We start from the raw sequence: 52693 nt of genomic DNA on the forward strand, positions 1-52693 counted from the left end.
CCGCGCGCCTGCAACATCGTCGGAGAGGTGCAGCAACCCCGATGCGACGACGAGCTCGAGCGATTCCGGTTGGGCGTCGAGGTCCAGCATCGCATGCTGCAGGAACGTGTACAGCTGCGACGCGGGCGGTCGGGGCGTCGCCGTCGGAGGCGGCGTCCGGTCTGCTGGCGCTCTGTGTGACGCAGGGGCTCGGCATCCTGTGGCTGGCGCGGCGGTACCGCACACCGATCACCCTCGCGTGGTCCACGCCCGGCGCCGCGCTGCTCGCCGGCACCGGCGTGGTGGCGGGCGGATGGCCGGCCGCGGTGGGCGCGTTCGTCGTCGTGGGCGCCGCGATCGTCCTGACGGGGCTGTGGCCGCGGCTCGGCGCCCTGATCGCGGCGATCCCGACGCCACTGGCGCAGGCCATGCTCGCCGGGGTGCTCGTCCCGCTCTGCCTCGCCCCGGTCGAGGGGGTGATGTCCTCGCCCGCCTCGATCCTGCCCGTGGTGGCGACGTGGCTCGTGCTGCAGCGGCTGCGGCCGCGCTGGGCGGTGCCGGGGGCGTTCGCGACGGCCGCGGTGGTCGTGGCAATCCACCTGTCGCGCTCGGGAACCCGGCCCGCGGCGCGGGATCTGCTGCCCTCGATCGATCTCACGGCTCCGGCGTGGACGTGGCAGGCGCTGCTCGGCATCGCCGTGCCCCTGTACATCGTGACGATGGCGTCGCAGAACATCCCGGGCACCGCAGTGCTCGACTCGTTCGGTTACGCCACGCCGTGGCGGGCGGCGATGACGGTCACGGGCCTCGGCACCGTCGTGGCCGCGCCGGCCGGTGGGCACGCGATCAACCTCGCGGCGATCAGTGCGGCGCTGGCGGCGGCGCCCGAGGCGGACCCGGATCCGGCACGCCGGTGGGTGGCGGCGTGGTCTGCGGGCTGGTCGTATCTCGCGCTGGCCCTGTGCTCGACCGGGCTCGCGACGGTCGTGGCGATGGCACCGGACGGGGTGGTCGAGGCGGTGGCCGGATTGGCCCTGCTCGCGACGCTCGGCGGGGCCCTGGCCTCGGCTCTGCGCGACGCGCCGGAGCGCGAAGCAGCGGTCGTGACGTTCCTGGTCGCGGCGTCCGGATCGACCCTGTTCGGTATCGGATCGGCATTCTGGGCGTTGATGGTCGGACTTGCCGTCCGCGTGGGACTATCGTCAGCACGGTGACGAACCGCCAGCCGACGACGCCCGCCGCCGACCCACCCGTTCCCGCCCGGTTCCCGGTCCTCTGGCCGATGCAGACCCGGTGGGCGGACAACGACCACTACGGCCACGTCAACAACGTCACCTACTACTCGTACTTCGACTCCGCGGTCAACGGATGGCTGATGGCCACGACCGGGGTCGACATCCGGGAGCTGGACGCGATCGGCGTGGTCGCAGAGACGTCGTGCCGGTATCTGGCGGAGCTGTCGTTCCCGGACCGGCTGCGCGTCGGCCTGGCGGTGGAGCGGCTGGGAACCCGCAGTGTCACCTATTCGCTGGCCATCTTCCGGGAGGACGGCGAAGGCGGGCTGCAGCCGGCGGCGACCGGGCGTTTCGTGCACGTGTACGTCGACGCCCGCACGCGACGTCCCGTGGCGATCCCCAAGGAGATCAAGAAGGCGGTCGCCCAGCTGGTGACGCCCCCGGCGGAATAGCTCCCGACCACCAAGCATCCGCTTGGCATTGTATTCATCTACCGGATTACACTCCGGGGCATCCGCACGTCCCCGAGAGAGAGCGATCCCAAGATGCGCGATGCTGTCATCGTCGAAGCCGTTCGTACCCCCATCGGCAAGCGGGGCGGCGGCCTGTCCGGCGTCCACGCCGTCGAGCTGTCCGCCCACGTCCTGCGCACCATCGCCGAACGCACCGGCATCGACCCGGCGCTCGTCGACGACGTGCACTGGGGCACCGTGCAATCCGTCGGCATGCAGTCGGGCAACATCGGCCGCATGGCCGTGCTCGGCGCGGGCTGGCCGGAATCGGTGCCCGGCTTCACCATCGACCGGCAGTGCGGCTCGTCGCAGCAGGCCGTCTCGACGGCGGCCGCGGCGGTGATCTCCGGCCAGGCCGATCTCGTCGTCGCCGGCGGCGTCGAGATCATGTCGGCGATCCCGCTGGGTTCCTCCGCCCCCGAGGGCACCGGGCAGATGGGCGGTCCGGCCCGCGAGCGGTACGCCGACGAGCTCACCGCGCCCGGCTTCCACGGCCGCTTCAACCAGGGCGTGGGCGCCGAGATCATCGCCGAGCAGTGGGGCATCTCCCGCACCGAGCTCGACGAGTACTCCGTCCGGTCGCACGAGCGGGCCGCCCGCGCGCAGGACGAGGGGTTGTTCACGGACGAGATCGCGCCGTACACCCTGGCGGACGGCACCGTGATCGCCGCGGACGAGGGCATCCGGCGCGGCTCCACCGTCGAGAAGCTCGCGGGCCTGAAGGCCCCGTTCCGGGAGAACGGAGTGGTCACCGCCGGCAACGCGTCCCAGATCTCCGACGGCGCCTCCGGGCTGCTGATCACCACCTCGGAGAAGGCGAAGGCGCTGGGCCTGACCCCGCTCGCGCGCGTGCACACCGCCGTGGTCACCGGCGACGATCCGGTCAAGATGCTCACCGGCCCCATCCCGGCCACCGCCCTGGCGCTGAAGCGGTCGGGACTGTCGCTCGACGACATCGACGCGTTCGAGGTCAACGAGGCCTTCGCCTCGGTACCGCTGTCGTGGCAACGCGAGACGGGCGCGCCGCTCGAGAAGCTGAACCCCCTCGGCGGTGCCATCGCGCTCGGCCACCCCCTCGGCGCCTCGGGCGGTCGCCTGGCCGCGACGTTGATCCACCACCTGCGCCGCACGGGTGGCCGCTACGGCCTGCAGACGATGTGCGAGGGCGGCGGCACCGCCAACGCCACGATCTACGAGATCCTCTAGTCCGCGGTGGTGCCTTCCGGGACCCGGTCCCGGAAGGCACGCCTCATCGCTGCGCCAGCCGCTCGAGCAGCGGCGTCGTGCGCGGACCCACCAGTTCGCGCATCACCAGCGCCATGTTGGTGCGCTCGACGCCGGGGATCTCGAGGATCTGCCCGGCCAGCCGGTAGAGATCCTCGGCGTCGCGCGCGACCACCTTCACCGACAGGTCCGTCTGCCCCGTCATGCCGTACACCTCGGTCACCTCCGGGATCTGTGCCAGGGCCGCGACGACCGAATCGAGCCGGTGCTGATCGACCCGGGTGGCGACGAACGCCGCCAGCGGATAGCCGAGAGCCCGCGGATCCACCCGCCGCTCGAACGACCCGAGGACCCCCTCCGCATCCCATCGCGCGAGCCGCGCCTGCACCGTGTTCCGGGACAACCCCAGACGCTGGGACAGCTCCACCCCGGTCGCCCGCGGGGTCCGCGCAAGCTCGAGCAGCAGCCGGGCGTCGGTGGCATCGAGACTGGTCATATTTCGCAGTATGACAGCGTCGGGCACCCCGAAACCGTGCTTCCTGCACAATTGCGCATCGGCCGATTGCGCACCTGCACCCCGCGTGGATCATGTGAGGTACAACACAGGTCCGCCGGCCCGCCTCACGAGGGCGACCGGTCCCGCCATAGCGAGGTGGTGCACGGTGGTCGACAAGATTGCCTATCCGGTCCAGCTGATCCAGCCCGACGGACGACGGGTCTACAACCCCGAGTACTCCGCGCTCGTCGCCGACGTCGGACCCGACGAACTCCGCGCCCTCTACCGCGACATGGTCGTCGTCCGCCGCCTCGACGCCGAGGCCACCGCGCTGCAGCGGCAGGGCGAACTCGGACTGTGGGCGCCCCTGCTCGGCCAGGAGGCCGCCCAGGTCGGCTCCGCGCACGCCCTCCACCGCGACGACTACGTGTTCACCAGCTACCGCGAGCACGGGGTGGCCTGGTGCCGCGGCGTCGACCCCGCCGACATGACCCGGCTGTGGCGCGGGTGCGCCCACTCCGGCTGGGATCCGGCCACGGTCAATATGACCAATCCCGCCATCGTCGTCGGCTCCCAGGGCCTGCACGCCACCGGATACGCGATGGGCGCCCACTTCGACGGCGCCGAGATCGCCACCGTCGTCTACTTCGGCGACGGGGCGACCAGCCAGGGCGACATCGCCGAGGCCCTCGGCTTCGCCGTCGCGTGGGGCGTCGGCGTGGTCTTCTTCTGCCAGAACAACCACTGGGCGATCAGCCACCCGGTCCGGTCGCAGAGTCCCGTCCCGATCGCGCAGCGCGCCGCCGGCTACGGGATGCCGGCCGTGCAGGTCGACGGCAACGACGCGCTCGCGGTACTCGCCGTCACCCGCCGGGCCACCCGGCATGCGCGGGAGGGCAGCGGCCCGTCGTTCGTCGAGGCCATCACCTACCGGATGGGCCCGCACACCACCTCCGACGACCCCACCCGCTACCGCACCCCCGCCGAGACCGAACTGTGGAAGGCCCGGGACCCGATCGACCGGCTCCACCGGCTGCTCCGGCGGGAAGGACACGCCGGCGACGAGTTCTTCGACGAGGTCGGCGCCGCCGCCGACGAGGCCGCGGCCCGGCTGCGCGCCGGCACCCTCGGTGCCCCGAACCCCGAGCCGCTGAGCATGTTCGACCACGTCTACGCCACCGACCATCCGATGATCGCCGAGGAACGAACCCGCTACCGCGACTACCTCGCCGATTTCGAGAACGCGACCCACGAGGAGGCGCTGTCATGACCACCACCACGCTGGCCCTCGGGGCCGCCCTCGGCGCCGGGCTGCGCCGGGCCCTCGAACACGACCGCAAGGTGGTGATCATGGGCGAGGACGTCGGCCGGCTCGGCGGGGTCTTCCGGGTCACCGACACGTTGCAGAAGGACTTCGGCGACAACCGCGTCATCGACACGCCCCTCGCCGAATCCGGGATCGTGGGAACGGCTTTCGGCATGGCCCTGCGCGGCTACCGGCCGGTGTGCGAGATCCAGTTCGACGGCTTCGTCTACCCCGCGTTCGACCAGATCGTCTCGCAGGTCGCCAAGATCCACTACCGCACCGCCGGGAGGGTCACCGCCCCCCTGACCATCCGCATCCCCTACGGCGGCGGGATCGGTGCGGTGGAGCACCATTCGGAGTCACCCGAGGCGTACTTCACGCACACCGCCGGACTGCGGGTCGTCAGCCCGAGCCATCCGGCCGACGCCTACACGATGATCCAGCAGGCCATCGCGCTCGACGACCCGGTGATCTTCCTCGAGCCGAAACGCCGGTACTGGGACCGCGGCGAGGTCGACCTCGACGCCGAGCCCGACCTCCCGCTCGACAAGGCCCGCGTCGCCCGGCCCGGAACGGACGTCACCGTCGTGACGTTCGGGTCGATGGTGGCCACCGCGCTGCACGCCGCGCAGATCGCCGACACCGAGGGGCACTCGGTCGAGGTGATCGACCTCCGGTCCCTCTCCCCCATCGACTTCGACACTGTCGAGGCGTCGGTCCGGCGCACCGGACGGCTCGTCGTGGTGCAGGAGGCTCCGCTGTTCTGCGGCATCGGCGCCGAGATCGCCGCCCAGCTCGCGGAGCGCTGCTTCTACCAGCTCGAGGCGCCGGTGCTGCGGGTCGGCGGCTTCGACATCCCCTATCCCCCGGCGAAACTCGAGGCTTACCACCTGCCCGACCCGGACCGGATCCTCGACGCCGTCGACCGCAGCCTCGCGGCGTGAGGAGCCGGACATGGAACCGGGCATGAGCGAACACGGCACCGTGGTGACCGAACACAGCGAGGTCTTCCGGCTGCCGGACCTCGGGGAGGGCCTGACCGAGGCGGAACTGGTGTCGTGGTCCGTCGCCGTCGGCGACCGGGTCGAGCTCAACCAGGTGATCGCCGAGGTCGAGACCGCCAAGGCAACGGTGGAACTGCCCTCCCCGTACGCGGGAACGGTCGCCGAACTGCTCGCCGAGCCGGGCGCCGGCGTGCCCGTCGGGGCGCCACTGATCCGCATCGCGGTGCCGGTCGCGGCGGGCACCGCGCCGGCCCCGACCGGTGGCGGGGACTCACCCGTGCAGGTGCTCGTCGGCTACGGGCCGGGCGCCGCGCCGGTGAGCCGGCGCGCGGCCCGCGCCGCAGCGGCGGCACCGGCCCCGGCGCAGGCACCCCCACCGCCCGGGGAGCGGCACCGCCCCGACGCGAAACCGTCGGCGCGCCGCGAGGCCCGGCTCCTCGGCGTGGATCTCACCGAGGTGACGGGAACCGGCACGGGCGGGGCGATCACCGTCCCGGACGTCCGACGCGCCGCGGAGGAACGCGGATCCGCTACGGCGGCAACAGGATCGGATCGCGAGACCCGGACCCCGATCCACGGGATCCGCAGACGTACCGCCGCCGCGGTGGCGCGCAGCGCCTTCACCGCCCCGCACGTGACCGTGTTCCTCACCTGCGACGTCACCGCCACGGTCGACCTCGTCGCCCGGTTGCGCGGCGCGGCCGCCTTCGAGGGCCGTCACCCGACGCTGCTCACCGTGGTGGCCAAGGCGCTGCTGCGGACGCTCGAGCACCAGCCCGTCCTCAACGCGGCCTGGGACGAGGAGCACCAGGAGATCGTCACCCGCCACTACGTCAACCTGGGCATCGCGACCGCCACCGACTCGGGCCTGATGGTGCCGGTGATCCGCGACGCCGACCGCATGTCGCTGCCGGACCTCGCCGGCGCCATCGCCCACGCCGCGGAGACCGCCCGCTCCGGCCGGGCCACCCCGGCCGACCTGACCGGCGGCACGGTCTCGATCACCAACATCGGCGTGTTCGGCGTCGACACCGGCACCCCCATCCTCAATCCCGGGGAGACGGCGATCCTCGCGCTCGGTGCCGTCACCCCGCGACCGTGGGTGGTCGACGGCGAACTCGCCGTCCGGCAGGTGACGACGCTGTCGCTGTCGTTCGACCATCGTCTCGTCGACGGCGAGCAGGCAGCGCGGGCGCTGGCCGAGATCGGGGCGATCCTCACCGACCCGGTGCCGGAACTGCTCGCCGGTATCTGACGGGCGGTAGCGTCGGGACACGTGACCGCTCAGGATCTTCGCCGCGCCCGCGCGGCCGTGTTCGCCACCTTCGGCGTCAACGGGTTCCTGCTCGCGATGTGGGTGGTGCACATCCCCGCGATCGAGGAGCGCGTCGGCATCGACCACGCCACGCTGGGTTCCCTGCTGCTGGTCCTCGCGGCCGGGGCAATCGCCGGAATGCAGGCCACCGGTCCGCTCGCCGACCGGTTCGGCAGCGACCGCACCACCGTCGCCGCGGCGGTCCTGCTGGCGGTGGCGACCCTCGGCCCCGGCCTGGCCGGCGCGGCGTGGCAGCTGGGCGTGGCGCTCGCGGTGTTCGGGTTCGCGAACGGCGCCCTGGACGTGTCGATGAACTCGCAGGCCGTGGCGGTCGAGCAACGCTACCGGCGGCCGATCATGGCCGCGTTCCACGGCCTGTTCTCGGTCGGCGGGGTCGCCGGGTCGCTGGTCGGGGCGGCCGCCCTGGCGACGGGGCTCGCCCCGGCCGTCGCCCTCGGCGGCGCCGGCCTCGTCGGCGCGCTCGTCGTCGCGGTCTCGGCGCCGCACCTCGTGCGGGTGCCCCGGGTCGAGCACCCGCGCGAGGCCGGCCCGCGCGGCGGATACTCCCGCCGGGTGCTGCTGCTCGGCGGGCTCGCGTTCATGCTGATGCTCAGCGAGGGCGTCGCCAACGACTGGAGCGCCCTGCAGGTCAAGGAACACCTGGGCAGCCCGGATGCGGTCGCGGCGCTGGCCTTCGGCGCGTTCTCCACGACGATGACGCTCGGCCGCTTCGTGGCGGACCGCGTCAGCGCCCGCATCGGCGCCGTGGCCGTGGTCCGGTACGGCACGCTGCTGGCGGGGGCCGGGATGGGCACGGTCGTCGCCTCCCCGTGGCTGCCCACGACGCTCGCCGGATGGGCGCTGTTCGGGCTGGGCCTGTCCGGCGCCGTGCCGCAGATCTTCAGCGCAGCCGGGAACATCGACGCCGGCGCCCCGGGCCGCAACATGTCCCGTGTCGTCGGCATGGGATACATCGGGTTCCTGGCGGGGCCCGCCACCATCGGCTGGCTCTCGGAGGCGACGTCGCTCACCGCGGCGATGACGGTGCCGTTGGCATGTGTGCTCGCCGCCGCAGCCCTCGCCGGCTCCGTCGGTGAGCGGACCCGTCGCACGCTCGCGCGCGTGGACGGCCGCTAGCGCGGGAGGACGGTCAGGACCCGCACGACGTGGTCGCGGAACTCGCGCATGTAGTTGCGGAGGAAGTCCTCGGTGCCCGAGTTGTGGACGGTGCCGTCGTCCCCGAAGACCTCGGGCGTGTAATGGATGTACGCCTCGGGCGACGTCATCTGCCGCGCGTTGCAGAAGCTCAGCACGGCGCGCAGGCTCTGCTGGCCCACGGCGGTGCCGATCGCGCCGATGGAGGCGCCGATCACGGCGGCCGGGATGTGATCGAACGAGTTCTGCCCCCACGGGCGCGACGCCCAGTCGATGGCGTTCTTCAGCGCCCCGGGAATCGACCGGTTGTACTCGGGTGAGACGAACAGCACCGCATCCACAGCGGCGATCGCGTCCTTGAGCGCGGCCCCCTCCGGCGGGTAGTTCGCGTCGTAGTCGGGGCTGTAGAGCGGCAGGTCCCGGATGGCGATCTCGACGAATTCGAGGTCGTGCGGGGCGAGCCGGATCAACGCCTTCGCGAGGATACGGTTGATCGAGGTGGACGACAGGCTGCCGACGAAGTAGCCGACCCTGTACGTCCTCTCGGTCCCTGGGTGCTCGGTCCCTGAGTGCTCGGTCCCTGGGTGCTCGGTCACGGGACGCATCCTTTCCGTCGGTGCCACGGGCCGGGGCACAGCCCGCCTGCCACCTCCGACGGTCGCACACGAGCGGGGCGCCCGCACGGTGTTCCGTGCGGACGCCCCGGTTCGTCGAACTCCCTACAGCGCCTTGAGTTCCTCGGTGACCTCGGAGACCATCTTCTTCGCGTCGCCGAAGAGCATGGAGGTGCGGTCGGCGGTGAACAGCGGGTTGTCGATGCCGGCGTAGCCGGAGCTCATCGAGCGCTTGAGCACGATGACCGACTTGGACTGGTCGACGTTGAGGATGGGCATGCCGTAGATCGGGCTGGACGAATCCTGCCGGGCGGCGGGGTTGGTGACGTCGTTGGCGCCGATGACGACGGTGACGTCGGTGCGGGAGAACTCGCCGTTGATGTCGTCCATCTCCTTGAGCGCCTCGTACGGCACCTCGGCCTCGGCGAGCAGGACGTTCATGTGCCCGGGCATCCGGCCGGCGACCGGGTGGATGGCGTACTTGACCTCCACGCCCTTCTCCTCGAGCAGCGCCGCCATCTCCTTGACCGCGTGCTGCGCCTGCGCCACCGCCAGCCCGTACCCGGGCACCACGATGACCTGGTTGGCGTAGGCCATCTGGACCGCGGCATCGGAGGCGGAGGTCGCCTTGACGGTGCCGCCGGCCCCGCCCGCCACCGCACCGGCACCGCCGTCGCCGCCGAACGAGCCGAACACGATCGCCGGGATGGACCGGTTCATCGCCTTGGCCATCAGGTTGGTCAGGATCGAACCCGACGCACCGACGATCATGCCGGCGACGATCATCGCCTGGTTGTTCAGCGCCAGGCCGGCCGCCGCGGCCGACAGGCCGGTCAGGGCGTTGAGCAGCGAGATGACCACCGGCATGTCGGCGCCGCCGATCGGCAGCACCACGAACAGGCCCATCAGCCCGGCCACGACGAGCAGCGCGACGATCCACACCGCCGAGGTCGGATCGTTCGCCGGGTCGGCCGCGAGTCCGATGTACACCGCGAGCGCGATCGCCGCGAGCGCGAGCACGATGTTCGCCAGCTGGAAGGCCTTGGCCGCGCCGACGAGGCGGCGCTCGAGGTTCTTGTTCAGCAGCTCCTGCAGCTTGGCGAACGCCACCAGCGAACCCCAGAACGACACCGATCCGATGATCGCGGCGAACAGCGAGCCGACCACCACGGGCACCGTCGGTTCCTCGGCGAGGGTGGTGAAGCCGTCCGAGTCGAGGAACTCCGCCCACGCGATCAGCGCGACGGTGCCGCCACCGACGCCGTTGAACAGCGCCACCAGCTGCGGCATCGCCGTCATCTTCGTGCGCAGCGCCGGCGGGACGCCCAGGACGACACCGACGACCAGGCCGGCGACGATCCAGCTCCAGTTGTCGGTGTCGCGGATGTCGATCAGCACGGCGAGCACCGCCACGGCCATGCCGACCGCGGCGATGTAGTTGCCGCGGACCGCGGTCTTCGGGCCGGTCAGGCCCATCAGACCGTAGATGAACATCGCGAACGCGACGATGTACAGGACGGAGACGAGGTAGCTCATTTCGCGTCGGCTCCCTTCTGCTCCGCCGGGGCGGCCGACACCGGCACCCGCTTCTTGGGCTTGAACATCGCGAGCATGCGGTCGGTGACGACGAAGCCACCGACGACGTTCAGCGTGCCGAACACCAGCGCGACGAACAGGATGACCTTGATGCTCCACGGCGCGCCGGCCGGCAGGTGGCCGAACACCACCAGCGCACCGAGCACCACGATGCCGTGGATGGCGTTGGTGCCCGACATCAGCGGGGTGTGCAAGGTGTTGGGCACCTTCGAGATCACGGCGAAGCCCACGAACCCGGCCAGGACCAGGATCGCGATGTTCGCCAACAGTTCGGTATACATCTAGACGTTCTCCTTCGAGCGGGTCACGCACGCGCCGTCGAGGATCTCGTCCGAGAAGTCCGGCGCCAGGGCACCGGACTCGTCGAGCATCAGCTCGAGCAGGGCCACGACGTTCTTCGAATACAGCTGCGAGGCGTGCTCGGGCATGGTCGCGGGCAGATTCAGCGGCGAGCAGATGGTCACGCCGTGCTTGACCACCGTGCGTCCGGGTTCGGTCAGCTCGCAGTTGCCGCCGGTCTCGCCGGCCAGATCCACCACCACCGAGCCGGGCTTCATGCCCTCCACGGCGGCGGCGGTCACCAGCCGCGGCGCGGGCCGGCCCGGCACCAGCGCGGTGGTGATCACCACGTCGAAGCCCTTGATGGCCTCCTCGAGCGCCGCCTGCTGCTGCGCACGCTCGTCGGCGGTGAGTTCGCGGGCGTAGCCGCCCTCACCGGCGGCGTCGATGCCCAGATCGAGCCACTGCGCACCGACCGACCGCACCTGGTCGGCGACCTCCGGACGCACGTCGTAGCCGGTGGCGCGCCCGCCCAGGCGCTTGGCCGTGGCCAGCGCCTGCAACCCGGCCACCCCCACACCGAGCACCAGCACCGTCGCCGGCTTGACCGTGCCCGCGGCGGTGGTGAGCATCGGGAAGAACCGCGTCGACTCCGACGCGGCGACCAGCACCGACTTGTACCCGGCGACGTTCGCCTGCGACGACAGCGCGTCCATCACCTGCGCCCGGGAGATCCGCGGGATCGACTCGACGGCGAACGCCTGCACCCCGGCCGCGGCCAGCGCCCCGATCTGGTTCTGCGCGTTGCGCGGGGCGAGGAACCCGATCAGCGCCTGCCCCGACCGCATCCGGGCGACCTCCGCATCCGACGGCGGCGCCACCTTGAGCACCACATCCGCCGACCACGCATCCCCGATCCGCGCACCGGCCTCGACGTAGGCCTCGTCCGGGATCAGCGCACCGAGCCCGGCCCCGGACTCGACGACCACGTCGAGCCCCTTCTTGATCAACGACGGGACGATCATCGGCACCAGCGCGACCCGCCGCTCGCCGTCGTTGGTTTCCCGAACGACGCCGACGGTGGGTCGCGCTGTCACCGCACGTCCCGTACCCATATCCTCGGTTTCCAAAGTTTTCGACTCCTGCGTTGAATCGGCACCTCACCGCGATGAGCGGCGGGTCATGTGCGACGAGCGGCCGACTCGGGCCGTGCACGATGGGCGATGAGCCTAGTCAGACGTACCCCGCCCCCGACAGCGGCGCAACCGCTGGGTTTCGTCTGAATCGAGTCCGAACAGTCGAACGATGCCAGAATGTGAGGTAGTTCACTTCACAATTCTGCCGTATCCGCGGTGAGGGAGGAGGGGCGAGTCCATGGCACGTCGCAGCGTCGTCGTCGAGCGCGTGTACGACCATCCGGGAGACGAGGAGGCGTTCCGGGTGTTCGTCGACCGGCTGTGGCCGCGGGGGCTGCGCAAGGACGCGTTCCATCACGACGACTGGGCCAAGGACCTGGCGCCGTCGACCGGGCTGCGCAAGTGGTACTCGCACGACGCCTCGCAGTTCGCCGAGTTCCGCGACCGGTACCTCGCCGAACTGGACGGCCCGGACGCGCGTGCAGCCCTGGCGCGCCTCGACGACTTGGCCGACGGCCGGTCCGTCGTCCTGCTCACCGCCACCCGGGACCTCGAGCACAGTGGCGCCGCCGTCCTCGCGGAGCGGATGCGGGGTGCGCGGTGAACGACGTGCCCGCCGCCGGCGGCGACCCCGTGTGCTGGATGCACCGGGTCTGCCCCGACTGCGGCTTCTTCCTCGAGGAACCGGAGGCCCCGTGCCCACGGTGCGGCGCCGTCCTCCGGCACGACGAGGAGAGTACGGACGAGTCCGGCCCCGGCCCCCTACCCTGACCCGATGCCCACTCCCCCCGCGCGGATCCTCGATCTGGCCCGGCCCGCACGACGGGTCGCCGTGCTCACGGGCGCCGGAATGTCCGCCGAAAGCGGCGTGCCGACGTTCCGCGACGCGCAGACCGGCCTGTGGGAGCACTTCGACCCGGCCGATCTGGCGACACCGGAGGCGTGGGACCGCGATCCCGCGTCGGTGTGGGCCTGGTACCAGTGGCGCGTGGCCCTGGTCCGACGAGTGCAGCCGAACGCCGGGCATCGGGCGCTGGCCCGCTGGGGGCGCACCGTGGACCTGTCGATCGTCACGCAGAACGTCGACGACCTGCACGAGCGGGCCGGCAGCCCCGTGCTCTCGCATCTGCACGGCAGCCTGTTCTCGCCGCGGTGCGCCGAGTGCGGCACCCCCGCCGACCTGCCCGAGGCCCCCACCGAGCCGGTCGCCCGTCTCGATCCACCGGCCTGCGGCGCGTGCGGCGGCGACGTGCGGCCCGGGGTGGTGTGGTTCGGCGAGCCGCTGCCGGCCGGACCGTGGGAGGCGGCCACCGCCTCCGTGCTGACCGCCGACGTGGTGTTCGTGGTCGGCACGTCGGGGATCGTCTATCCGGCCGCCGGCCTGCCCTCGCTGGCCCGCCGGCACGGTATCCCCGTCGTCGAGGTCAACCCCGAGCAGACCGACCTGTCCGACCGGGTGGACGAGGTGTGGCGCACCACCGCCGCGGTGGGCCTGCCGCAACTCGTCGCAGCGGTCGCCGCGGAGCAGACGCCCCGCCTACAGTGAGCGGGTGAGCTCCTGTGTGTTCTGCGCCATAGTCCGCGGCGACGCTCCCGCCGTGCGGGTGTACGAGGACGACGACGTGGTGGCCTTCCTCGACATCCGGCCGATCGCCCGCGGGCACACGCTGGTGGTGCCGCGGGTCCACGCGCCCCGGCTCGACGACCTCGATCCCGAGCACGGCGCCGCGCTGTTCCGGGCCGGGCAGCGCATCGCCCGGGGCGTGCAACGCTCGGATTTCGCCGCGGACGGCGCCAACCTGGTGTTCAACGACGGCCGGTCCGCCTTCCAGACCGTCTTCCACGCGCATCTGCACGTGCTGCCGCGGTGGCGCGGCGACAAGCTGCGCCTCGCGGCGGGACTGCTGCGGCGCCGGCCCCACGACCCGGAGGCCACCGGTGCGGCGATCCGCGCCGGCCTGGCCCGTCTCGAAGCGGAGGACGCACTGTGACACACGGAAAGACACACGGAAACACCACGACCGGCGGCACCACCGGGCCGGACACGGACGCCGCGCCGGAGTTCCCGGTCGAGCCGATCCGCGCGCTGCTGCTCGAGCAGTTCGGGGTCATCGACGAACTGCTCGCCGACGTACACGGGGACACCTGGTACACGCCCACCTCGCTGCCCGGGTGGACGGTCAAGGACATCACGGCACACCTGATCGGGACCGAGTCGATGCTCGCCGGTATCGAGGCGCCGCACGTCGAGATCGACGTGCACGCCCTCGGCCACGTCCGCAACGAGATCGGCGCCTTCAACGAACGGTGGATCGAGTCCCTCCGCGGCACGCCCGGCGACGAGGTGCTCGCGCGGTACCGGGAGATCGTCGCGCGCCGGCGGGAGCAACTCGGGGCCATGACCCAGAAGGACTTCGACGAACCGGCGATGACCCCGGTGGGGCAGGCCACCTACGGCCGTTTCATGCGCATCCGCGTCTTCGACTGCTGGATGCACGAACTCGACCTCCGCGACGCGCTCGGCGTGCCCGGCGACGAGGGCGGCGCGCGGGCCGAGCTCGCAGCCGCGGAGATCTTCGGGGCGCTCGCGTACGTCGTCGGCAAGCGCGGCAAGGCTCCCGACGGGGCGCGGATCACGTTCGAGCTGAGCGGCCCGCTGGCCCGCACCCTCCACGTCGAGGTGGACGGCCGGGCCGCGGTGGTGCCGGCCCTGTCCGGTCCGGCGACGAGCACCGTAGCTATGGATTCGCGGCTGTTCGTGCGGCTCGCCGGCGGCCGCACGCACGCGTTCGACCGTCTCGACGAGATCACCCTCGGCGGCGACACGACGGTGGGCCGGCGGATCGTCGACCACCTCGCCTTCACGATCTGATCGGCGGCTTCGTGCGGCTGTTCCTGTCGTCGTACCGGTTCGGCACGGATCCCGGGTTGCTCCTCGGAGTCACGCGGGGGCCGTGCCCGATCGCGGTGATCGCGAACGCGGCCGACGCATGGCCGTCCCGGGCCCGGGACTCGGCGGTGGCGAGCGAGCTGGCGCCGCTGCGTGCGCTCGGATACGAACCCACCGAGGTGGATCTGCGGGACCATGCCGGCGCCCCCGACGGCCTGCGGGCGGCGCTGTCCCCGTTCGGAGCGTTGTGGGTGCGCGGCGGCAACACGTTCGTGCTGCGCGCGCGGCTCGCCCTGTGCGGGGGCGACGAGATCCTCACGGACCTGGTCCGTTCCGGTGGGCTGGCCTACGCTGGATACAGCGCAGGGGCGTGCCTTGTGACGCCGTCCCTGCGCGGTCTCGAATTCTCCGACGATCCCGGCGAGGTCGACGCGGTCTGCGGGGTCCCGGCCCGCTGGGACGGTCTCGGGTGGGTGGACTACGCGATCGTCCCGCACGCCGGGGACTCGCCCCTCGCCGACGCGGGCGTCGCGCGGACGCTGGACTTCCTCACTCGCGAGCGGCTGCCGTTCCGGGCACTCGGCGACGACGAGGTGATCGTCGTGGACGAGTCCTGAGGCCCCGTGGCGGTGCCGTGGTCACGGCCCGTTGCTCGCGCGGACGAACGGCGCGAACCGGTCGAGGGAGACCCAGGCCGTGCGGCATCGGCGGGCGGTGACCTCGTCGGCCCGCGCGAGCAGGATGTCGAGAAGTTCCCGGGGATTGTCCCGCCAGCGCAGGGCGAGGTGCCGTTCCTCCTCGTCCGACAGCGCCGCGAACCTGCTCGCCGCGGCGGCCCAGTCCGCCACGTCCCCGTGATGAAGGCGCTCCAGCGCGTTGTAATCGACTCGCCGCGAAAGGAATTCGTCGGACAACGCGCGGACGAGTTTCGCGTCCGTCAGCGCGGATGCGGTCATACGGCACCTCCTTCGAACGACCGTTGACGTTAGTGACCTGCGACAACCACCCGATCGCGCAGCCGGAACGATTCGATAACAGAGTGACTGGTGAGACTGATGTGACTTCCGCTGTTAGGATCCGTACGGTGGAGACACTGACCGACCTGCTCACGAGCGGTGCGGCACCCTGGTGGGCCGTACCGGTGGGACTCACGGCCGGCGTGCTCCTCGGCGTCCTCGCCACCCGGATCGGCGCGCGACCCCCGCGACGGAACGCCGCCGTGGCCGCTCCCCTGCGGGCGGCCGATCGCGCGCTGCAGGTTCGCTTCCTGCACGCCGCCGACAGCGTCTACAACCACCTGTTCGAGGCGGATCACTCCGCCCTCGCCGAGGCCGACCTCACCGAGGCCCTGCAATCCGACGACCTGCACCTGCGCTCGGTCGCCCGCGGCATCGTCGACCTCGACGCGATCGTCAACGAGATGCGGCTGTCCGCTCCCGATCCGGTGCTCGCCGCCGCCGTCGCCCTCTTCGGATACCTCACCGCCGTCTCGAGCGACGGAACCGACGACCTCGACGAGTTCCGGGACCGCTACCTGACCCGCAAGTCCGCGTTCGTCGACGCCGTCCGCGCCGCCCACCCGCCGGCCGGCCCGGTCCCCGCCTGAGCCCGTCGCCACTGTCGACTGCATCGCGTCACCACCACCACGTCACCGCTCACGTCACGCGGGGCCCGCCCTCGACACAGGTCCACAACAGGAACATCGCGGCCCGCGCCGCGCGCATTACCGCCGCCGCGGGCGGATCCCCCCGCCGGCGCGACGGCCGGTAGGGTCGTTGGCGTGACCAACGACGAGCACCGCATCGAACATCACGCCGAGCAGTCCCGATTCGCGTTGTACACCGGCGACACCCTCGCCGCGTTCGCCGACTACACCGACTCGGACGGTGTGCGCGACTTCGACCACACCGTCACCCAGCCCCGGTTCCGCGGTCACGGACTCGCCGCCGAGGTGGTCCGCCACGCCCTCGATGCCACCCGTTCGGAGGGCCTGAAGATCGCGGCCTCGTGCTGGTACGTCGCGCAGTTCCTCGACGCGAACCCCGAATACCGGAACTGACTCGCCGAGGCGCCGCCTCAATCAGCACGGAGGCGCCGCCTCTATCAGCACGGAGGCGCGCGCCTCTAACAGCGCGGAGGCGCCCGCCTCGCTCAGCGGGCGCCGGCCTGCCCGGTGGGGGCACCCCCGGCGCGCAGGCAAAGGCCCAGCGCGACGAGCGTGGGGAAGACGACCAACCAGAGAATGCCCCGCTGCACGAGACCCGCGAGGTCGTGCAGGGGCGCGTCGTCGGGCAGCACCAGCACGACCATGAGCGGCACGCCGGCCGCGGCGACGAGTCCCGCACCGAGCACGTAGCGCGACAGCGCCGGGAACCGCCCGTCGCGTGCGAGACGGCGCGACGTCACGACCAGGCCGAGCGCGATGCACGAGAAGAACGTGAAGCCCGAGACGAAGTGGTAGCCCGGGTCGTAGGTGACCCCCGCTGCGTCCTCCCGCAGCGGGAACACCGCCGCGAGCAGTGCGCCGACGCCGGCGAGACCGATCAGCACCGGGCCGAGGGCGCCCGTCCGGTCGGCCGCCGGTCCCCGGTGCACGGCGACGGTGAAGATCAGCAGCAGGAGTCCGAACACGACGAAGTTGAACTGCTGGATCCAGCCGTTCGGGCCGGCTTCGAGCGCACTGATCGTTTCCGCGGTCGGGCTGTACTCGTCCCGCCGGGCTGCCTGCTGCGCCAGCACCACCACGGTGAAGAGGAGGGGCGCGACGATCCCGGCGAGTGCGGCGGCACGTCCCCGAACCAGCCGCGTACCGGGTCCGACGCCGACGTGTGCGCTCATGACCGCTCCTGACCGAGTCCGAATCTGCCGTCGCAGAGGACGTTAGGAGCACCGACGGTGACCGGCATCGGAAGGATTGCCCATTCGGCCCGCCCCGGGATGGGAACTTCGACCCATCGCCCGGCGGACGCGGCCCGTGGGCCTGCGCCGCGGCGCAGGCCCACGCGTTCACAGCTCCCGTGGCGCGTCGCCGGTGTCCGTATGCAACTCACCCACTTCCGTCTTCAGGATTCGCATCGACCGTCCGAGGCCCCGTGCGGCCTCGGGCAGCCGCTTGGATCCGAACAACACCAGCACCACGAGAGCAATGATCGCCCAGTGGGCGGGACTGAGTGCTCCCATCAGCGGGGTCCCTTCCCCTCGGGGTAGACGGCGTCGACCTCCACTTCGACGAGCCACCCGGCCACCGGCAGACTCGCCACCTCCAGCGCGAATCGGCTCGGGCGAGCCGGGTTGCGTTCGAGCGGCGCGGCGGGCTCGGCGGTCCCCATCGGCACCAGCTCGGTGTCGCCGGTCTCGAGGTTGGTGTTCGCGAAGAACTGGCGGTACGCCCGGTTCCATCCGGCGTAGTCGGCGCGATCCGTCCCCGGGGCGTTGTCGAGGAAGACCCGCATCGTGGTCACGTCCGCCAGACCGAGCCCCTGAGCCTCGAGATTGTCGCGGATCTTGCGGAGCACATTGATGCCCTGCGCCTCGGTGACCGTCACCCCGGCCGGGAGGACACCGCCCGCGAAGGTCGCGGTGTCGATGTAGGACTCCGGGGACCCCTGCGGCGCGGCGGTGTTCGCGGCCGACGGCCCGATTCCGCTGGTCTTGTACACGGCGGCGCTGGCGCCGATGCCCACGCCCTCGGCGATCATCGGGTTGGCCTCCCCGACCGGCAGCACCGACTGCACGAGCACGGGCGGTGCCGAGCCGGCCTCCGCGTCCGTGGACGAGCACGCCACGGTCGAGGCGCCGACGACGGGCAGGACCAGGGCCGCGAGAACGGTTCGGGCGGCACGCTTGTTCATGGATCTCTCCTTGTCCGGGATGGGGATGTCAGGATGCGGCGACACGCTCGTGCAGCGACGTGACCACGGCGCGTGCGGAGGTGAACGCACCGTGTTGCCAGGCGATCGCGTTGGACAGGTGGTCGCCGGCGAAGTAGACGTTCTGCACCGGGTCGAGCAGCAGGGTGTATTCGGGGGTTGCCTCTCCCCCGTGGGAACCCCCGGCACCCTGCCACGATGCCCAGGCCGACTCCGAGTACCGGGTGCGGCGCCAGCTGCCCGAGAACGACGAGGCAATGTCGCGGGTGTACTTGTCGCCGTGGATCTCTGCCCCCTCCGCGATCGCCTTGGCCAATCTCTGCTTGTGCGTGAGCGATTCGAAACCGAGGTGCCTCTTGCCCGAGGAGTAGTAGCCGACGACCACGCCGCGGTCCGAGTTGTAGTGGTCGTAGGGGAACATGATCTGGGAGATGTCCTTGTCGGTGTTGCTGGCACCGCCGTAGATCCGGTCCTCGAGTTCCCACCAGCGGCGCGTGTACTCGATGCCGAGCTTGCCCGAGGAGCTGGGCTCGGCCGCGCCGAGTGCGTGCACGACGTCGGCGGGCAGGTTGTGGTTCAGCCGCGTCACCAGGTGCGGCGGGATGGTGCAGATCGCGAAGTCGGCGTCCACCACCCGCGGCGCACCGTCGCGGGTGTATTCCACCCGCACCCCCTCGGTCGTGTTCTGCAGGGCCGTCACCTCCGACCCGTATTCGATCCTGTCGGTACCGATGCGGTCCTCGAACGCGTAGTAGATGCGGTCCATGCCCCCGACCGGGGTGAACATCATCATCGCCTGGTCGTAGCCGAAGTCGAAGCTGAAGTTGCGGCCGATGCCGCCGCGGATCACGTCCGTCATCGCGAAGGGCGGCTCGTGCGTGCCGAAGTCCAGACCGGCGCCGGGCTCGGAGGTGTACCCGCGGCGGGTCGACCCGACGTATCGTCCGTCGCCGGACAGGTCGCCGAAGTCACTGAGGAACTCGGACAGCGCGTCCTTGTCGGCCTGGGTGAGCACGTCGTCGAGTGCGCCGCGGGAGGCCGCCTTCTGCAACAGCTCCGACATGTACCCGTACGTGTCGGCCTTCGCCGCCCGATACGTGATGGACCGGTCGGACAACGCCGTGTCGCTCGAGTAGTGCACGAAGGTGTTGGCGTTCTGGTTGCCGAACGCCTGCAGTTCCACCCCCAGTTCGCGGCAGTAGTCCATCGTCACGTGGCTCTGCGGGATGCGGGTGGCACCGAGGTTGAAGTAGTGCCCGTCGGCGAAGGTGCAGACCTGCTTCTCGCCGTTCAGGTCCGTCTCCTCCGTTCCGGCGCGCACGGACCAGACCCGGCCACCGGGCCGACGCCGAGCCTCCAGCACCGTGACGTCGTACCCGGCCTTCCCCAATTCGTAGGCGGCGCACAATCCGGCCGGGCCGCCGCCGAGGACGACGACCGAATGATGGCCGTCCACCCGGCCGATCAGGTCGCTGCGCGCCGGCGCCCGGAAAGCCGGCGCCGACGCCGTTGCGGGCGCGAGGCCGATCGTGGACATCGCGCCGTACATCAGGCCGGCGCCGCCCGTGACGCCGAGTCCTTTCATGAAAGACCTACGTGTAACTGCCACAGTGACTGCTCCCATCGTGCAACACCGACCGTCCCGATCGGCTCGGCACCTATGGTGGGAAGAGCGGGATGCGGGGATGTCTCGCACGCGCAACGTCTTGCGGACCGGCGCTCGAGAACGACGGTCCGCCGCGGACCCGAATTCTCGATCCCGGTGCGCCCGTTCGACTTCCCCCGGAAACAGACCGGAAACACCGGGCCGATAGCTTCGCGTGCCATGTCCGCACTCTCCGACGCGATCACGCAGTCCTTCACGGCGCGTGAGCCGGAACGACCGGCCTTGTCGCCGCTACGAGCCCTCGGCCGGCGCCGGCTGTCCGGCATCGAGGTCCTCGCGCAGTCGGTCGCCACCACGGCGCCCGCCGCGTCGATGGTCGTCCTGACGACCGCGATCGTGGCCGGGCAGTCGATGCTCGCAGGCCTGCTCACCGTGGCGGCGACGACGGTCCTGCTGGGCGCGGTGGCCGGATGCTTCGCGGCCTTCACCCGCCGCCTCGCCGCCGCCGGCGGCCCGTACACGTTCGTCGCGCAGGGACTCGGCCCGCGCGCCGCGCTCGGCGGTGGTGCCGCGCTGGCGGTGAAGTACCTCGGCAGTGCCGGGCTCACCCTCTACCACGGGGGGCAGTCGATCCTGGCAGTCGCCCACGGGGCCGGCGTCTCCGTTCCCGCACTGCCGTTGTATCTCGTGCTGGCCTGCGTGATCGGCGCGTGCGTGGTCCGCGGGATCAGATTCGCGGTCCACGCGATCCTGCTGGTGGAGGCGTGCTCGCTCGCGTTCATCCTCACGCTGTTCCTCGTGCCGGCCGTGCCCACACCGGTCGCGGAACCCCCCGGCGGCGGCGCCGGCGAACTCGTGGTCCTGGCGCTCACCGCCGTGTTCGCGCTCGCCGGATTCGAGAGCGCCACCTTCCTGGCACCCGAGGCCCGGCGACCGTTGGTGACGGTCACCCGCACCGTGCTCTGGACACCGGTGATCTGCGGGGCGCTCTGCGTCCTCGCGGCCCTGGCGGTCTGGGGTGGCCGCGGCGGGACGGTGATCGACGCGTATCGCCACGGCACCGACTCCGGCGTGCCGGTCGCCGTCGTCGTGGCGCTGCATCTCGGATTGACCTGCTCGTGGCTGGCGTCCTCGATGGCATCGGTCAACGCGGTTTCGCGACTGGGGTACACGATGGGGATCGAGCGGGTGCTCCCCCGGCCCCTGGCCGCGGTGCACCGGATGTACCGCACGCCGTACCGTGCCGTCGCCGCGGCCGGGCTGGTGGCGCTCACGATCGCCGTCGCCAAGGCCGGGGCTCCGCATCTCGTCGCGGGGCTTCAGCACGCGGTACGCGTCGCGGTGCTCGTCGCGTACGTCCTGGTGGCCGTCGCCTCCCTGCGCTTCCTGACCAGAATCGGCGAGCAGACCCGCGGCTCGACCCTCGTCGGTGGTGCTGCGGCCGCGGGCGGCGCGCTGCTGCTCGGCTGCGTCGTCGGCTCCGGCATCGTCGCGGTCGATCCCGCCGTGGTGGCCGTCCCCCTGCTGCTGCTCGCCGCGGGACCCCTGTGGTACCTCCTGCTCCGGCGGCGGACGCCACGCGCTGCGACGGCGATCGGGGTGTTCGACAGCGCGGAATCCGCGGACGTGCTGCCGGGCGCCGGGGTCTTCGCACCCGACCGGCTCGGCGCGATGACCCTGGTGCGTGCCGACCGCGGCCCGCATCGGGATCTCTGACGGTGGCGCGCGAGGTCACCGGCCGGGAGCCGACGGCCGTGCAGCGTGCGCTGGCCCTGCTCGAGGCGGTAGCTCAGCTGGGTTCGGGCGCGACGGCCAAGGATCTGGCCCGGCTCACCCGCATCCCGCCGGCGACCGCGTACCGGCTGCTCAACCTCCTCGTCGCCGACGGCTATCTGGTGCGGGTGCACGACCTGTCGGGTTTCGCGCTCGGCCGACGGACGCAGGAGCTGGCGGCAACACCGCACGTGGAGACGTGGCCGGTGGCCGAGGTGCTCGAGGATCTGCGCGCCCAGGTGCGGCACGGGGTGTATCTGGCCTCCTACGAACGGGACCGGATCCGGCTGGTGGATCGCGACCCGGACCACGAGCTGCTGGGCGAGTCGTCGTTGACCCGGCACCTGCACGCGTCCGCGATCGGGAAGCTGCTTCTCGCCGACCGCCCCCATCTCGTCCCCGGCACAACCCTGCCGAAAGTGGGGCCGCGCACGATCGTCGAGCTCGACCGGCTCGCGATCGAGCTGAGTCGCATCCGGAGCCTCGACGTGTCCGTCGAGCAGGACGAATTGCGTCAGGGACGCACCGCGGTCGCCGTCCCGGTGCGCGACGACGGCACCGCGATCGTGGGATGCCTCGCGGCGATCGGCGGTACCGGGCGCATCCGCACCGACGATCGGGATCTGATCGATCTGCTCCACGAGTTCGCCGGGCGTCTGCGGCTGCCCGGCGCAGCGCGACGCACGTGAGCGGGGTCCACGCGCCGGGTCAGCGGGACGCGTGCAGATTCCGGGCGGTCGGCGACGTCTCGACCGAGGCCGGGTCCGGTTCGGTGCCGAGAATCCGGTCGGCGGTGCCCGCGGTGGTGACGGTGAACCAGTAGTGCTCGTTCTTGAAATGGTGGTGCCGATGGTGGCGCCACACCGCGCGGTAGGGCCGCGAGTTCGGGCGGTAGTCCGTGTGGATGAGGTAGTGCGTCCATTCGTAGCTCAGGCCCAGGACGCCGACGGTCACCAGGAACGTCAGTGCCAGGCCGGCCCTGGGGAAGGCCAGCCATGCGCCGGCGACGAGAACCGGCAGCAGCCACACCAGGGTCTGCCAGGGAATGAAGATCAGCGGCACGTCGCGCGGGTCGCAGTGGTGCTCGCGGTGCTTGCGGGCCAGCAGCGAATCCAGCGTCAGTCCGGCGATCCGGCGCGGCCGCCAGTGCAGGATGCCGACGTGGATGACCCATTCCACCAGCGGGAACACCAGCAGGGCGACCAGTGGGACCAGGGCGTCGGAGATCTGCCAGTCGCCGCGGAGAACCCGCGCGACGCTCGCGGCGGCGAGCATCGCGCCGATCATCCACGGCGACGGGTGCCGCGCGAACTCGGCGGCGGCGTCCCACAGGCCGATCGAGGTGCGACGGCTACGCCGTTCGGTCCGATCCGTGCTCATGCCCGGCTCCTCGCATCTGCGTGTTCCGCATGGTCGATGGCGGTTGTCAGGGCCGACGTGCCCAGGTCGAGCAGTTCCCCGGCGGCGCGTTCGGCGCCGTCCTCGTCGTGGGCGACGATCGCGCCGGCGAGCCGTTCGTAGAGGTCGGTGCGGCCGACTTCGGCGACCAGGACGCCGGCCATCGCGGTCATGGCCGGTTCGTAGGCGTTGCGCAGGCTGTTGAAGATCAACCGGAACGCGAGGGAGTCGGCCGCGTCGACGACGCGTTCCCAGAATTCGAGGGCGGCGACCTGCAGCGCGACGGGGTCCTCTCCCGTCGCGAGCCGCGCCACAGCGTCGCGCAACCGGGGTTCCGTCTCGTCCGTCGCGCGGGCGGCGGCGAGCCGGGCAACCTGACGGCCGATGAGGCGTCGGGCCTCGAGGACGCTGCGGACGACGTCCCAGTCGGGCCGGCCGTCGCGCACGAGCAGCCGCGGGAGCAGCTCCGGACCGGCCTGGGTGCGGAAGTCGCGGACCGACGTCGCCTCCCCCTGGCGCACCTCCACCAGACCCGCGTGGGATAGCCGGGAAATCGCCTCGCGGACAGCGGGTCTCGATACACCGAACGCTTCGGCCAGGTTGCGCTCGCTCGGCAGCGCCGCCCCGGCGGCGAGGTCGCCCCCGAGCACCCGGGCGGCGATCTGGTCGTACACCTCGCCGGAGGCGGACTTGCGGGCGATCGGCTCGAACATCACGGACCGACCGTAGGCCGGAACCCGGCCAGAGGTCAAGTGGTCATACCAGTTTGGTGTCGGCCGAATGTCACAGCAGGCCGATCTGAGCGAAGTGATGTGACATTCGGCCCGCACGGAGCCGCCCGATCAGCTGAAGCCCATCACCTGGTCGCCCCAAGCCTCACGCAGCACCCTGTCGGGGTCCGAGACTAGGGTGTCGGTGCTGTCGATCAGCAGGGTCATCCGCTTTCCGGTGTCGTACGGCGCCCAATGCCGGGACCCGTCCAGGGCGGCGGGCACACCGTGGTGCGCGAAGGCCAGCCAGCGGCGCTGGATCCGGCCCGAGACCACCGTCGCGGCCTTGCGGCCGCCGAGCCAGAACGTGGGGTCGCGATCGAGGGTCCCGAAGTTGCCGAAGACGTAGGGTAGTTCGGTGGCGTGGCCGGCGCCGATCCGCGCCGCCTTGAGCATCGGGGTGGCGTGGTCGAACCGGTACACCCACGTCGGCGAGTGGGCGCTGTGCGCGTCGGCGATCCACACGACCGGCATCCGGAACCCGGCGTCCCGCGAAAGCGCCATCGCCCCCGACGTTTTCGAGACGTCCGGATACGCGGAGATGATCTCCGCGATACGGTCGGGCGGCAGCTCCGGATGATCCGCGGCGAGCGCGTCGAGCATCGCCTGCACGGAGGCGTCACTCACCGGCATCAGCGGCGACTTCATGAAGCGGAAGATCGACGGCTCGTCCTTGTTGGACCCGATGATCAGGGGAATCCGGTGCGCGAGCCCCTTCTGGAACGCCGCCACCGGGTACTTCGGCACCAGGTCGCGGTCGACCACCGGCGCCATCGCGAGCGTGCCGGGGAACTTCGTGGGGATCTCCCCGACGAGCACGTCGCCCGCATCGGTCAGCGTCTCGTGCGGCATGTCCCGCAACGCCCACACCCGGGCCGGCGTGAGGTCGAGGATCTCGAGGAACCGCTCGGCGACCCGGGCAGCCCGCTCGGACCCGTATGCCGACGTCGCCGGCGGGCTCTGCGCGATGGCCCGGTGGAACAGGCCCTCGGCGCGGGGCACGGTCATCAGGGTGGTCAGCGACCCGCCGCCCGACGACTCGCCGAACACGGTGACCCGGTCCGGGTCGCCCCCGAACGCGGAGATGCAGTCGCGCACCCACTCGAGCGCGGCGATCTGGTCCCGCAACCCGACGTTGGATTCGAAGGTGGTCCCGGCTGTCGAGAACGACGAGAAGTCGAGGAAGCCGAGGGCTCCGAGCCGGTAGTTGACCGTCACCACGACGACGTCCCCGCGTTCGGCGAGCAACCGTCCGTCGTAGATCCGCTGACCCGAGTACCCGAGGACGTAGGCGCCGCCGTGGATCCAGACCATCACCGGCCGCGGCTCCCCGTCCGGCTCCGGTGCCCAGATGTTCAGCGAGAGGCAGTCCTCGCCGATCGACAGGCCCGGGTCGATGGGGATGGGATTGTTGCGGCCCTGCGGCGCGATGGGCCCGAACCGGCGGGCGTCGAGCACGTCGGTCCACGGCTCCGGCGGTTCGGGGGCGCGGAACCGAAGGTCGCCGGACGCCGGCGCGGCGTACGGGACACCCTTCCACGCGTAGACGGAACCGTCGCGGTAGCCGCGTACGTCGCCGTACTTGCACCCGACGATGAGAGTCTCGGCGTCCACGGTCCCTCCCGAACGAACGGTCTGGGGCCAAGGTACCAACAACAGACAGGCTGCACGCGCAGCCCCGGCGACCCGGCACCCCGGGCCCGCGTGGGGCGAGCCACACCCGGTGCTATCGTCGCCTCCGTAGACACGGGGTGCTCCGCACACGAGCGGGAGCTGAGATCACACCCGTCGAACCTGATCAGGTAATGCTGACGAAGGGATGTCACGGCATGACCATGCCTGCCCATGCGTCGGTCCCGGAGGGGACCGAGCGCTTCACCGATCTGCTGTGGGACCGTACGAAGGTCCTGCGCGAGGCCATCGACGACCTCGAGTTCCTGCGCCGGCTCGGCGACGGGACCCTGCCGCTCGACGCGTTCCGCTTCTACATCGAGCAGGACGCCCTCTACCTCGCCGGCTACGCCAAGGCGCTCGCCCTCCTCGCGGCGAAGGCCCCGGACCCGGCCACCGCCGCGTTCTGGGCCAACAGCGCGGCGACGGCCGCCACCGAGGAATCGGCCCTGCACCGGGGTCTGCTCACCGGTGGTGTCCTGCCGCCCGCCGAGGACACCCCCGCGCACTCCCCCGCCTGCCTCGGCTACGTCTCCTACCTGACCGCCACGGTCGCCACCGATCCGTATCCGGTCGGCGCCGCCGCGGTGCTTCCGTGCTTCTGGATCTACGCCGAGGTCGGCCGCGAGCTGGCCGTCCGCGCCGCCGACGTGCTCACCGCGGACCCCACCCACCCCTACGCCCAGTGGGTCACCACCTACGACGCGCCCGAGTTCCACGCCGCGGTCGCCACCGCCCGCGAGCTCGTCGACGTCGCGGCGGCGGCCGCCACCGACACCGAGCGCGACGCCATGGCCGGGGCGTTCACGATCGCCACCCGCTACGAGCTGCTGTTCTGGGACACCGCGCTGAACACGCAGGACTGGCCGGCCTCATGACGACCACCTCCCGGCTGCGTCGCCGGCTCACCGTCCTGGCCGCCCTCACCGCGGCGCTGCTGCTCACCGCGTCCTGCGCCGGCGGCACCGGCGACGACGACTCCGGCGACACGATCCGGTTCGCCCTGGACTGGACGCCGAACACCAACCACACCGGCCTGTACGTGGCCCAGCAGGAGGGCCTGTTCGCCGACGCCGGTCTCGACGTCGAGTTCCTGCCCTACAACAACACCACCCCGGACACCCTCGTCGACGCCGGCAACGCCGAGTTCGGCATCTCCACGCAGGCGCAGGCGACATTCTCCCGGGCGGCCGGCTCGCGCACCGTCTCGGTCCTCGCGCCGCTGCAGCACTGGGCGACCGGCATCGCCGTCAAGGCCGACCGCGCCGACCTCACCCGGCCCCGGGACCTCGACGGCCGCACCTACGCGGGCTTCGGCGACCCGGGCGACGAGGAGACGCTCGCCCAGGTGATCCGGAACGACGGCGGGCGGGGCGACTTCACCTCCGTCACCCTGGGCACCTCCGCCTACGAGGCCGTGTACTCCGGCACCGCCGACTTCACCGTCTCGTACCTGGCGTGGGAAGGCATCGAGGCCGAGCACCGCGGGCTGCCGATGCGCTACTTCCGCTACACCGACTACGGGTTCCCCGACGCCTACGCGATCGTGATCGACGGCAACGAGGACTGGCTGGCCGAACATCCGGACCAGGCCCGGGCGTTCGTGCAGGCCGTCCAGCGCGGCTACGAGATCGCCGCGCAGGACCCGGACCGCGGAGCCCGCGCGCTGATCGACGCCGAGCCCGGCGCCTTCCCCGACGAGGATCTCGTCTACGAGAGCCAGCGGATGCTGTCGGCCGGCTACCTGCGCGACGAGAACGGCCGCGTCGGCACCCTCACCCTCGAACGGTGGACCGGGTACTCCCGGTTCCTGTTCGAGAAGGGCCTGCTCTCCGGCCCCGACGGCAAGCCGTTGACCACCGAGCCGGACTGGTCGACGTACTTCACCGATGACTACCTCACGCCCTGACCCGACCCGGAATCCCTGGGTGCGGCGCGTCGCACCGGCCGTGCTGGTCGTCGCCGCGCTGACCGTCGGCTGGCAGCTGTACGTGACGCTCAGCGGCATCCGCCCGCAGGTGCTGCCCTCCCCCACCCGGGTCCTCGGGCAGGGCTGGGCGCACCGCGACGACATCGCGGGCCATGCCTGGTCGACGCTGCAGGTCACCCTCGTCGGTTTCGCGGTGTCCCTCGTCGTGGCGTGGCTCCTCGCGATCGTCGTGGACTTCTCGCCGTGGCTGCGCCGCGCCCTGGTGCCGCTGTTCGTGGTGTCGCAGACCCTGCCGATCATCGCGATCGCGCCGCTGATGATCATCTGGTTCGGATTCGGGCTGCTGCCGAAGATCCTGGTGATCGCGCTCGCCACGTTCTTCCCCATGGCGATCGGCCTGATCGAGGGCTTCGCGGCCGCGGACCGGGAGGCGGGAGCGCTGCTGCGCAGCATGGGTGCCTCCCGGTGGCAGGAGTTCCTGTACGTGCGGCTGCCGTCGGCGCTGCCCCGGTTCTTCACGGCGCTGCGCATCGGGGTCACCTACGCCGTCGTCGGTGCGGTCTTCGCCGAATACGTCGGCGCCACGTCGGGGCTCGGGATCTACATGAGCACCCAGAAGAACTCGTTCCGGACCGATCTGGTGCTCGCGGCGGTGCTCGTCACCGCGGTGGTCTCGCTGGCGTTGTACCTGCTCACCTACGCCGTGGAACGGGTGGTGGCGCCGTGGGCGCAGACGACGAGGAGCCCGCGATGAACGCCGTCACGGTCACCGGCGTGCACAAGGCGTTCGGTGCGCGCACCGTCCTCGACGGCGCCGAGTTCGCCGTGGCCGAGGGCGAGTTCGTCTCGCTCATCGGCCCGAGCGGGTGCGGCAAGTCCACCCTGTTCGGGCTGATCGCCGGTCTCGACTCTCCCGACACCGGTGCCGTCACGGTGGGTGACCGGCCGGCCGCACCGGGACGGGCCGCCCTGATGCCGCAGAAAGACCTGCTGTTCCCGTGGCGCACCGTGCTCGGCAACTGCGCACTCGGCCTCGAGGTGCAGGGCGTGCCGCGCGGCGAGGCGCGTGCCCGGGCCCGGGAGCTGTTCCCCGCCTTCGGCCTCGCCGGGTTCGAGGATGCCGCCCCCCGGCAGCTCTCGGGCGGGATGCGCCAGCGCGCGGCCCTGGCGCGGACGGTCCTGCAGGGCCGCAAGGTGCTGCTGCTGGACGAACCGTTCGGGGCCCTGGATTCGCTGACGCGCACCGAGATGCAGCTGTGGCTGCAGCAGGTGTGGCAGCGGGACCGGTGGACGGTGCTGATGATCACCCACGACGTGCGCGAGGCGCTGCTGTTGTCGGATCGGGTGCTGGTGCTCACGCGGCGCCCGGCCCGGATCTGTCACGAGGTGACGGTGCCGCTGCCCCGCCCCCGGGGTCTGGACACGTTGACATCGCCGGAGTTCGTGACCCTCGAGAAGGAACTCGTCGACGTCCTGCACGCCACCGGACCACGCAGTTCCGCACTGCCGGACTGACGCCGATCACGAAATGTCAAGTGCCACCTCGAGTTCCACAAGGGCGTCCTCGAGGTGGCCGAGCAGCCGCTGCAGGCCGGGGACCGTGCGGCGGCATCCGACGACGCCGAAGTCGACGGTGTCGGCGGTGGTGGTCAGCGTGATGTTGAGTGCCTGGCCGTTGAGCACCACCGACACCGGGTAGATCCCGTCGAGCCGGGACCCGCTGCGGTACACCCGCTCCCGCGGTCCCGGCACGTTGGAGATGATGAGGTTGAACGGCGGCGGGGCCAGGGAGACGGCGCCTGAGATCGGTGCCAGCGCGAGCCCGGCGACGTTCAGCGCCGACCACACCGTCGCCTGCAGCGGCGTCATCCCGGCGAACAGGGTCTTGCCCTCCGCCATCGAATCGCTGACCGTCGAGAGCCGGGTGAGCGGATCCTCGAGATGGGTGCCGAGGTTGCACAGCGTGACCCCTACGCTGTTGCCGCCCGCGGCCGAATCGGGAGCGTCCTTGGCTCGCAGCGACACCGGGACCATCGCGATCAGCGGGAGGTCGGGCAGGTCCTGCTGTTCGAGGAGGTAGGCGCGGAGGGCACCTGCGCACATGGCGACGACGACGTCGTTGCTCGACACCCCGGCCGCCTGCCGCACCCGCGTGATGCGTTCGCGGCTCCAGGACTGCGCCGCGAAGCGCCGCGTCCCGTCGATCGGAACGTTGAACATCGACCGCGGTGCCTCGTACGGCAACGCGACGCGGCGCCCGCCGAGGACGGTCCGGGCGATCCGCAGCGCGACGGGCGCCGCGCCGATCACGTCGCCGGCCAGTGAGCGCACCGCAGCGAACAGCGAGTCCTGCTCCCGGGTGCCGGAGCTGGGGCGGGCCGGCAGGTGCCACGGCGCCGGGAATTCGCGCACGTTCGGATCGGGGGTGTAGGTCCGCTGCAGCAGCCGCAGCCCCGAGACCCCGTCGAGCAGCGCGTGATGCATCTTCGTGTAGACGGCGAACCGGCCGTCGGCGAGCCCTTCGATCAGATAGGCCTCCCACAGCGGCCGGTGCCGGTCGAGCAGGCCGCTGTGCAGGCGCGAGACGAGGGTGAACAACTCACGGATCCGGCCCGGCGCCGGCAGGGCCGAGTGCCGGACGTGGTACTCGAGGTCGATCTCGTCGTCCACGGCCCACCAGGTGTAGCCGAGGCTCGACACCGGGTCGGCCGGGCGCTTGCGGAACAGCTCGTCGACCTGCGCGTCGGCGACCAGCCGGTTGTAGAGGTCGGTGACGTATCCCGGACCGGCGTCGGGCGGCGGCGTGAACAGCTCGAGCGAGCCGAAGTGCATCGGGCGCTCCCGCGACTCGGCGATCAGGAACATCGAGTCGGTCACAGGCATGTATCCCACCGGGACAGCCCCCTTTCGTCCGCCGTCGCACGCTGGGATGGATGGTACGTCCGGCGACCGGACGGCCGTACCGGATCGATAACGGGCACGCCGACGACCTGCGGAGTTCCCTTTGTCCGGTCTCCATCGAGTCACGATGCTTCGCCCCGGCGATTCCTCGTCGTACTGTCGGGCAACCGACCCGGACGAACGCCGCGAACGCCTCGGAGAAGGGCCGAGAGAGAAGACGGGAGCCGTCGACGAGAGGGCTCCGTCCGAGCAGGTGAGGACGAGGAGGTCCCGGTGACGAGTACCGCGTCGAACCATCCGTCGTTGTCGTATCCGCCCGTGCCGCGGCCGGTGCTCCGCCGCGAGGTCGCCGGCGTGAGCCTGCCGTCGCAGGCGCTGACCTTCTCGGTGCGCAGCACCGTCAAGCCGGTCATCGACGCGTGGGCGCGCGCCCCGCACCTGCCCTGGCCGACGGGCGTGGTGGACCGGCTGGCGTTCCCCCTCAAGCCGGTCCCCGGCACGCACCGGCACCCGGTCCGGCTGCCGTCCTGCCACGCCGAGTTCCTCGCCGCCCCCGGAGCCGACGGCGCCACGGCGATCCTCTACCTGCACGGCGGCGCGTTCCTGGTGTGCGGCCTGACCACCCACCGGCAGATGGTCTCCCGCATCTCGTCGGCGGCCGGGGCACCCGTGCTCAGCGTCGCCTACCGCATGCTGCCGGGACACCCGATCGAGAGCGCGGTCGAGGACGGCATCGAGGGGCTACGGTGGCTGATCGCGCACGGCTACCCGACGGAACGAATCGTGGTGGCCGGCGACTCCGCCGGCGGATTCCTCACCTTCCAGGTGACGCTCGAGGCGCTGCGGCTCGGTCTCGGCCGGCCGGCCGGCAACGTGGCGCTCTCGCCCCTGACCGACCTCGACACCCGCGGCAAGCTCGAACATCCCAATTCGTACCGGTGTGCCCTGTTCCCGCGCCGCGCCGTTCCGGCCCTCGCCGCTGTGATCGCCCGCATCGACGCCGCCTCCGGCCGGCCGGGTCCGCGCGCGGTGTCACCGGTCGACGCCGACCTGACCGCCATGCCGCCCGCCCTCATCCAGACCGGCTCGGAGGAGATGACGTACGTGGACGCCGAGCTGATGGCCCGGCGCCTCGCCGGCGCCGGCGTGCCCTGCGAGCTGCAGGTGTGGGAACGGCAGGTGCACGTCTTCCAGGCCGCGGCGGGCCTCGTGCCCGAGGCGGGGCGAGCCGTCGATTCGATCGGAGCGTTCGTCCGCAGCGTCGGCTGAGATTCCCCCACCGGACCACCCCGCCGGTGCCACGTGGCGACCACCACCCGCGCCGAGCCGGGCACCTGTCGGACGGCGCGACTAGTGTCTCCGGCACAGATTGGTCCGGCAGCACTGGGAAAGGGGGGCGGATCGTGACCGACACCGAGAGCCGATTCGACCGCGACGTCGACCGGTCCTGGAGCGAGTTCCGGGCACGGCTCGCCGATCACGTGGCGTCGATGTGCGACGGCGACGGGCTGCTCCTCGAGCCGCTCGTCGAGGAGGAGTCCGGACCCGCCGGACCGTGCGTGCAGTTCTACGCGTGGGGTGCAGGCCAGGTGCGGTGCGAGGTGCCGTCCAACGCCCACCTCGGCGGCGACCGTCGCCTCCGCCCGGCCGACGAGGCGCTGCTCGCCGAGCTCGGCTGGCGCGAACCGTCCCGGGGACCGGAGGACCCGGAGGACGGCGGGTCCCCGGCCTACTGGATGGACCGGCCCGCGGCGTGGGCCGACCAGCTCGCGGCCGTCGCGGTGACGGCGCTGCGCCGGGTGTGGGGGGTGCCGCATCCGCTGTTCCTGCGCACCGAGACGTTCGGCGCCGGCCGGGCGGCGGCCTTCGACCTGCCCGCGCCCGCCGAGGAGACGCCGCCGCCGGCCGCGCTTCCGCTCGCCGTCGAGACCGCGGGCGAGGAGCACGTGCGCGAGCTGATCGAGTCGACGCTGCGCGAGCGGATCGGCGACGTCCCGCTGTGGGACGAGGACGGCGACCTGGCGTTGCGGGTCGCGGGGTTGCTCGTGTTCGTCGGCGTCGGGCCGCACGAGCGCACCGTCGACGTGTTCGCCCCGATCGTCCACAACATCACCGGGCGCACCCGCGCCGCCGAGGTCGTCGCCGACCTCAACCGCCGGTGGCCGCACCTGAAGTTCGTGCTGGTCGAGGACCGGGTCGCGGTGGCGGCACACCTGCCCGCGTCGCCGTTCGTGCCGGCCCACCTGCTGACCACGCTCGACCACGTCGCGCAGTTCCTCGAGGGGCTGGACGAGGCGTTCGGCACCCGCCTCGGCGGCGAGCTGCTGCACGAGACCGACCACGACGGTGTGCCGCCGCCCCCGGACGAGCTGCCGCCGTGGACGACGGACTCCGAGGAGGACCTGCCGCCGACGCTGCTGGCGCTGCGCGATCTCCATCTCGACGGCCGGGCGGAGGTCGAGACCCGGACGGTGGCCCGCATGGCCGGCGACGAACCGGACCAGCTGCTGCGTTTCCTGCGGATGAGCGTGGACGCGCAGGTCTGCTGGCAGGCCGAGGCGATGGGGCGTGCCGCGGCCGGAGACGGCGCCGGCATCGCCCGCGCCGAGGCGAAGGCGCAGGAGTGGGAGCTGACCTGCCGCTCGCTCACCGCAGCGATGCGGCTGCTCGTGCCCCCGGCGGGCACCGCCACGACACGCGTGCGGCGGCCGCGTCCGTCCCCACCCGAGCAGATCGAGCTGTTCGAGAACCCGGACGAGCCGACGTTGTTCGACGAACTCTCCGACTGAGCACCTCGTGCGGGCGAGCCGTTTCCGCGGGACGGCGCGGCCGCAGCGCGGGCACCCGGCGTGGCCCTCGGCAGCCGGGGTGGTTCACGGGGTGGTCGCCTCGAGATGCTTGAGCACGGCCAGGACGCGTCGGTGGTCCTCGGGTTCGGGGTGCAGACCGAGCTTGAGGAAGATCGCCCGGACGTGCGCCTCGACGGTGCGTTCTCCGAGGAACAGGGCCGCCCCGATCGCCCGGTTCGAGCGGCCCTCGGCCATGAGGCTGAGGACCTCGCGTTCGCGGGTGGACAGCGTGTCGATGGGACGGCTGTCGCGGTGGGGCCGGGCCACCATCCGGCTCACCACGCTGGGGTCGATGGCCGAGCCGCCCTCGGCGACCCGGTGCAGGGTGTCGACGAACTCGTCGATGTCGGCGACCCGATCCTTGAGCAGGTAGCCCAGGCCGGCGGCCCCGTCGGCGAGCAGATTCATGACGTGGTCGGTTTCCACGTACTGCGACAGCAGTACCACCGCGGTGTCCGGGTGGTCGGCACGGATGGCCGCCGCGGCGACGATTCCCTCGGTGGTGTGGGTCGGCGGCATCCGGATGTCGACGACGGCGACGTCGGGCCGCTCGTCGGCGACGAGACCGAGCAGGGTGGCGGCGTCGCCGGCCTCGCCGACGACGTCGATCCCCTCGTCGCACAGCAGCCGGGCGATACCCTCGCGCAGCAGCACGGAGTCGTCGGCGAGCACCACCCGCAGGGGTGCCGCGCTGTCGCCGCGCCGCGTCGCGCGCCGCGTCGCGGCGACCCTGCTCGGTGACGCGGCGTCCACCGCCACCGTCCGGGCCAGGGTGTCGTCGGCTGCCGGCGCGGGGACGGTGGTCGTGGTCTCGGACGTGAGGGCGTTCCGGGCGGCGGCGGTGAGTTCCCTGCAGGTGTCGTAGCGGTCGTTGCGGTCCTTCGCGAGGGCACCCGCGACGACGGCGTCGAACGCCTTCGGCAGGTCGGGCCGGGCCTCGCTCGGCCGGGGTATCGGGCTGCGGACATGCCCGTGCCACAGCTTCGCCAGGGTGTCGCCGGAATACGGGGGCCGGCCGGTGAGCAGGTGGTAGAGGGTGCAGCCGAGCGAGTAGATGTCGGTGCGGTGGTCGAGCGCGGCGGTGGTGTCGAACTGCTCGGGTGCGGCATTCTGCAGGCTGCCGACGAACATCCCCGTGCGGGTGAGCCCGCCCGCCTCGTCGAGGGCCTTGGCGATGCCGAAATCGGTGAGCAGGACTCGTTCGGGTTCGCCCGGGCCGGCGGGTTCGGCGAGCAGGATGTTCGTCGGCTTCACGTCCCGGTGCAGCACCCCGGCCTGGTGGGCGTAGTCGAGGGCCTTGCCGATCTCGGAGACGATGTGGACTGCCCGCTCGGGCGGGACGGGCCCGTGGCCGAGCAGCGCGGCGGCGTTGGTGCCGGGGACGTACTGCATGGCGATCCAGAGCCGGCCGTCCTCGCAGCCGCGGTCGTAGACCTGGACGATGTTGGCGTGCTCGAGGCGCGCGGCATGGTCGGCCTCGAGTTCGAAGCGGGCCTTGACGCTGTCGTCGGCGGTCAGGGCGGGGTGGAGGAGTTTGAGGGCCACCTTGCGCGGCAGGTGCGGGTGCTGCGCCAGGTAGATCGAACCCATGCCGCCCGCGCCGAGCAGCCGCTCGATGGTGTACCCGGCAAACACCGAACCCGGCCCGGGAGCCCCGTTCCCCGTCACCGCCACCACCTCCCGAAGCGGCCCACCTCCTCTATTCAACCCCTCGGGGATCGTCGGCGGAACCGCTGCGGCGCGCGGTTGTCCGCCGACCTGGCGCCGGTCCGGCGCGGAGCGCACCGTGCAGACACCGGCCGGGGCTCCGTGCAGGCACGGTACGGATCTCCGTGCAGGCGCTGCCGCCGAATCACGTGACGGCCAAGATGGTCGAACAGTGCCAGCACGGTGGTCCGGCGGGGCCGGGAGCGAGATGCTGGGAGCGAGGATCGGAGGCCTCGTCGTGAGTCGTCGAACAGTGCCGGCCATCGTCGCCGTGACCACCCTGCTGGTGGTCGCGGTGGTGGTGGTGTCGCTCGATTGGCCCGGCGGTCCGCCCGTCGGCCCGGCGGAACTGGTCGCCTTCCCCGCGGTCGGCGTCGCCTTCGTCGCGGCGGGCATCATCGCGTGGCGGAGCCGCCCGGACGACAACACGGGACGGCTGATGGTGCTGGCCGGGGTGCTGTGGCTGGTGAAGGGGGGCGGTGCGTCACGCAATCCGGTCGTCTTCACCGTGGGCGCGGCGCTGACGGTGATGTATCTCCCGGTGCTGATCCATATCCTGCTCGGTTTTCCGACGGGGCGATTGAACCGGCGGTGGGAACGGTGGTTCGTCGGGGGCTGCTATGTGTACTTCCTGGTCTCGGTCCTGCTCGATCTGATGTTCTACAACCCCTCCGTGATGGTCGGCACAGAACGCTTCACCGCGCCCAACCTGCTGCTGGTCCGGGACGACCCGGCGATCTTCAGGGGGCTGCAGCTCGTCTTCGGCGCAATTGCCATCGGCATCAGTGTGGTCGTGATCGGCGTGCTGCTGGCCCGCTGGCGGTCGGGGTCCCCGGCCTACCGGGCCGCGTTCGCGCCCCTGTGGATCGCCGGCATTCTCGGATTCGCCACGGTGATCGGAACGGGGCTGGTCACGGCGCGGTCTTCCGGCGTGGGGAACGTGTGGACGGCCTACCTGAGCTATCTGGCGACCGCGCTGTTTCCGGTGGCGGTGCTGGTCGGGTTGTGGCGCTACCGGGTCGCGCGCAGCGCGGTCAGCGACGTGATGATCGAGGTCGGTGCGGCCCCGCTCGGGGACGAGTTCGTCCACGCGCTGCGCAAGGCACTGCGCGACCCCGGCCTGATCCTGTGGTCGTGGTCACCACAGTGGAACAGCTATCTCGACGCGAACGGGGAGCCGCAGAGCCTGCCGGACGACGACGACCCCCGCGCGGCGACCGTCCTCGAACGCGACGGCGTCCCGGTCGGAGCGCTGGTGTACGACCGGTCGCTGCGACATCAGCCGCAACTGCTCGCGGCGGTGCGCAGCGCCGCGACCCTCGCGCTGGACAACCAGCGCCTCCAGTCCGAGTTGCAGGCTCAGCTCGCCGAGGTCCGCCGGTCCCGGGAGCGGATCGTCGCCGCCGGGGACGCCCAACGGCGGCGGCTCGAACGCAACCTGCACGACGGTGCGCAGCAACGCCTGGTTGCCGCGACGATTCTGTTGCGGCGTGCGCAGCGGGCATCCCAGCCGGAGCGCAAGCAGGAGCTGCTCGACGAGGGCACGGCCGAACTGGACTCGGCGCTGGTGGAACTGCGGGAACTGGCCCGGGGTGTCTATCCCCCGGTGCTGCAGGAACACGGGCTCGCCGCCGCGCTGACCGCCCTGGCCGAGCGCGCGCCGCTGCCGGTGGAGATCGTCGACACCCTCACCGTGCGGGCTCCCGCCTCTGTCGAACTCGCCGCCTACTTCATCGCCGCCGAGGCGGTGGCCAACGCCACCAAGCACTCCGGCGCCACCCACATCGAGATCGACCTTCGCCGGGACGGCGGGATGCTGCGGATGGTCGTCACCGACGACGGGTGCGGCGGTGCGACGCTGACCGCCGGCGGTGGGTTGAGCGGACTGGCGGACCGGGCCACGGCCCTCGGTGGGGTGCTCACCGTGCACAGTCCCGTGGGGGGCGGAACGACGCTGACGCTGTCCCTTCCCCTCACCACCGGGACATCCGGGGAGCCGTCGTGAACCTCCGGGTGGTGCTCGCCGACGACTCCGCGGTGCTCCGCGAGGGGATCGCCGGCCTGCTGCACGACGAGGGAATCGAGGTGGTCGGCCAGGCCGCGGACGCGCAGGCCCTGCTGCGGCTGGTCGGCGAGCAGCGCCCGGACCTCGCCGTCGTCGACATCCGGATGCCTCCCACCCACACCACCGAGGGCATCGAGGCCGCCCTCACCATTCGCCGGTGCTTCCCGGGCACCGCCGTGCTGCTGCTGTCCCAGTACGTGGAAACTGAGAACGTCATGAACGTCTTCGCCGGCGGGACGGCCGGTCTGGGATATCTGCTCAAGGACCGCCTCTCCGACATCGACGGGTTCCTCGGCTCGCTGCACCGCGTCGCGGCGGGCGGAACGGCGATCGATCCCGACGTGGTCGGCCGGTTGGTCTCGCGGCCGCACCGCGACCGGGTGGCCCTCGACGAACTGTCCCCCCGGGAACGGGAGGTCCTCACCCTCCTGGTCGAAGGCCGTTCGGACCGAGCGATCGGAGCGGCCCTGTCCCTCGGGGAACGTACCGTCGGCGCGCACGTGCGCGCCGTCTTCGACAAGCTCGGTCTGCCCCCCGAACCCGACGGCCACCACCGCGTCCTGGCCGTGCTCGCCTACCTCGGCCCCGCAGTCCGCAACTGACATCGCCGGGTCTGCCGAGTGGTCCGCGACCTGGCATGATCGGGTGTCGTGACATCGACGGTGAAGCTGCGGGAACTGGCCGAGCAATTCGGGATCGCCACCTCGTATGTGGGGTGGGACAAGCAGGACCACTACGCGAGCGACGACACGTTGCGCCGGGTCCTGGCCTCGCTGGGCGTGTCCGCGGGCACCGAGGCGGAGATCGACGCCGTCCTCGCGGATCTGCCGAACGAGCCGTGGCGGCGCATGCTGCCACCCGTCCTGGTGGTCGTGCAGGGCGAGGAGCGCACCTTCCCCGTGCACGTGCCCCACGGCACTGCGGTGCAGGTGCAGGTGCGCACCGAGGACGGCGACGTCGTCGACGTCGCGCAGCGCGACGTGTGGGTCGATCCGCGGGAGGTCGACGGCCGGCTCGTCGGCCGCGCGACGTTCGCCGTCCCGGACCTGCCGCTCGGGTGGCACACCCTGCACGCCCGCAGCGACGACACCGCGGCCGAGACCACCCTGGTGGTGACACCCGCGCGTCTCGGCACCGCCGACCGGCTCCTCGAGCGACGTCGCCGGGGCCTGGCCGCGCAGTTGTACTCGGTGCGGTCGAAGCGGTCGTGGGGCGTCGGCGACTTCGCGGACCTGGCGGACCTCGCCGCGATCACCGCCTCGGTGGACGGCGGTGACTTCGTGCTCGTCAATCCCGTCCACGCGGGCGAGCCGGAGCCGCCGCTCGAGCCGTCGCCGTACCTGCCGAGCTCGCGGCGGTTCGTCCACCCGATCTATCTGCGGGTGGAGAACATCCGCGAGGCGGCGTTCCTGCCGCGCAAGCACCGCAAGACGCTCGAGGCGTACGCCGGGAAGTTCGCCAAGTCGAACCGCAAGGACAAGCGCATCGACCGCGACGCCGCGTTCCGGGCCAAGATAGACGTGCTCGGGCACGTGTTCCGGGTGCCGCGCAGCCCGGCGCGGCAGGCGGAGTTCGACGCGTTCCGCGCCGCGGGCGGGGACGCGCTGACCGACTTCGCGTTGTGGTGCGCGCTCACCGAGAAGTTCGGCGACCGCAGCGCCCGCTGGGAGACCCTGGCGGCGACCCCCGACACGCCGTACGTCGCGCGGCAGCGCACCAAGCTGGCCGAGCGCATCGAGTTCCACTGCTGGTTGCAGTGGCTGTGCGACGAGCAGCTCGCCGAGGCGCAGTCCGCGGCGCGTGCCGCCGGCATGGACGTCGGCATCGTGCACGACCTCGCGGTGGGTGTCCGTCCCGACGGCGCCGACGCCTGGACGCTCGGCGACGCCCTGATCCGCGACATGACGGTCGGTGCGCCGCCGGACGACTTCAACCGGCAGGGTCAGGACTGGACCCAGCCGCCCTGGCATCCGGTCCGGCTCGCGGAGCTCGGCTACCGGCCCTACCGCGACGTGGTGCGCACCGCGCTGCGCCACGCCGGCGGCCTGCGGGTGGACCACATCCTGGGCCTGTTCCGCACCTGGTGGATTCCCGAGGGCTGCACGCCCGATCAGGGCACGTACGTCACGTACGACCACGAGGCCCTCATCGGGATCCTGGCGCTCGAGGCGCACCGGGCCGACGCCGTGCTGATCGGCGAGGACCTCGGCGTGTTCGAGAGCTGGGTGCAGGAGTACCTGTCCCGCCGCGGCATCGCCGGGACGTCGATCCTGTGGTTCGAGCGGGACGGCGACGACCCCCGGCCCCCGGAGAGCTACCGGGAGCTGTGCCTGACGTCGGTCACCACGCACGACCTGCCACCGACGGCGGGTTTACTTGCCGGAGAACACATCACGCTGCGGTCCGAGCTGGGTCTGCTCGAACGGGACCTGGAGACCGAGGCCGCCGACGCGGCCGCCGAACGCGACGCCGTGCTGGCGGTGCTGCGGGAGCGCGGACTGCTCGACGAGGTCGCCGACGAGCGGCGGACCGTCGAGGCACTGCACCGGTTCGTCGCGGCGAGCCCGTCGGCGCTGATCGGGGTGTCGCTGGCCGACGCGGTCGGTGAGCGGCGCAGCCAGAATCAGCCGGGCACGACCGACGAGTACCCCAACTGGCGGATCCCGCTGGCCGACGAGAAGGGCCGGACCGTGCTGCTCGACGATCTGCCCGGCAACGAGCGGTTCGCGGCACTGCTCGCCGCTGTGGCGCCGGCCACGGATCCCTCCGCAGCCGACCGGGTCTGAGCGTCTCGGCCGGCTGCCGGGTTCCGAACCCGGCAGCCGGCCGCGCGTCACTTCGCGTACATGCTCTCGATGTCGGCGGCGAAGCGCTCGGTCACGACGTTGCGCTTGATCTTCAGCGTCGGCGTCAGCTCACCGGTCTCCTCGGTGAGGTCCCGGTCGAGGATGACGAACTTCTTGATGGCCTCGGCGTGGGAGACCATCGAGTTGGCGTCGTCCACGATGGACTGCAGCGCGTCGTGCAGCGCCGGGTCGTGCCGCAGGTCGGCGATGGTGGCCGTCGGCGCCTTCCCGTTCTCGGCCTTCCAGTTGTCGAGCACCTCGGGGTCGACGGTGAGCAGCGCGGTGATGAAGCTGCGCCCGTCGCCGACGACCACGGCCTGCGAGACGAGCGTGTGCGAGCGCATCCGGTCCTCGAGCGGCCCGGGCGAGACGTTCTTGCCGCCGGCGGTGATGATGAGGTCCTTCTTGCGGCCGGTGATGCTCACGTAGCCGTCCTCGTCGATCTCGCCGAGATCGCCGGTGCGGAACCAGCCGTCGTGGAAGGCCTCGGCGGTGGCCTTCTCGTTGCGCCAGTAGCCCTGGAACACGACCCCGCCGCGCAGCTCGATCTCGCCGTCGTCGGCAATGCGGGTGCTGTTGCCGCCCATGGGCTGGCCGACGGTGCCGATCTTCTGGGCGCCGGGCACGTTCACGCTGTGCGCGGCGGTGCTCTCGGTCAGGCCGTAGCCCTCGTAGATCGGGACGCCGACGCCGCGGAAGAAGTGGCCGAGACGGGGACTCAGGGCGCCACCACCGGAGATCGCGAACCAGCACTCGCCGCCCATCGCCTGCCGCAGCTTGGCGTAGACGAGCTTGTCGGCCATGTTGCGCTTGGCCTTGAGCACGAACGACGGACCGCCGTGGTCGAGCGACTCGCTGTAGGCGATGGCGGTCTCCTCGGCGAACGCGAAGATCGCCGCGTTGAACCTGCCACCGGCCGCAGCCTTGCGCGCGGCGGCGTCGCGCACCTTCTCGAAGACGCGCGGCACGCCGAGGATGGTGTTCGGGGCGTAGCGCTCGAACTGGGCGGAGATCGTGCCGAAGTCCGACCAGTGCGCCTGCGCCGCACCGCCTTCGAAGACGGCCAGCGAGACGGCACGGGCCAGCACGTGCGCGAGCGGCAGGAAGGTCAGTACCCGGCTGCCCGGCTTGGCCACCTCACCGATCGAGGCGGTCAGGATGCCGCGGACCTCGCTGTAGAAGTTGCGGTGGGTCAGCATGCAGCCCTTGGGCCGGCCGGTGGTGCCCGAGGTGTACACCAGCGAGGCGAGGTCGTCGGCGCGGATGCCGTCGAGGCGGGCCTGCAGCTGGGCGTCGTCGACGACGGCGCCCTCGGCGATCAGCGTCTCCACGGCGCCGCGCTCGATCCGCAGCGTGCGGCGCAGGGTGTCCGGCATGTCGACGAACAGCGCCTCGTGGCGCGCGGTCTCGACGACGGCGACGACCGCCTCGGAGTCCTGCAGGATCCAGCGGATCTGCTCGGTGGACGAGGAGTCGTAGATCGGCACCGTGGCGGCGCCGGCGGCCCAGATGGCGTAGTCGAACAGCGCCCACTCGTAGCGGGTGGCCGACAGCAGGGCCACCCGGTCGCCGGGCTGCACGCCCGCCGCGACGAGGCCCTTGGCGACCCCCGAGACCTGCTCGGCGAATTGCCGTGCGGTGACGGCGACCCAGTCCTCTCCCTCCGGGCGGGAGTACATCACGCGGTGCGGAGTCTTCTCCGCGTGCGTGAAGACCGTGCGGACGACCGATTCGTCGTCGCCGACGGTGAACTGGGCGGGGGTGGTGTACTCACGCACGAGCGTCTCCCTCGTTGTGGTCGGGGCGGGCAGTGGACCGGTGTTCCACTCCCTGGCGGAAGCGGCGCAGCATGTCGACGAACCGATCGATGTCGTCCTGGCCCCAGCCGGTCAGCGCCGCGCGGATCTCGTCGTGACGTCCGGCGACGGTGCGGGCGAGGGTCTCGCGGCCCCGGTCGGTGAGCCGGAGCGGGTGGCCGAGCCGGGTGGGTCCGGCCTGCGCCTGGACCAGCCCGGCGTCGATGCAGCTGCGCAGCTGACGGGAGACGGTCGACCGATTCACGCTGAACGCATCCGAGATGTCGGTGGCTCGGCAGCCCGGGTTGCGGTCGATGAAGCCGAGCATCGAATGCTGCGCCAGCGAGAGCACGTCGTCGTGGGCGCGCTCCCCCGCTGTGAGATGGCGAATCAGGTACACGAACTCGTCGTATACCTCGGATACACCGGCCGCTGCGGACTGCGCCGCAACCTCCCGCTTGTGTTGCACGACGCAACTGTAAGCCCTGTGCCGCTCGACACCCCAATCGCCTCTCCCCGCGGCACCGCACAGACGCGCCGAGACGCACGGCGTCGATCGCGAATTTCCCCGAACCGCAGGCCCGGCCTGCCCGTTTCCGGTACAGATGATGCGACAGGACCAGGCCCCCGGCGAAGGAGTTCCCCGTGGCCGCACCCGATCGTTCGACGGCCGAACCCGATCCCGCGACGGCCGTGCGCGGCCGGCGACGGACCGCCGTGCTCGTCGGCCTGCTCGCGGCGGCGCACGCACTGCTGACGCCCGCGACCTCCGCGGCCCAGGAACCCGTCGGCTCGTGCGCGTGGCAGTTCCGGTCCGACTCGACCGTGCTGGACATCGCGTTCCCCGACGTCGATGCCACCTACTGGGTGCTGCCGTACGCGCTGGCCCCGGGCGACAGCATCGAACTGCACGGCACCTATCCGGCGGCCCGGTACTTCTCGCTCAACACCTACGGAACGAACTTCGACACGGTCGACACCCTGCGCGACGCACAGATCGCACCCGATCCGGGCAGCGGGAACCCGTTCGCGGACGCGGCCGCCGAGGGGCTGCCCGCCTCGGCCCGGCGCTGGAGCGCCACCGTCGTCACCGGTCCGGCCGACCACGCCCGCAACGAGATCGGCGCGCTGCCCACCGGCGGGTCGCCCACCGCACCGGCCGGATTCCTCATCGTCCGGGTCTATGTGCCCGACGACCCGGCCTCCCCGACCGGCGGGGTCCCGCTACCGGACGTGACGCTGCACCAGGGTGGGCGCGCCGTGCCGGTGCCCACGTGCAGCTCCGACTTCGACCCCGCCGACTACGGCAGCGGACCGGTCGAGCGCGCCGCCGAGGCGGCCGTCGACCGCATCGTCGAGGGCGCGGCGTCCGGCGCCTTCCCCGGCAACAACCCCGAGGCGACCTTCGTCAGCCCGGCCACCACGTCCGGGTTGTTCCCGAACGGCGACAACAAGTACATCGGCTCCGTGCTGACGTACCAGCCGGGCCGGATCCTCGTCGTGCGCGGCAAGGCCCCCACGTTCCCCGACACCCGCGCCGGCGAACCCGTCACCACGCCCGGCCGCCAGGTGCGGTACTGGTCGATGTGCCAGAACGACCAGGTCACCCCGTACCCGGTCGTCGCGTGCGCGGCCGACTTCGAGACGGCGACCGACGCGGAGGGCTGGTTCACCTACGTCGTCGCGGCGCCCCAGGACGTGCCCGCCCGCGCCACGGCCGATCCGACGGTGACGGTGCTGCCGTGGGGCTCGACCGAGGTCCCCAAGAAGACTCTGCTCTACCGGAACATGCTGCCGGCCGACGCGTTCTACCCGCAGTCGGTGCAGGCCGCACAGGGCGGCGATCCGGCCGCGACGATGGGTCCCTACTACCCGCGGGCCGCGTACTGCGACACCGCCACCTTCGAGGCCGGCGGCTACGCCGCCTGCCTGCCCTGACCTCGCGGAGCCGGACCACGGGACCCGCCCGGCGGCGATACGTCCGATTCCGAGACGCCACGCCCCGCCGGCAATAACCTGTGTGACACCCGCCACACGGCGGCACCTGTTCCCCCAGGAGGCTCACGCATGTCCGTCCCCGCCCCGTCCGTCATCCTCGACCGCGTCGCGCACTGGGCGCAGACCAAACCGGACGAGGTCGCGGTGCAGTACCTCGACCGCACCCACACCTGGGCGCAGTGGCACGAGCGACTGCTCCACCTCGCCGGCGCCCTCGCCGCCGACGGCGTCGGACCCGGCGACACCGTCGCATTCGTCGACAAGAACAACCTCGCGTGCCTCGAGGTCACCTTCGCCACCTCCGCGCTCGGCGCGGCGAACGCCATCCCGAACTTCCGGCTCGCCGGCGACGAGCTCGACTACGTGATCAACGACTCGCGCGCCCGGATCCTGTTCGTGGGAGCGGAATTCGCGCAGGAGATCGAGTCGCTGCGACCCCGGCTGTCCACGGTGCAGAAGATCGTCGTCGTGGGCGGGGAGAACGACGAGTTCGAGCCGTGGCTCGCGGCGGCCGCGCCGGCGACCCTGCCCGACGTCGCGCCCGAGACCACCGCGCTGCTGCTCTACAGTTCCGGCACCACCGGCCGGCCCAAGGGTGTGCAGCTGACGCACCGCAACCTGTTCGCGCACTCCGAGGACGTGCTCGCGGTGCTTCCGTTCACGGAGGGTGACTGCCTGCTGGTGGCGATGCCGCTGTTCCATGTGGGCGGCACCTGTTACGCGATCATGGGTATCCACGACGGCCGCCGGTGCGTGTTCACCCGGGAGGCCGACGCGCCGTCGCTGTTCACGGGTCTCGCGGCCGGCGCGAACATCGCCTTCCTGGTGCCCCCGGTAATAGCGGCCGTCCTCGGCGCGGGAGCGCACGCGATCGGGGCGTTCTCCCGGCTCAAGCGCATCACCTACGGCGCCGCGCCGATGCCGCTGCCGCTGCTGCGCGGCGCGCTCGCCGCGTGGCCGGACACCGAATTCGTCCAGGTGTACGGCATGACCGAGCTCGCCGGCGTGATCACGGCGCTGCTGCCGGAGGTGCACCGCGATCCGGCGCAGGAGGCGCGGATGGCGTCGGCCGGCACCCCCATTCCCGGCGTGGAGATGCGCATCGTCGATCCGGCCACGCTCGAGGACGCGGCCCCGGGCGCGATCGGCGAACTGTGGTGGCGCTCGGCGCAGACCACCCCCGGCTACTGGAACCGGCCCGACGCCACGACCGAGACGATCACGGCCGACGGGTGGCTGCGCAGCGGCGACATGGGCCGGGTCGACGACGGCGGCTTCGTGTTCATCGAGGACCGGCTCAAGGACATGATCATCACCGGCGGTGAGAACGTGTACTGCCCGGAGGTCGAGCGGGTCCTCGTCGAGCATCCGGCCGTCGCCGAGGTCGCGGTCATCGGCGTCCCGGACGAGAAGTGGGGCGAGACGGTCAAGGCGGTGGTGGTGCTCGCCCCGGACCAGAAGGCGGACGAGCAGGAACTCATCGACTACACCCGTCGGCACCTGGCGAAGTTCAAGTGCCCCGCGACCATCGACATCGTCGACATGCTGCCGCGCAACCCCACCGGGAAGATCCTCAAGCGCTCCCTGCGGGCCCCCTACTGGGCCGGACACGAACGGACCATCTGAGCGGTGCGGCCTTTGGGCTGCTGCAGCAGCCCATAGGACGCACCGGCCGCGGAGCGGCCCGGCTCAGCGCACCCGGCGCAGCAGGGCGGCCAGGGCCTGGCCGCCGCCGATGCACATGGTGACGATGCCGAGTTCGAGGTCGCGGCGCACGAGGTCCTTGGCCACCCGCAGGGTCAGGATGCCGCCGGTCGCGCCGACCGCGTGGCCGAGGGCGATCGCCCCGCCGTACGGGTTGGTCTTGGCCGGGTCGAGCTTGGCGTCGCGGATCACGGCGACGGCCTGCGAGGCGAACGCCTCGTTCAGCTCGACGGTGTCGATGTCGGCCGGGGTGGTGCCGGTCTGCTCGAACAGCTTCTGCAGGGCGAGGACCGGCGCGTAGCCCATCAGCTCCGGCTCGAGCGCGGCGGTGGCGACGGACTCGATCACCGCGAGCCCACCCAGGTCCCGTTCCTGCGCGACGGACTCGCGGGCGAGGACGACGACGCCGGCGCCGTCGTTGATGCCCGAGGCGTTGCCGGCGGTGACCGTGCCGTCCTTCTGAAATGCCGGGCGCAGCTTCGCGAGGGTCTCGACGGTGGTGTCGGGCTTGGGGTGCTCGTCGGTGGTGACGACGGTGGGCTTGCGGCCGCCGATCTCGACGGGGGTGATCTCCTCGGCGAACGCGGCGCGGGCGGCGTCGGTGGCCGCGCGGCGCTGGGATTCGACGGCGAACTCGTCCTGCGCCTCGCGGCTGATGCCGTACTCGCGGGCGACGTTCTCGGCGGTGACGCCCATGTGGATGCCGTGGAACGGGTCGGTGAGCATGCCGACGGTGCCGTCGACGAGGGTGCGGTCGCCCAGCTTGTAGCCGGAGCGGGCGCCGAAGTCGTAGAACGGCATGCGGGACATGTTCTCGTCGCCGCCGGCCAGGGCCAGATCCACCCCGCCCCAGCGCATCTGCATCGCCGCCGACCAGATCGCCTGCAGGCCCGAGCCGCACAGCCGGTTGACGGTGTACGCCGGCACCGAGACCGGCAGCCCGGCCGCCAGCGCGACCCGACGCGCGTTGTAGGCATCCGGGCCGACCTGCCCGATGCAGCCCATGACGACCTCGTCGATGTCCTCGGCCGCCACGCCGGCGCGCTGCAGGGCCGCCTTCGCGGCGGTCGCGCCGAGTTCGTGGGCCGGTACGTCCTTGAACGCGCCGCCGAAGCTGCCGACCGGGGTACGCGCACCGTCGACGATGACGATCCGTTCCGGAGTGCTCATCTCACGTCCCATCTCTCGCAGGAACGGCACCGAGTGCCATCTCTTGCCCACGACGATACCGGAGCAGTGAGCCGCAACACAGTCGGGTGGCACTGCGGCGCAAGACGGGCAGCCGTCAGGCCGGGTCGCTCAGGTCGCCCCGGTCCACGCGCTCGGCCGCCGCGGCCGACCCGAGCTCCGCCCGGGCCTGCGGATTTCTCGCGTAGAAGTCGAGCATCCGATACAGCAGCACCGGGTCGCCGTCGAACTTGCGGGAGTCGACCTCGATCACCGGTTCGCGGGGCAACCGGTCCAGGCGGAACAGCCGGCTGGTCCGTCGTCGCGCCCAGGCGGCGGCCGGCGTGCCCAGCACCCAGATCTCGGGGAATCCGTGATGGACGGCGTGCACCCCGGCCACCGAGACCCACGGCAGGTACGACTCGATGGTCCAGCCGCGTTGCCGGATCCCGTCCGGGGTCAGCAGCAGCGCCCCTCGGCGGATCCCCCCGCGCAGCACCTCCGCGACGAACGCCGCGCAGGGCAGCCCGAAGGCGGCGAGCAGCACACTCACCCACGGAACGCCGTCGTCGAACAGGACTATCTCGACGGCCGCGCCGAGCGAGAGCAACGCCGCGCTCGTCGTCATCGCCCCCATCAGATGGAAGACGGCGCCGGAAGCGCGGATCTCGGTGGCCCCGCGGCCCCGCGACTCCACGAACCGGATCTCGGGGTCGCCGCGGCGCGGACGCCAGTACACGTATCCGAAGAGCGCCGTGAGGGCCATCAGGCCGGACAGGATGAGGAAGAACCGGGTCACCGCCCAGGCTCCCGCCTGCCCGGCATCCCAGGCCCGCCAGAGCGAGACGAGGATCACGACGCCGGCGAGGGCGATCGCGGCGGCGACCCGGGCGCTGAACTTCGGGGGCGGCCATTCCTCCGGGCGGATCAGCGGCACGGCGTCGGACTCGTCTTCATCGGTGCCGTGCACAAAACACCCGTCCCACTGAGTTCCCCTTCCGGAAGCGCCGGGGATCCCACCGCCCCGACCGGTTGCCGGTAGGTGGGGAACGCTACCGCAGGGCCTGCGGATTGTGGTTCACGACACGCGCCGGGGCGGGCGTCCACGGCGGAGAAGGGACCTTCGACCCTACGTCCGAGGGGCCCGACGAGGCGGATACCCGACGGTGTGACCATTGCCACAAATGCCACGGGACGGACATAAAGCCCAGTTCAAAAGGTGTTCAACTCGTGTTGGCCGGCCGCCGGACGCGGGACACGAAAATCTTGTCTACGGATGAGTAACACTGGCGCCGACGGGAACGACACAATCATCGACGATCCAGACGAGACCGGAGGAATCTGCATGACTGTCCAGCTTGATTCGCCTGGCTTCGAGTCCGCCCGCGAGGTGGTTTCGGCCCAGGAAGACCTCGGTCGACTGTTCGACGAGATCGGGACGCTCGATGCGCAGATCCTCGAGGCGATCGAGCGCCGCAGCGAGCTGTCGCGCCGGGCGGGCATCGCTGCGAAGGAGTCCGGGACCGCGCGGCAGGCCCAGAACCACGAGATGCGGGTCCTCGACCGTTTCGCCGAGCTCGGCGCCGACGGCAAGACCCTGGCGATGACGCTGCTCCGCCTCGGACGCACCCGCCTGTCCTCCTAGACCCGACGACTTCGCGCGGCCCCCGCACCGGATCGGTGCGGGGGCCGCGTCGTCGTTGCCACCCGAAGAGCCGTGGCCGCCCGAACGCAGGTACGGCGGTCAGCGCCTCGCGTGCAGGAGGCCGTCCCGCACCCAGGCCGGCTGCGGCGTCTCCAGCTCGAACTCGGCGAACGCGCGGCCGGCGACGGCGGCGATGCCCGCCGGCGGCAGCTCCTCGAACTCACCGAGCACGAGGGCGATCTGCTCGACCGGCGGCAACGTCGAGAACAGGACGGCGTCGTCGCCGCAGCCTTCCGCACGCCGATGCGCGGGCGTCTCGGCGTGCAACAGGTACACGAACCACGACACGGCGTACGCGCACAGTTCGGGACCGATCGGGCCCCGCCACGTCGCGACCGCACGCGCCAGCGCCCGGTCGAAGACCGGGGCCGCGCGCTCGGAACCGACGGACAGCAGCCGCGCGCAGGCCGCGAGGTCCGGGAGCTGGCCTTCCATGACCTCACGCAGGCCACGCGGGGGAACGTCCAGTTTGCCCGCGGACCCGCCACTCGGGTCCGGCGGCATGATGTACATCGTCCGCTCCTTCCGCGCTTTCCCTGTCGGGGAAACCGATGCCGTTTTCCCGTCTATCGTTCTGCGGCACCCGAACGTGACGTACCCCATACGGTCACCGCAGGAGTGCCTTGACCTCCAGGAACTCTTCGAGACCGAAGACGCCGGCTTCGCGCCCGACGCCGGAGTGCTTGTAACCGCCGAACGGTGCGTCGGTGTTGAAGGCGGCCCCGTTGATGGAGACCTGCCCGGTGCGCAGCTGTCGCGCGACCCGCTCGGCCCGGGCGCGATCGGCAGACCAGACCCCGCCGGAGAGCCCGTAGTCGCTGTCGTTGGCGATGCGCACGGCGTCGTCCTCGTCGCGGTATCCGATGATCGACAGGACCGGACCGAAGATCTCCTCGCGCGCGATCGTCATGTCCTCGGTCACGTTGCCGAACACGGTCGGCCCGACGAAATAGCCGGTGCCGAGGCCGGTTTCGCGGCCGTCGAGGACCAGTTCGGCGCCCTCCTCGATGCCCTGGTCGATGTAGGACCGCACGCGCTTGAACTGGTTGGCGTTGACCAGGGGGCCGAGCCGGGTGGTGGCCGCGGCGGGATCGCCGACGGTGTAGGCCCGCGCGACCTGCTCGGCGAGGGCGGCCACCTCGTTCATGCGCTCGGCGGGGACGAGCATGCGGGTCAGTGCCGAACAGGTCTGCCCGGAGTTCAGGAAGCACTGGGCCACGCCGTCGGTGACGGCCCGGGTCAGGTCGGCGTCGTCGAGGATGACGTTGGCGGACTTGCCGCCGAGTTCGAGGGCCACCTTCTTCACCGTCTCCGCGGCGACGACGGCGACGCGCTTGCCGGCGCGGGTGGAGCCGGTGAACGAGACCATGTCCACGCCGGGATGCGCGGCGATGGCCTCCCCCACGACCGGCCCGTACCCGCTGACGAGGTTGAACACGCCGGGCGGCAGGCCCGCCTCGTCGCAGATGTCGACGAGCGCGTAGGTGATCAGGGGCGCCACCTCGGTCGGCTTGAGCACGACGGTGCAGCCACCCGCGAGGGCGGCGAACACCTTCAGGACCACCTGGTGCAGCGGGTAGTTCCACGGCGTGATGGCGCCGACGACGCCGATGGGCTCGCGCACGATCAGGGCGTTGCCCACCTCGCCGGCGTCGAAGTCGTAGGTCGCGGCGAGTTCGGCGTAGCGGGTGATGTTCTTCAGCGGCATGCCGATCTGGACCGGCTTGGCCAGCGTCACCGGCATGCCCATGTCGCGGGAGACCAGCGCGGCGAGATCGTCGATGCGCTCGGCCATGAGGGCCGCGACCTTGCCGAGGTGGGCACCGCGTTCGGCGCCGGTGAGCGCCGACCACGCCGGGAACGCCGCCCGCGCCGCGCGTACGGCCCGGTCCACGTCCTGTGCCGTGCCTTCGGCGACGACGGCGATGACATCCTCGGTGGCCGGGGCGATCACGTCGATCCGGCCGGTGCCGTCGGAGTCCACCCATTCGCCGCCGATGTAGATCTTCGTGCGGTCGAGCACGTTGTTCATATCGTTCCTTCTCCGCCGAGTGATGTGCTTCACACGCAGCGTACGACGCGTCCCCGACGGGCCGCGGGAAGCGGGTCCGGCCCCGTCGCGGCGCGTCAGGGCCGGGTCTCCAGGGCGCGCTGGAGCGTCGGCCACGCCTTGGGCAGCTGGTCGCGCCAGTAGCCCCAGGCGTGCACGCCGACGGGTTCGTAGGTGACGGTGACGGGGATCTTCAGGGCGCCGAGGCGTTCCTCGAGCCGCTGGGTGCACATCCGCGAGCCGGCCTCGAGGATGCCGCCGGCGACGAGGGTGCGCGCCAGGTCCGGGGTCTCGGGCGTCTCGTGGGGACCGGGCACGCCCGTCGCGGCGGACAGGTAGAGCTCCTTGCCGGCGAGGTTCTCGGCGTGCGCGACGGTGTCGTGCTCGGCCCACTCCCGGCTGCCGGGCGGGCCCCACATGTTCACGACGTCGCCGCCCTGCGACGAGGTGCTGGTCTGCACGACGGCGCTGCCGAGCAGGTCGCCCGTCGAGTAGCAGCCGCTGAAGGCGGCGACGCCCCGGTAGAGCTCGGGGTGCCGGTGGGCGAGCATCATGGCCGCCTGCCCACCCATCGAGTTCCCGGCGATCGCGTTGACCCCGTTGCTGTTCAGCCGCGCGGCGAGCAGCGGCGGAAGCTCCTCGGTGAGGAAGGTTTCCCACTTGTTCAGGCCGAGCTTGGGGTCGGACTGCTGCCAGTCGCTGTAGAGGCTGCCGCGGCCGCCGTTGGGCATGACGACGTTGACGTTCTTGTCTGCGAAGAAGGCGGGCGCGCCGCCGATGTTCATCCAGCCGCTGGTGTGGTTGCGGGCGCTGACCCCGTCGAGCAGGTACAGGGTGGGGCGCGGGGCCGAGTTGTCGGCGGGCAGCAGGACCTCGACGCCCACGTCGCGGCGCAGGGCGGGGCTCGCGACGGTCAGCCGCACGGCGCGTTCGGAGATCGGGGTCTCCCCCACGATGGCCGGTGTCGCGATGTCCCGCAGCTCCGGCAGGGGGCCGGGGTCCTCCTGGAAGGCCGCCGGCACCGACGAGCCGGAATTCGACCCGGTGCCGGGTGCCGCGACGGCGACCCCCGCCCCCAGCACGGAGACGGCGGCGAGTGCCGTCCCGGCCGTGAACAGGCGGACGAGTGCCGGGCGCTGAACATCAACCACGAGGGCCTCCCTAAACCTCAAGTTAAGGTTGAGAGTAGCTCGAGCATCGCCCCCGCGGCGTCTTTTCGGACCGCCGCCGATCCCGAAAGACGCCACGGCGGCGGAACCGCCTCCTACACTTGGCACAGGCCACGGGAGGAGTCGCCGATGCCCGACCGCTCTGCCGCACGCACCGAACGGGCGCCCGCCGTCGAGCGCCCCGCACAGCTCCGCAACGTCGTCCTCGTCGGTTGCAGCGGGGTCGGCAAGACCACCCTCGCCGAATCCCTGGCCCTGGCCGCCGGTGCCGTGGGCCGCGCCGGACGCACCGCCGACGGCACCACCGTCTCCGACTACGAGGCGATCGAGCAGCAGCACCGCCGCTCGGTGCAACTGGCCGTGCTGCCGCTCGAGTGGAACGGCGTGAAGATCAACATCATCGACACCCCCGGGCATCCGGACTTCGACGCCGAGGTCCGCGCGGGACTGCACGCCGCCGACGCGGCCGTATTCGTCGTCTCCGCAACAGATCCCATCTCCGCCGCCACCCGCACCCTGTGGCGCGAATGCGCCGAGACCGCGATCCCGCGCGCCATCGTCGTCTCCAAGCTCGACGTCGCCCGCACGGACTTCGACGAGATGCTCACCGCCTGTCACGACGCCTTCGACCTCGGGCCGGACACCCTGCGCCCCGTGTACGTGCCGGTCTTCGACGGCGGCCGCCCGTGCGGCTCGATCGATCTGCTCACCGGCCGCGGCTACGGCCATCCCGCCGCCGTGCCGGACACCGGCGCCGCGCGCGAGAGCCTCGTCGAGGCGATCTCCGGCCAGGACGACACGCTCATGGAGCGCTACCTCGCCGGCGAGGCCCTCGACACCGAATCCCTCGACGAGGGGCTGCGGCACGAGATCGTCGACTGTGCACTGCATCCCGCGCTCGCCACCACCGACTACGGGGTCGGCGCCGCCGAACTGCTCGATCTCGTCGCGATGGCCTTCCCCGACCCCACCCACCGT

Annotated in this window: 52 protein-coding genes and 1 riboswitch; of the genes, 30 read left to right on the forward strand and 22 right to left on the reverse strand. The window is 71.6% G+C overall.

What is annotated here, in order from left to right; translation table 11 throughout:
- Positions 1-41: 41 nt before the first annotated feature.
- The 3 genes from G6039_RS15520 (at position 42) to G6039_RS15530 (ending at position 2932) form a co-directional block, all read left to right on the forward strand.
- On the forward strand, positions 42-1193 hold the full coding sequence (locus G6039_RS15520) for a benzoate/H(+) symporter BenE family transporter (RefSeq protein WP_420902767.1): 1152 nt from the start codon (positions 42-44) through the stop codon (positions 1191-1193).
- Positions 1190-1666, forward strand: coding sequence for an acyl-CoA thioesterase (locus tag G6039_RS15525; protein WP_006940160.1), 477 nt, complete (start codon positions 1190-1192; stop codon positions 1664-1666). The genes G6039_RS15520 and G6039_RS15525 overlap by 4 nt, the downstream gene beginning before the upstream one ends.
- A 93-nt stretch (positions 1667-1759) precedes the next feature.
- Positions 1760-2932 carry a thiolase family protein gene (locus tag G6039_RS15530; protein ID WP_029542887.1) on the forward strand — a complete coding sequence of 391 codons (1173 nt, stop codon included), beginning with the start codon at positions 1760-1762 and terminating at the stop codon, positions 2930-2932.
- Positions 2933-2975: 43 nt separating this feature from the next.
- Here G6039_RS15530 and G6039_RS15535 read toward each other — a convergent pair whose 3' ends face one another.
- Complete coding sequence (locus tag G6039_RS15535) at positions 2976-3446, reverse strand: Lrp/AsnC family transcriptional regulator (RefSeq protein ID WP_006940156.1); 471 nt, start codon at positions 3444-3446, stop codon at positions 2976-2978.
- 166 nt (positions 3447-3612) lie between these two features.
- Between G6039_RS15535 and pdhA the strand changes: the two genes are divergently transcribed.
- The 4 genes from pdhA to G6039_RS15555 are packed head-to-tail and all read left to right on the forward strand — an operon-like array spanning position 3613 to position 8208.
- Entirely contained in the window at positions 3613-4716 is a 1104-nt protein-coding gene (gene pdhA / locus G6039_RS15540; protein WP_006940155.1) for a pyruvate dehydrogenase (acetyl-transferring) E1 component subunit alpha, read from the forward strand.
- Positions 4713-5696, forward strand: a complete 984-nt coding sequence (locus tag G6039_RS15545; protein ID WP_006940154.1) for an alpha-ketoacid dehydrogenase subunit beta — start codon at positions 4713-4715, stop codon at positions 5694-5696. The genes pdhA and G6039_RS15545 overlap by 4 nt, the downstream gene beginning before the upstream one ends.
- A gap of 10 nt (positions 5697-5706) precedes the next feature.
- Positions 5707-7011, forward strand: a complete 1305-nt coding sequence (locus G6039_RS15550; RefSeq protein ID WP_029542885.1) for a dihydrolipoamide acetyltransferase family protein — start codon at positions 5707-5709, stop codon at positions 7009-7011.
- 21 nt (positions 7012-7032) lie between these two features.
- Positions 7033-8208, forward strand: a complete 1176-nt coding sequence (locus tag G6039_RS15555; RefSeq protein WP_029542883.1) for an MFS transporter — start codon at positions 7033-7035, stop codon at positions 8206-8208.
- On the opposite strand, the gene G6039_RS15560 is transcribed toward G6039_RS15555, so the two are convergent.
- The 4 genes from G6039_RS15560 to G6039_RS15575 form a co-directional block, all read right to left on the reverse strand.
- The gene (locus tag G6039_RS15560; protein ID WP_029542881.1) at positions 8205-8822 is read right to left on the reverse strand and encodes an NADPH-dependent FMN reductase; all 618 of its coding nucleotides are present in this window, start codon (positions 8820-8822) and stop codon (positions 8205-8207) included. The genes G6039_RS15555 and G6039_RS15560 overlap by 4 nt on opposite strands.
- Before the next feature lie 123 nt (positions 8823-8945).
- Positions 8946-10376, reverse strand: a complete 1431-nt coding sequence (locus G6039_RS15565; protein WP_029542879.1) for an NAD(P)(+) transhydrogenase (Re/Si-specific) subunit beta — start codon at positions 10374-10376, stop codon at positions 8946-8948.
- On the reverse strand, positions 10373-10717 hold the full coding sequence (locus tag G6039_RS15570) for an NAD(P) transhydrogenase subunit alpha part 2 (protein ID WP_006940142.1): 345 nt from the start codon (positions 10715-10717) through the stop codon (positions 10373-10375). The genes G6039_RS15565 and G6039_RS15570 overlap by 4 nt, the downstream gene beginning before the upstream one ends.
- Positions 10718-11830 (reverse strand): Re/Si-specific NAD(P)(+) transhydrogenase subunit alpha, encoded by a 1113-nt coding sequence (locus G6039_RS15575; RefSeq protein WP_043797226.1) that lies wholly within the window; start codon positions 11828-11830, stop codon positions 10718-10720.
- Between the two features lie 259 nt (positions 11831-12089).
- On the opposite strand from G6039_RS15575, the gene G6039_RS15580 reads away from it, so the two are divergent.
- The 6 genes from G6039_RS15580 to G6039_RS15605 are packed head-to-tail and all read left to right on the forward strand — an operon-like array spanning position 12090 to position 15358.
- Positions 12090-12455, forward strand: coding sequence for a DUF488 domain-containing protein (locus G6039_RS15580; RefSeq protein WP_006940140.1), 366 nt, complete (start codon positions 12090-12092; stop codon positions 12453-12455).
- Positions 12452-12622 carry a hypothetical protein gene (locus tag G6039_RS15585; RefSeq protein WP_164528083.1) on the forward strand — a complete coding sequence of 57 codons (171 nt, stop codon included), beginning with the start codon at positions 12452-12454 and terminating at the stop codon, positions 12620-12622. Before G6039_RS15580 ends, G6039_RS15585 begins: the two co-directional genes overlap by 4 nt.
- 4 nt (positions 12623-12626) lie before the next feature.
- Positions 12627-13397 carry an SIR2 family NAD-dependent protein deacylase gene (locus G6039_RS15590; protein WP_051445986.1) on the forward strand — a complete coding sequence of 257 codons (771 nt, stop codon included), beginning with the start codon at positions 12627-12629 and terminating at the stop codon, positions 13395-13397.
- 4 nt (positions 13398-13401) lie between these two features.
- On the forward strand, positions 13402-13842 hold the full coding sequence (locus tag G6039_RS15595; RefSeq protein WP_029542872.1) for an HIT family protein: 441 nt from the start codon (positions 13402-13404) through the stop codon (positions 13840-13842).
- On the forward strand, positions 13839-14723 hold the full coding sequence (locus G6039_RS15600; protein WP_006940133.1) for a maleylpyruvate isomerase family mycothiol-dependent enzyme: 885 nt from the start codon (positions 13839-13841) through the stop codon (positions 14721-14723). Before G6039_RS15595 ends, G6039_RS15600 begins: the two co-directional genes overlap by 4 nt.
- An 11-nt stretch (positions 14724-14734) precedes the next feature.
- The gene (locus G6039_RS15605) at positions 14735-15358 is read left to right on the forward strand and encodes a Type 1 glutamine amidotransferase-like domain-containing protein (protein ID WP_043797229.1); all 624 of its coding nucleotides are present in this window, start codon (positions 14735-14737) and stop codon (positions 15356-15358) included.
- A gap of 21 nt (positions 15359-15379) precedes the next feature.
- Here G6039_RS15605 and G6039_RS15610 read toward each other — a convergent pair whose 3' ends face one another.
- Positions 15380-15697: a hypothetical protein gene (locus tag G6039_RS15610; protein WP_006940127.1), complete on the reverse strand. Its 318-nt coding sequence runs from the start codon at positions 15695-15697 to the stop codon at positions 15380-15382.
- Positions 15698-15825: 128 nt separating this feature from the next.
- On the opposite strand from G6039_RS15610, the gene G6039_RS15615 reads away from it, so the two are divergent.
- Both G6039_RS15615 and G6039_RS15620 read left to right on the forward strand, forming a co-directional pair.
- Positions 15826-16347 carry a hypothetical protein gene (locus G6039_RS15615; RefSeq protein ID WP_006940125.1) on the forward strand — a complete coding sequence of 174 codons (522 nt, stop codon included), beginning with the start codon at positions 15826-15828 and terminating at the stop codon, positions 16345-16347.
- 174 nt (positions 16348-16521) lie between these two features.
- On the forward strand, positions 16522-16800 hold the full coding sequence (locus tag G6039_RS15620; RefSeq protein WP_006940123.1) for a GNAT family N-acetyltransferase: 279 nt from the start codon (positions 16522-16524) through the stop codon (positions 16798-16800).
- A 92-nt stretch (positions 16801-16892) separates the two neighbouring features.
- Here G6039_RS15620 and G6039_RS15625 read toward each other — a convergent pair whose 3' ends face one another.
- The 4 genes from G6039_RS15625 to G6039_RS15640 all read right to left on the reverse strand — a co-directional run bounded on the left by G6039_RS15625 (position 16893) and on the right by G6039_RS15640 (position 20234).
- On the reverse strand, positions 16893-17579 hold the full coding sequence (locus G6039_RS15625) for a DUF998 domain-containing protein (RefSeq protein ID WP_051445987.1): 687 nt from the start codon (positions 17577-17579) through the stop codon (positions 16893-16895).
- A gap of 168 nt (positions 17580-17747) precedes the next feature.
- Positions 17748-17921: a Sec-independent protein translocase subunit TatA gene (gene tatA, locus G6039_RS15630; RefSeq protein ID WP_006940119.1), complete on the reverse strand. Its 174-nt coding sequence runs from the start codon at positions 17919-17921 to the stop codon at positions 17748-17750.
- Positions 17921-18592, reverse strand: coding sequence for a Rid family hydrolase (locus tag G6039_RS15635; RefSeq protein ID WP_043797233.1), 672 nt, complete (start codon positions 18590-18592; stop codon positions 17921-17923). Before G6039_RS15635 ends, tatA begins: the two co-directional genes overlap by 1 nt.
- A gap of 28 nt (positions 18593-18620) precedes the next feature.
- Entirely contained in the window at positions 18621-20234 is a 1614-nt protein-coding gene (locus tag G6039_RS15640; RefSeq protein ID WP_144415010.1) for a flavin monoamine oxidase family protein, read from the reverse strand.
- 201 nt (positions 20235-20435) lie between these two features.
- On the opposite strand from G6039_RS15640, the gene G6039_RS15645 reads away from it, so the two are divergent.
- Entirely contained in the window at positions 20436-21932 is a 1497-nt protein-coding gene (locus G6039_RS15645) for an APC family permease (RefSeq protein ID WP_043797237.1), read from the forward strand.
- Positions 21933-21934: 2 nt separating this feature from the next.
- A complete protein-coding gene (locus tag G6039_RS15650; protein WP_080688447.1) occupies positions 21935-22678 on the forward strand; it encodes an IclR family transcriptional regulator in 744 nt (247 codons plus the stop codon).
- 19 nt (positions 22679-22697) lie between these two features.
- On the opposite strand, the gene G6039_RS15655 is transcribed toward G6039_RS15650, so the two are convergent.
- The 3 genes from G6039_RS15655 to G6039_RS15665 all read right to left on the reverse strand — a co-directional run bounded on the left by G6039_RS15655 (position 22698) and on the right by G6039_RS15665 (position 25771).
- Positions 22698-23369, reverse strand: a complete 672-nt coding sequence (locus G6039_RS15655; protein ID WP_043797238.1) for a sterol desaturase family protein — start codon at positions 23367-23369, stop codon at positions 22698-22700.
- A complete protein-coding gene (locus tag G6039_RS15660; protein ID WP_029542852.1) occupies positions 23366-24100 on the reverse strand; it encodes a FadR/GntR family transcriptional regulator in 735 nt (244 codons plus the stop codon). The genes G6039_RS15655 and G6039_RS15660 overlap by 4 nt, the downstream gene beginning before the upstream one ends.
- 129 nt (positions 24101-24229) lie before the next feature.
- Entirely contained in the window at positions 24230-25771 is a 1542-nt protein-coding gene (locus G6039_RS15665) for a carboxylesterase/lipase family protein (RefSeq protein WP_043797240.1), read from the reverse strand.
- A gap of 123 nt (positions 25772-25894) precedes the next feature.
- A riboswitch (TPP riboswitch) is annotated at positions 25895-25994 on the forward strand.
- Between G6039_RS15665 and G6039_RS15670 the strand changes: the two genes are divergently transcribed.
- The 4 genes from G6039_RS15670 to G6039_RS15685 all read left to right on the forward strand — a co-directional run bounded on the left by G6039_RS15670 (position 25987) and on the right by G6039_RS15685 (position 29273).
- The gene (locus tag G6039_RS15670; RefSeq protein ID WP_006939427.1) at positions 25987-26706 is read left to right on the forward strand and encodes a TenA family protein; all 720 of its coding nucleotides are present in this window, start codon (positions 25987-25989) and stop codon (positions 26704-26706) included. Its footprint overlaps the riboswitch before it by 8 nt.
- The gene (locus G6039_RS15675; protein WP_043797242.1) at positions 26703-27737 is read left to right on the forward strand and encodes an ABC transporter substrate-binding protein; all 1035 of its coding nucleotides are present in this window, start codon (positions 26703-26705) and stop codon (positions 27735-27737) included. Before G6039_RS15670 ends, G6039_RS15675 begins: the two co-directional genes overlap by 4 nt.
- Positions 27718-28512 carry an ABC transporter permease gene (locus G6039_RS15680; protein WP_043797243.1) on the forward strand — a complete coding sequence of 265 codons (795 nt, stop codon included), beginning with the start codon at positions 27718-27720 and terminating at the stop codon, positions 28510-28512. The genes G6039_RS15675 and G6039_RS15680 overlap by 20 nt, the downstream gene beginning before the upstream one ends.
- Positions 28509-29273 carry an ABC transporter ATP-binding protein gene (locus G6039_RS15685; RefSeq protein ID WP_006939435.1) on the forward strand — a complete coding sequence of 255 codons (765 nt, stop codon included), beginning with the start codon at positions 28509-28511 and terminating at the stop codon, positions 29271-29273. The genes G6039_RS15680 and G6039_RS15685 overlap by 4 nt, the downstream gene beginning before the upstream one ends.
- A gap of 6 nt (positions 29274-29279) precedes the next feature.
- Here the strand turns inward: G6039_RS15685 and G6039_RS15690 are convergent, their stop codons facing one another.
- Positions 29280-30641 (reverse strand): WS/DGAT/MGAT family O-acyltransferase, encoded by a 1362-nt coding sequence (locus tag G6039_RS15690; protein WP_037201594.1) that lies wholly within the window; start codon positions 30639-30641, stop codon positions 29280-29282.
- Positions 30642-30932: 291 nt separating this feature from the next.
- Between G6039_RS15690 and G6039_RS15695 the strand changes: the two genes are divergently transcribed.
- Positions 30933-31928, forward strand: coding sequence for an alpha/beta hydrolase (locus tag G6039_RS15695; RefSeq protein ID WP_043797244.1), 996 nt, complete (start codon positions 30933-30935; stop codon positions 31926-31928).
- Between the two features lie 134 nt (positions 31929-32062).
- Complete coding sequence (locus tag G6039_RS15700) at positions 32063-33448, forward strand: T3SS (YopN, CesT) and YbjN peptide-binding chaperone 1 (protein ID WP_043797245.1); 1386 nt, start codon at positions 32063-32065, stop codon at positions 33446-33448.
- A gap of 84 nt (positions 33449-33532) precedes the next feature.
- On the opposite strand, the gene G6039_RS15705 is transcribed toward G6039_RS15700, so the two are convergent.
- Positions 33533-35185, reverse strand: a complete 1653-nt coding sequence (locus G6039_RS15705) for a protein kinase domain-containing protein (protein WP_006939444.1) — start codon at positions 35183-35185, stop codon at positions 33533-33535.
- A 268-nt stretch (positions 35186-35453) separates the two neighbouring features.
- Between G6039_RS15705 and G6039_RS15710 the strand changes: the two genes are divergently transcribed.
- From G6039_RS15710 to malQ, 3 genes are read left to right on the forward strand one after another with little or no spacing between them, the layout of a single operon-like run.
- Positions 35454-37220 (forward strand): sensor histidine kinase, encoded by a 1767-nt coding sequence (locus tag G6039_RS15710; protein WP_231385888.1) that lies wholly within the window; start codon positions 35454-35456, stop codon positions 37218-37220.
- On the forward strand, positions 37217-37882 hold the full coding sequence (locus tag G6039_RS31265; protein ID WP_043797247.1) for a response regulator transcription factor: 666 nt from the start codon (positions 37217-37219) through the stop codon (positions 37880-37882). Before G6039_RS15710 ends, G6039_RS31265 begins: the two co-directional genes overlap by 4 nt.
- Positions 37883-37930: 48 nt before the next feature.
- Positions 37931-40066 (forward strand): 4-alpha-glucanotransferase, encoded by a 2136-nt coding sequence (malQ, locus tag G6039_RS15720; RefSeq protein WP_043797250.1) that lies wholly within the window; start codon positions 37931-37933, stop codon positions 40064-40066.
- 47 nt (positions 40067-40113) lie between these two features.
- On the opposite strand, the gene G6039_RS15725 is transcribed toward malQ, so the two are convergent.
- Both G6039_RS15725 and G6039_RS15730 read right to left on the reverse strand, forming a co-directional pair.
- Complete coding sequence (locus tag G6039_RS15725) at positions 40114-41904, reverse strand: AMP-dependent synthetase/ligase (protein ID WP_043797252.1); 1791 nt, start codon at positions 41902-41904, stop codon at positions 40114-40116.
- Positions 41897-42391 carry a MarR family winged helix-turn-helix transcriptional regulator gene (locus G6039_RS15730; RefSeq protein ID WP_006939453.1) on the reverse strand — a complete coding sequence of 165 codons (495 nt, stop codon included), beginning with the start codon at positions 42389-42391 and terminating at the stop codon, positions 41897-41899. Before G6039_RS15730 ends, G6039_RS15725 begins: the two co-directional genes overlap by 8 nt.
- 224 nt (positions 42392-42615) lie before the next feature.
- Here G6039_RS15730 and G6039_RS15735 point away from each other — a divergent pair, with 224 nt between their 5' ends.
- Both G6039_RS15735 and G6039_RS15740 read left to right on the forward strand, forming a co-directional pair.
- The gene (locus G6039_RS15735; RefSeq protein ID WP_029542836.1) at positions 42616-43860 is read left to right on the forward strand and encodes a hypothetical protein; all 1245 of its coding nucleotides are present in this window, start codon (positions 42616-42618) and stop codon (positions 43858-43860) included.
- A gap of 129 nt (positions 43861-43989) precedes the next feature.
- Positions 43990-45546, forward strand: a complete 1557-nt coding sequence (locus G6039_RS15740; protein ID WP_043797256.1) for a long-chain-fatty-acid--CoA ligase — start codon at positions 43990-43992, stop codon at positions 45544-45546.
- Positions 45547-45609: 63 nt separating this feature from the next.
- Here G6039_RS15740 and G6039_RS15745 read toward each other — a convergent pair whose 3' ends face one another.
- Both G6039_RS15745 and G6039_RS15750 read right to left on the reverse strand, forming a co-directional pair.
- Positions 45610-46794: a thiolase family protein gene (locus G6039_RS15745; protein WP_043797306.1), complete on the reverse strand. Its 1185-nt coding sequence runs from the start codon at positions 46792-46794 to the stop codon at positions 45610-45612.
- Positions 46795-46909: 115 nt separating this feature from the next.
- Positions 46910-47761, reverse strand: a complete 852-nt coding sequence (locus tag G6039_RS15750; protein WP_235194009.1) for a hypothetical protein — start codon at positions 47759-47761, stop codon at positions 46910-46912.
- Positions 47762-48136: 375 nt separating this feature from the next.
- On the opposite strand from G6039_RS15750, the gene G6039_RS15755 reads away from it, so the two are divergent.
- The gene (locus G6039_RS15755; protein WP_006939464.1) at positions 48137-48436 is read left to right on the forward strand and encodes a chorismate mutase; all 300 of its coding nucleotides are present in this window, start codon (positions 48137-48139) and stop codon (positions 48434-48436) included.
- 99 nt (positions 48437-48535) lie between these two features.
- Here the strand turns inward: G6039_RS15755 and G6039_RS15760 are convergent, their stop codons facing one another.
- The 3 genes from G6039_RS15760 to G6039_RS15770 all read right to left on the reverse strand — a co-directional run bounded on the left by G6039_RS15760 (position 48536) and on the right by G6039_RS15770 (position 51697).
- Positions 48536-49009, reverse strand: coding sequence for a hypothetical protein (locus G6039_RS15760; RefSeq protein ID WP_043797259.1), 474 nt, complete (start codon positions 49007-49009; stop codon positions 48536-48538).
- A gap of 94 nt (positions 49010-49103) precedes the next feature.
- Positions 49104-50528 carry an aldehyde dehydrogenase family protein gene (locus tag G6039_RS15765; RefSeq protein WP_043797262.1) on the reverse strand — a complete coding sequence of 475 codons (1425 nt, stop codon included), beginning with the start codon at positions 50526-50528 and terminating at the stop codon, positions 49104-49106.
- 95 nt (positions 50529-50623) lie between these two features.
- Positions 50624-51697 (reverse strand): alpha/beta hydrolase, encoded by a 1074-nt coding sequence (locus G6039_RS15770; RefSeq protein WP_029542825.1) that lies wholly within the window; start codon positions 51695-51697, stop codon positions 50624-50626.
- A gap of 147 nt (positions 51698-51844) precedes the next feature.
- Between G6039_RS15770 and G6039_RS15775 the strand changes: the two genes are divergently transcribed.
- Positions 51845-52693: GTP-binding protein (locus G6039_RS15775; protein WP_164528084.1), on the forward strand; the 849-nt coding region annotated here is incomplete at its 3' end.

It is taken from the genome of Rhodococcus aetherivorans (assembly GCF_011058165.1).
Taxonomy (GTDB): domain Bacteria; phylum Actinomycetota; class Actinomycetes; order Mycobacteriales; family Mycobacteriaceae; genus Rhodococcus; species Rhodococcus aetherivorans.

Bases quoted from the DNA above. Each gene is read 5' to 3' on its own strand.
- G6039_RS15755 (WP_006939464.1), top strand. From the start codon at position 48,137: ATGACTGTCCAGCTTGATTCGCCTGGCTTCGAGTCCGCCCGCGAGGTG.
- G6039_RS15670 (WP_006939427.1), top strand. From the start codon at position 25,987: ATGACCATGCCTGCCCATGCGTCGGTCCCGGAGGGGACCGAGCGCTTC.
- G6039_RS15575 (WP_043797226.1), bottom strand. From the start codon at position 11,830: ATGGGTACGGGACGTGCGGTGACAGCGCGACCCACCGTCGGCGTCGTT.
- G6039_RS15590 (WP_051445986.1), top strand. From the start codon at position 12,627: ATGCCCACTCCCCCCGCGCGGATCCTCGATCTGGCCCGGCCCGCACGA.
- G6039_RS15645 (WP_043797237.1), top strand. From the start codon at position 20,436: ATGTCCGCACTCTCCGACGCGATCACGCAGTCCTTCACGGCGCGTGAG.
- G6039_RS15610 (WP_006940127.1), bottom strand. From the start codon at position 15,697: ATGACCGCATCCGCGCTGACGGACGCGAAACTCGTCCGCGCGTTGTCC.
- G6039_RS15690 (WP_037201594.1), bottom strand. From the start codon at position 30,641: ATGCCTGTGACCGACTCGATGTTCCTGATCGCCGAGTCGCGGGAGCGC.
- G6039_RS15655 (WP_043797238.1), bottom strand. From the start codon at position 23,369: ATGAGCACGGATCGGACCGAACGGCGTAGCCGTCGCACCTCGATCGGC.
- G6039_RS15740 (WP_043797256.1), top strand. From the start codon at position 43,990: ATGTCCGTCCCCGCCCCGTCCGTCATCCTCGACCGCGTCGCGCACTGG.
- G6039_RS15545 (WP_006940154.1), top strand. From the start codon at position 4,713: ATGACCACCACCACGCTGGCCCTCGGGGCCGCCCTCGGCGCCGGGCTG.
- G6039_RS15570 (WP_006940142.1), bottom strand. From the start codon at position 10,717: ATGTATACCGAACTGTTGGCGAACATCGCGATCCTGGTCCTGGCCGGG.
- G6039_RS15640 (WP_144415010.1), bottom strand. From the start codon at position 20,234: ATGGGAGCAGTCACTGTGGCAGTTACACGTAGGTCTTTCATGAAAGGA.
- G6039_RS15535 (WP_006940156.1), bottom strand. From the start codon at position 3,446: ATGACCAGTCTCGATGCCACCGACGCCCGGCTGCTGCTCGAGCTTGCG.
- G6039_RS15760 (WP_043797259.1), bottom strand. From the start codon at position 49,009: ATGTACATCATGCCGCCGGACCCGAGTGGCGGGTCCGCGGGCAAACTG.
- G6039_RS15565 (WP_029542879.1), bottom strand. From the start codon at position 10,376: ATGAGCTACCTCGTCTCCGTCCTGTACATCGTCGCGTTCGCGATGTTC.
- G6039_RS15550 (WP_029542885.1), top strand. From the start codon at position 5,707: ATGGAACCGGGCATGAGCGAACACGGCACCGTGGTGACCGAACACAGC.
- G6039_RS15625 (WP_051445987.1), bottom strand. From the start codon at position 17,579: ATGAGCGCACACGTCGGCGTCGGACCCGGTACGCGGCTGGTTCGGGGA.
- G6039_RS15680 (WP_043797243.1), top strand. From the start codon at position 27,718: ATGACTACCTCACGCCCTGACCCGACCCGGAATCCCTGGGTGCGGCGC.
- G6039_RS15635 (WP_043797233.1), bottom strand. From the start codon at position 18,592: ATGAACAAGCGTGCCGCCCGAACCGTTCTCGCGGCCCTGGTCCTGCCC.
- G6039_RS15580 (WP_006940140.1), top strand. From the start codon at position 12,090: ATGGCACGTCGCAGCGTCGTCGTCGAGCGCGTGTACGACCATCCGGGA.
- G6039_RS15745 (WP_043797306.1), bottom strand. From the start codon at position 46,794: ATGAGCACTCCGGAACGGATCGTCATCGTCGACGGTGCGCGTACCCCG.
- G6039_RS15765 (WP_043797262.1), bottom strand. From the start codon at position 50,528: ATGAACAACGTGCTCGACCGCACGAAGATCTACATCGGCGGCGAATGG.
- G6039_RS15530 (WP_029542887.1), top strand. From the start codon at position 1,760: ATGCGCGATGCTGTCATCGTCGAAGCCGTTCGTACCCCCATCGGCAAG.
- G6039_RS15685 (WP_006939435.1), top strand. From the start codon at position 28,509: ATGAACGCCGTCACGGTCACCGGCGTGCACAAGGCGTTCGGTGCGCGC.
- G6039_RS15675 (WP_043797242.1), top strand. From the start codon at position 26,703: ATGACGACCACCTCCCGGCTGCGTCGCCGGCTCACCGTCCTGGCCGCC.
- G6039_RS15660 (WP_029542852.1), bottom strand. From the start codon at position 24,100: ATGTTCGAGCCGATCGCCCGCAAGTCCGCCTCCGGCGAGGTGTACGAC.
- G6039_RS15520 (WP_420902767.1), top strand. From the start codon at position 42: ATGCGACGACGAGCTCGAGCGATTCCGGTTGGGCGTCGAGGTCCAGCA.
- tatA (WP_006940119.1), bottom strand. From the start codon at position 17,921: ATGGGAGCACTCAGTCCCGCCCACTGGGCGATCATTGCTCTCGTGGTG.